The following is a 57,671-nucleotide window of genomic DNA, read 5'->3' as shown; positions in this document are numbered from 1 at the left end:
ATTTAACTGTGCTCCTAACACCATTAAAAAGGAATTTGCAAGAGGCAGTCATCCAAACACCGGAAAATATTCTGCAGCAAGAGCTCAAAGAGATTACAACAGCAAACATGCTAATAGCTGCATGAAGCCCTACAAAGCTCTGCAAGTATCTACGTACCTTCTTTGGGTTACGAACCAATTCAGAAAAGAGAAATGGTCTTTAGATGCCTGTGCAGGCAGAGCCAAAGCACAGGCCCTCTTTAAAAAAAGTGCGATGGTATGCAGTAAGACCCTGTATAACTACGTAGATCTCCAATTACTTCCCAGTATCCGTAACATTGATTTACCTGCTAAACTCCGACGCAGGAGACATAAGGATAATGTCCGTAGGAATCTCAGAATTCTAGGTGAATCCATTGATAGCAGGGATGATAATGTACTGTTACGCAAGGAGTTTGGCCATTGGGAGGTCGATACTGTGATTGGCAGCAAGCTCAAAGGAGATAAGGTGTTACTTACTCTTTGCGAAAGGTTGACTCGTAAGTATATAGCTATACAAATACCTTCTAAGACAGCTGAGGCGGTTATGCACGGAATGGAAATAGTCAGAAAATATTTTGGAAGCCGTTTTTCTCAAGTATTCAAGACCATAACTGCTGATAATGGTAGTGAATTTGCCAGAATAGCAGAGATTGGAAAGAAGTCCGAAACCAAGGTATATTTTGCTCATCCATATTCCTCCTGGGAAAGAGGTAGTAATGAAAGAGCAAATGGCTTATTGCGGCGTTTGATTCCCAAGGGAAAACGTATTGATGGGTATCAAGAAGACGATATCTTCTTTGCAACGGAGTGGGCTAACAACCTACCTAGGAAGTGCTTGGGGTACAAGTCCCCCAATGAGTATTTTGATGAATATCTAGACCGCATATATGCAGCCTAGAGGATTGAAAAAAGTGTGCAACTTGCTATTGCAATTTAGAAACTATATAAAATATTAAACCAGCTGTAGCTTGTGCCGCAGCTGGTTCGTTTTTTAGTGGGAGAGGATGTATCGGGAATATTTGCCGTTATTATCTTTGATGATGGTGCCTTTTGCTAACATTTTACGCAGGATGAGGATGGCAGAGAAACCCAAAAGGCGTTCCTCCCGTTATTGAGAAGAACGCCTTGCGTTTCTATTCGTGTTTATTTAATGTATTGGTCTTCTAATCTGTCTAAAGTGCCGTCCATGTCCTTTTCTTCCATGAAGAAGTTGACATAGTTAAGCCAATCTTGGTCGCCCTTAGCCATCAAAATACCAAACTGGCTCTTGGTGAAGGGATCATCCAAGAGGGGAGCTGCCAAACGGGCATCGTCGCGTACATAGCGGCGTGCTTCCATAGTTTCGGTAATCATAACGTCAGCTTTGCCTTCGGCGATAAGGCTAGGGATTTCTGCGTTTTGCGGATGTACCAGACGGGTGCAGTTGGGCAGATTGTTAATAGCAAATTTTTCGTTGGTGCCACCGGGATTAACCATAACGCGGACATTAGGATTATTCAAATCTGCTTCGGATTTAAATTTTTTCGCATCAGCTTTACGGCAGAGAATGGTCTTACCAAAAAGCAGATAGCCATGAGACATATTCATCTTTTGCTGTCTAGCAAAGGTACGGGTAATGCCACAGATAGCGATATCGAATTTGCCTGCCATAGTATCAGCAGTGAGTGTTTTCCAAGTGGTGGGCACGTACTCTACCTTTACGCCCAAAGATTTTGCCAAAAGCTCTGCAACTTCGCAGTCAAAGCCTTCGTATTTGCCTGTTTCCTTGTTCAGATAGCTCATCGGCTTGTAGTCACCGGTGCTGCCCACAAGGAGGGTGCCGCGTGCTTGCACGTCTTCAATCTTGCCTGCTTCCGCAGTAGGCATCAAACCACCCACGCCTAAAACCGTCGTTGCTAACAACGCGCCTGCAAATAATTTTTTCCAACTTACCATACTACCATTCTTCCTTTCTTCTCCATGCTATACGCTGGATTTGCGTTCATTATATTACATTTTACGTTGTTTTTCTAGTTAATTCTGAAAATTTGTTGCAGAACAAATAACGGCCGCTAAAAATGTAAGCAATATTACATATCTTGCAGCTATAAAGGTCGGGAAAACGGTTTTCCATGACTCTGTGAAAACTTTTATTTTCTTTGTCTGCATCATGCTGTATAATACAGGCATACGGATTTTGAGGAGGCTGTATTATGGCAGAACATGTTTATCATATTTATCCCCGCACCAAAACTAAGGCTTTGACTAACATAGAAGAAAAGATTGCCCTTTTACCGGAAGACCACCAACTGTACACGGAGGAAAATGTAGGTGCTGTGCTGCAGGCTATTTATGAGGCTATGCAGAACTACGACTCCTTCATCGTGCCTGTAACCTTGCCTGCGGAGGCTATGGCTGAACTGGAACAGGAAGGTTATGCTGATGGCGTTGTAGTAACGGATGTCAAGAACTACTATAACGTTAGCTTTAAGGTAGTCCCCACTAAGGATGGCAAGAGCAATTTTGTAGCCTTTACGGATCAGGAACAGCTTGCCAAAGGGGAGCCTGTTTCCACCGTTACTATGAAAATCACATCTTTACTTTATACGGCAATGAACAATAACGATTTCCACGGAATCATGATTAACCCTTGGGGCAAAACCTTCTTCCTAGCTAAGCCGTACATTGAGTATATCTTTGAAAATCTCAACAGTAATAAGTAATAATGCAGCCTCTGCCGTTCTGGCAGGGGCTGGCTTTTACTGTCACAAAGATTTCATTTGCCAAAAGCATTGAAATGGCGTATGCTAATGGTAATAACAGAAGCTTTGCGGGAGGTACGCTTATGGCAGATTATATTCTTGGTATTATCCTGATAGGCTTATTCATTGTTGCTGCCCGCAGTTATTTCGGCACCCGTTTCAAAGGCAGTTGCTGCGACCGTTGTAGTGGTTGCCCCCATGCCCAAGGATGCAAAAGCCTCAAGAAATAAGCTGTTGACAAAATCGTCTGAAAGTTATATCCTAATGGTACAGTTTTTTATCGGCGCAAGCCTCGAACTGTAGTGTGAACTCTGACGCCGCAGCAAGAATGCATTGCCTGCGGCTTATTTTATGATTATTACTAGGGAGGTCTTAATTGTGCATATTCAAAGGGGCGCTTGGGCGGAGATTAATTTGGACGCGGTGGCCCACAACGTACAAACTGCTAAGGCCAACCTTAAACCCACCACTAAGCTTTGCGCTGTAGTCAAAGCTGATGCTTATGGTCATGGTGCTGTGCGCGTGGCACAAGAGGCTGCCCGCAATGGTGCGGACTTTTTCGCTGTAGCCTTGCTGCAGGAAGGTGTTAAGCTGCGTGAGGCAGGTATTGAGCAACCTATTTTGGTGCTTGGCTCCCTGTTGCCGGAGGTAGCGGAAATTTGCGTCCGCTACGATATCAGCCACGCTGTATTTGATGAAGAACGTTTATATGCTTTGAATGAGGCAGCGCTGAAGCTGCACACCAAAGCAAAAATTCATATTAAGGTGGATACGGGTATGCACCGCATTGGTGTCCATGTACGTGATGCAGGCAAGTTTGCCAAGTTGGCAGCTTCTTTGCCGGGCATTTATATTGAGGGTGTTTTCTCCCACTTTGCCACTGCCGATGCTGATGATAAGCAGTATGCTGCCTACCAGTTTGCCCGCTTCCAAGAGGCGCTGGCTTTGATTGAGGCAGAGGGTGTCCACATTCCCATCCGTCATATAGCCAATAGTGCCGCGCTGACGGAACTGGAGGAATATCAATTGGATATGGTGCGCCAAGGCATTACCCTGTATGGCCTGCACCCCGCCCACATGATAGACTGCTACAAGGATTTTGAACCGGTTATGACCGTCAAAACCCAAGTTTCTTTTGTAAAAACACTGCCTGCCGGGGAAACCATCGGCTACGGCAGAACTTATACACTGCAACGCCCCAGCGTTATTGCTACGGTTCCCATTGGTTATGCCGATGGTGTCAGCAGACGCTTGTCCAATAGGGGCTATATGATTGTTAATGGTATGCATGCTCCCATTGTAGGCAAGGTGTGCATGGATCAAGTAATGCTGGATGTGACGGATATTCCTAATGTACATTTAGGGACGGAGGTTATCGTCTTCGGCGGACGGGAGCTGCCCATGGAATTAGTTGCTGAATGGGCGGACACCATCTGTTACGAAATCATCTGCAACGTCAGCCCCCGTGTGCCGCGTGAGTATGTTCGTGGCAACTAACTAAATACGCTTTCCCTTATTTTATGGCTACCTGAGGATTTGTCCAAGGGTGGCCCTTTTTTATGTCCGCATATAGGCGGACATGATGCAGGCTCCCTGTGCTCCCGCAGTCTGCAGTTCTTCCCATTGGTCGTAGTTAAAGCCGATGCCGCCAATGGCGTAGACCGGTACAGTGGCGTGCTGGCAGATACTACTAAGAAAGGCCAGTCCCCGCGGAGGCACTCCTTCCTTGCAGGTAGTGGTATAGATGTGGCCTGCAATCAGGGCAGTGGCGCCTAGAGCCATGGCTTCCTTGGCTTCTTCCGTACTGTGGACGGAGGTGCTGAGGTAGGCAAAGTTTTGCCGTGCTGTTGCAGGCAGGGCGCGCAATTGGGGCAAGGGCAGGTGGAGCGCCGTGCACTCTAATTGCTTCGCAATTTCCACATGGCTATGGAGGATTACTTGGCAGCTACTCCCTGCGCAGATAGCCATGACTTGGGCAGCAAGGGCTGCATACTCCGCTGCCGGGAAAGCTTTCGCACGCAGGATAATAGCGTTGGGGGGCGTAGGACAGGCAAGCAGTCTAGCTATTTGCTCTACCAGCGGGCGGGGGCAGGAAGCTTGGTCCGTAACGGCGATAAGCTTAAACATAAATATAGTCCGCCATGACAGGCTGCAAGCCCAGCTTGGTCAAATCCTCGCAGATTTGGGCAAGACTGCGGCTGTCATCAATCTCAAATTGTTCGTCCCCCAGTTCTTCTTTGTGGCTGTGGCCGCCGATGCCTGTATTGACTCCTGCGGAAATCTTATTGGCGCAAATCAGCATAAGATTATCGCGAACGCGGGCACATTCCCTGCTGGACACGGTAATGGAGGCGAAGGGCAGGAACAGCCTGTAGGCGCACACTACCTGGAGCAGTTGGCGTTCGTGGACATCCATGGGTTTGATTTTCTCGTTATTGATAATAGGGCGTAGGCGGGGACAGGAAAAAGCAATTTCTGCATGGGGGTACTGCTTTTGTGTCAGGTAGGCGTGGAGTCCTGTGGCATAAGCATCCTTGCGGAAGTCATCCAAGCCTAAAAGGGCAGCAAAGCCTACACCGCGCATACCGCCGCGGAGGGCACGTTCCTGAGCGTAGAAACGGTAGGGGAAAACACGCTTATGCCCTGCCAGATGCAGTTGGGCGTACTTGTCACTATTATATGTTTCTTGAAAGACAGTTACGTAGTCTACGCCGCATTGGTGGAGATAAGCATATTCATCGCTGTTGACAGGATAGATTTCCACGCCTACAACTTTGAAATATTCATGTGCCAGCTTGCAAGCCTCACCAATGTAATGGATGTCGGACTTTTTGCGGCTTTCCCCGGTGAGCAGCAGCACTTCCTGCATGCCTGTAGCCGCTATGGCCTGCATTTCTTCGCGAATTTGTTCCGTGCTGAGGCAGGCACGATGGATTTTGTTGTGACTGTTAAAACCGCAGTAAATGCAGTAGTTTTCGCAGTAGTTGGCAATGTAGAGGGGCGTAAAGAATTGTACGTTATTGCCAAAGTAGCGGAGGCGTTCCTCCCTAGCTTTCGCTGCTATTTGCTCCAAGAGGGGAAGCGCTGCGGGAGAAAGCAGGGCGGCAAAGTCTGCGGGAGTACGCTGTTCGTGGCTTAACGCTTGGAGAACATCGCTAGCAGTGTATTTGGTATAATCGTAATTATCCCGTGCCTGGGTTACTTGTTCCAGCATGGTAGAGTCCAATACTTCCATGCCTTCTGCATACGCCATGTGGTCAGTTAGTCCTTGGGCTACAAAGGCTGCTATTTCATCACTATAGATGCTGTCGTTGAAAAATTCGTCTTTCTTGCTCATCATGCCCTCCTAGTCATGCAAAAAGCCTGTTAAGGGAGAGGAAGCGCTGGCAGTGGTGCGTACTCTGCCTAAGCCTGCTAGGTAAGCTTGACGTCCTGCGGTAATAGCGTTTTTAAAAGCTGCAGCCATTAAAGGCAGGTCGCCGGCAGTGGCGATGGCTGTGTTGGCCATAATGGCGGCAGCACCCATCTCCATAGCTTCGCAGGCTTGGGAAGGACGACCGATACCTGCGTCTACAATAACGGGCAAGTCTACTTCGTCGATAATGATTTTGATAAAATCTTTAGTACACAGTCCTTTGTTGCTGCCGATAGGTGCACCTAAGGGCATGATGCAGGCTGCACCTGCGTCCCGGAGATTGCGTGCTGCCTGCAGATCTGGGTACATATATGGCATAACGATAAAACCTTCTTGGGCAAGGATTTCTGTAGCCTTAATAGTTTCGTAATTGTCGGGGAGCAGGTATTTACTATCTTTGATGACCTCGATTTTCACAAAATCGCTGTGGCAGATTTCCCTTGCTAAACGGGCAATACGCACTGCTTCTTCTGCTGTGCGGGCACCGCTGGTGTTGGGGAGCAGGGTGACTCCTTGAGGCACATAGTCTAATATATTTGCCAAACCGCCATTGTTAGCGCGACGTAATGCTAAGGTTAAAATTTGCGCGCCAGCTTGTTCTATAGCTGCTTTGATCAATTCTAAAGAATATTTTCCTGAGCCTAAAATAAAACGGGAACTAAATTCATGTCCTCCCAAAATAAACTTGTCTTCCATTAGTTATTCCTCCATTTGTAAAATTAAACGTGCTAGAGTAAGGGCTTGTTGAGCAGCGCAGATGCCTACCCGCGCACCGCACAAAGGCAGGTCGCGGAAATCGCTTACACCGTCGCCGCATAAGTAAAGGTTGCTGCTAATACGTTTGCTAAGAACTTCGTTGCCACTGCCAAAGCCAGCCATACCGGAGGCTGCTACGACTTTTTTTTCCGACATAGTGCTTAATACAGTGCTGACTAGCATTGCCTTTGCAGCAGGATCATCTAAGGCTTCGCAAATATAGGGAGCTGCCTGTAATAGTTCTTCTACATTGTCTTCCGCCAGCCTAGTAATCTGGGGCTGGTACTTGCCGTAGGGATTTACTTTCTGCAGATGCTTAGTTAGTGCTGTCGCCTTGTATTGACCTACGTCATCTAAAAAGTAGTATTGGCGGTTAAGATTGCTTAACTCAACCTTATCAAAATCAATAAGGGTGAGGGTGCCTACGCCTAAACGTGCTAACCACATGGCAACGTTGCTGCCTAAACCGCCCAAACCGCAGACTGCCACATGGGCGGCGTGGAGCAGTTGGCGCTGCTTGTCCGTCAGTCCCTTCTGGAGTGCGTTCTCCATTTCCGTGGATGGGTACACTTTAACCACCTCCCACGAAGCTGACGATTTCCAATCTATCAGCATCAGTCACTACTGTTTTCTTATAGTCTTTTTGCTTAATGATGTGTCCGTTATGCTCCACTGCTACTAAATCAGTGCGATAACCTAAATCAAGTAAAAGCTGTTGCAATGTAGTTGGCTGCAATAAAGCTTGCTCTTTGCCGTTAATGATCATGTTCTGCTCCTTTCTGCAAACAAAAAAGCCCATGAAGAAACTACACCCGTGGTGGTGTACCCCTTCATGAGCTTTGGCTCACTCTCAAATGTGTATGCTGGTGTCTATAAACATAGTATAGTGGTAAACATTGCTGCTGTCAATACAAAAAGGCTCTTCCACCGAAGTGGAAGAGCCTTCTGCAAGGAGTCTATGCAAAGATCTTTAATGATTATTTGTTGAAGTAACGAGCCAGCAGGCCAGCGAAAGCTTTGCCGTGACGAGCTTCGTCACGTGCCATTTCATGTACGGTGTCATGGATAGCATCCAGGTTCAGAGCTTTAGCGCGTTTTGCCAAGTCGGTTTTGCCTGCGGTTGCGCCGTTTTCAGCTTCTACACGCATTTCCAAATTCTTTTTGGTGGAAGCGGTAACAACTTCGCCCAGCAGTTCTGCGAATTTAGCAGCATGTTCTGCTTCTTCATAAGCAGCTTTTTCCCAGTACAGGCCGATTTCAGGATAGCCTTCACGATGAGCTACGCGAGCCATTGCCAGGTACATACCAACTTCGGTGCATTCGCCGGTGAAGTTAGCACGCAGGTCAGCTTTGATATCTTCAGGAGCATCGGAAGCAACACCGATTACGTGTTCTGCAGCCCAGTCCATTTCGCCTTTCATTTCGGTGAATTTGCTAGCAGGAGCTTTACATTGGGGGCAGAATGCCGGAGCAGCTTCGCCTTCATATACATAACCACATACTTGACATACAAATTTTTTCATGTTGATTCCCTCCAAATTTTAATAAGTTTAATTTTATCAGTGATGAGTGTCTTTAACACTTGGTGTCCTCTTGACACTCATATAATAACACAATTATAATTAGTTGTCAATAATAATTATTTATTACATCACTTTCAAACTTGTCTTTTCTGTGAACTTTTGTGAAAAGTACAATTACAATGAACCCTTCTATAATAATTTTAGCACATTGGTCGAGGAATTCAAGGGAAAGGGATGGCAAAAGTTTGAGATTTCTGTTAAAAAGCTTGTAAAATCTGACGGAAAAGAGGATAATTATAGTGTATTACTATCTTATAAATCCGAGGTTTGTATGAGCGACGATAAGCAAAATTCTAATAGTAAATTTTTGAAAGGAACTATGATTCTGACTATCTCCAGTATTGTGGTCAAGGTCATTGGCTCCTTAAACTGGATTATTCTTTCCCGCGTATTGGGCGGTGAAGGTATCGGCCTGTACCAAATGGGCTTTCCTATTTATCTAATGGCGATTACGGTTTCTTCTGCCGGTGTGCCTGTGGCGATTTCCATTATTACATCCGAAAAATTGGCGAATAAGGATTATCGCGGTGCCAAGCGGGTCTTTAATATCTCCTTACGCCTTTTGCTGTTGACAGGTCTTTTGTTCTCCTCCGCGTTGTTCTTTGGGGCGGATTTTTTAATTAACCAGCATATTATTCGCGATGCCAGAGCCTACTATTCTATTATCGCTTTGGCACCTGCAGTTTTCTTTGTAACTTTCCTCGCCAGCTTCCGTGGCTATCTGCAAGGCTGGCAGATTATGACGCCTACGGCAGTGAGCGAAATCGTAGAGCAGTTGACCCGCGTTATTACCATGCTGGTATTCGCTGACCTGTTCCTGCCCTATGGCTTGGCTTATGCCGCCGGTGGTGCCAGCATGGGTGCCGGCGTGGGCGCCTTCTGCGCACTGTTAGTGCTGATGTGGTTCTACCGTCGTTTTAAAAAACCCCTCCATGCCGAAATTTCGGCACAGGACGACAGTATTCCTGTGGAAAGCGCAGGCCATATTATCAAACGCCTGTTGAAATTGGCACTGCCTGTTTCCTTAACTAGCCTGATGCTGCCTATTGGTGCCAACTTGGACCTGTTAATCGTGCCTCAGCGCTTAGAGGTTGCAGGCTTTAATGTACGCCATGCTACGGAGCTTTTTGGCTACCTAACAGGTATGGCTGTACCGCTAGTTAATCTGGCTACTATTTTTACAGCAGCTATGACCATCAGTCTGGTACCGTCTATTTCCGAATCCAGAGCGTTGAAGAACTTTGAAGCGATCCGCGCGAAAATCCGCATTGCTTTCCGCGTGGCTATGATTATCACCTTCCCCTGCTTTATGGGCTTATTCTTCTTAGCGGAAAAGGTGGCAGCCTTGATTTATAATGCTCCAGGTGCTGCAGGCGCCATTCAGACTATGAGTATCGGCATTTTGTTCCTAGGTATGCACCAAATCAGTACGGGCATCCTGCAAGGTTTGGGTAGGACTGCGGTCCCTGTTATGAATATGATCCTTGCCTGCGTAATCAAAGTCATCCTCAGCTGGGAGTTGACGGCGGTGCCTTATTTAGGCATTAAAGGCGCGTCCTTGGCTACTGTAGCTGATTTCGCGGTAGCAGCAATTATCAATATGCTGTTTATCTATAAATACACGGGCTTTACCCTGTCCTTGAGCAGCATCATCCGTCCTTTAGTGGCTTCCGGTATTATGGGTGCCGCTATTTACGGCGTACTGTTCCTGACGGAAGGCTTGGGCATGTGGTGCGTACTCTTTGCCATGGCTGTTTCCGTACCTGTTTACGCAGCAGCGCTGTTGGCTGTAGGCGGTTTGACCAAGGAGGACTTGGACAATGTGCCGTTTATCGGTCGCAGGATTTTGGCAGTGGGACGTCGTTGTGGTCTTTTCAAAGAAGGTTGAAAATAATGGAAGAAGATATTTGTGAAATACGTCTGCCCAATGGCAAAGTAAAAAAGCTTGCCTATGGCAAGGTGAAATTAGTAGTTGGCGTTGCAGGGTTGCTCTTAGCGGCAGCCCTTGGCAGTGCCGGCTATTTTTATTACCAGCTTGCTGATTATCGTCAGGAAGCAGCGGAGTTTGCAGAGTACAAGGTACATAAGCAAGAACAGCAAAATAAGCTGCAGCAGCTTTTGCAGGATAACGAAAAGATGCTGCGGGATATGGCGGAAATCTCCAATCTGGAGAAAAAACTGCGGCGTGCTATTATCCGTGATGTGGACAGCTCTAAGCTGGGCGTAGCGCCTGCTGCAGAAACTAGCGGCTCAGGCGGTGGCACGTATACAGGCAAAGGCAGCGGTGAGCCTTTGGACAGCAAAACTGCCATGGGCGTATTGGAAGCCCAGAACAGCAATATCCGCCGAATGCTGGAGTCTTCTAAAAAATCCGTCAGTGAATTGTTAGGCGAAATTGAAGGTCGCAGTGGTACCTTGGCGTCCTTCCCCGACCGTTGGCCTACAGTAGGCGGTGTAGTGAGCAGCAACTACGGCGGCAGGACGGGCCCTATTGGTGGTGGCTATGAATGGCACGTAGGCTTGGACATTGCGGCAGATTTTGGTGCTCCTGTCTACGCTACGGCGGCAGGAACGGTGACACAGGCAGGCTGGAACGGTGGCTACGGGCGCTATATAAAGCTTAACCATGGCAATGGCTACGAAACCGCCTACGGCCACATGAGCGGCTTGGCAGTAACTGCAGGGCAGCAGGTGATTAAAGGTGAAATCATCGGCTTTGTAGGCAGCAGCGGTTACAGCACAGGTCCCCATCTTCACTACGAAGTTTTAGCAGATGGACAGAATATAGATCCTTTCTATGTAATGCGTCAATAAAAGTAAAAGAAGAACCCTCTCAAGCAGAAGCGTTTCTAGATGAACGCAACTGTTGAGAGGGTTTATTTTTGTGGCGTGAAAAAATGATTTTTGATATAGGTGCTAGGAATTTTTAGGAAAAGTGCGGGAAAAAATTGTTTTTCCCACCCTTTGCCACCTTTTGGGGTGGGGACAAAGGCTGTTTGTTATGGCAGAATAGATTTAGAAGCTAACAGTAAAGGAGGCTCGTTATGGAAAAATTAGCAATTACCTACTCCTGTATGGAAGAATTTGGTCTGCAGGACTATTTTGACCGCATTGTGCCTTATCTTAAATCAGCTCTGACCATGGATTTGACTGTTGCCGAGGATGAGGATATTCCTATTGGCGTGTCCAAACTGGGCGGTCTGCCTGATCTGCCGGAAAATGTAGATTGGTTCCGCAATCCTGCTACAGGTGAGCCCCTGTCCTTTATCTGCCAAATTAATTTTCAAGAGCTGAAATCCCTAGACGAAGCAAACAAGCTGCCTGCCAAGGGGATGCTGTACCTTTTCTACGATTGCAGTGGGGAGAGTTGGGGCTTTGCGCCCGAGGATGCTGCTGCGCAAAAGGTTTACTATTACAGCGGCAGTAGGAATAATTTGGAGCGTAAGGAGCCTCCTGAGGATTATATGTATAAGGAAGGCTTAGTTTTTGGTGCTGCCGGCGTAGGCTTTATGCCTATTGCCGATCTTCCCTATGCGGAAAGCGAAGCAGTAGAAGTTTTAGAGCTTGGAGAGGAGGAATACGATACCTATTGCGAGATGGTGGAGGAGTTTGCCGACTATATGGGCGACAAGCTTTTGGGCTACCCCAATATTGTGCAAAGCGAGATGGAAGAGCAGTGCGAATATGTTGCCAACGGTATTGACTGCGGCAATTTCGATGGCTATGCGGAGGGCAGAGCCAGAGGCTTGGCTGTTGCTGCCCAGGATTGGCATTTGTTGCTACAGATAAACACCCACGAGGACTTAGGCATGGTATGGGGCGATAGCGGTAGGCTGTTTTTGTGGATTAAGGATAGTGACTTAGCCAGGAAGCGCTTTGACAAGGCGTGGGTAATCCTGCAGAGCTACTGATTAGAGTCTATGGACGATGCTTGTTAACAAAAAACACAAAATAATGACTTTTCCCACACTTTTACCGCTCTGGGGTGGGGACTTTACCGCTAATTTATGTGATAATTTTAACCAAGGAAGGCATTAATAACTATAGAAATCAACGCAAAGGAGCTGTTAACTTATGAAGCTGAAAAAATTATTTGCAGCAATCCTCACAGCTACGTCCCTGCTGGCAGTTGCTGGCACAGCCGATGCGGCAGTTAATCGAGAGGTTTTTAATCAAGAAGAGTATGACAAGGTTTTAAAAGAATTAAAAACGGTCATTGTTACAGGCAAGTATAACGAGTATTTGGAGCGCACCAAGGGTGAATACGATGTTGGTGTACGTTATGCTATGCGTGCCGGTTGTGGCGAGAAATATTTAGACAAGATTGGCTATGTGCAGATGGATATTAATGGTGACGATATTCCAGAACTGATTATAGGTTCCGTGGAGGATCCCAGCAGAGTTTACCAGCTCTTGACCTACTTTGACGGCACGGCTCGACAGATGTTTAAATCCGATTATTCTTGCCAATTTGATTATTTGGGAGGTAACCGTTTTTTGAAATATGGTGAGAATACTTCTTATGGTGCTCGCGCATTTGGCGTTGCCAGATTTACCGGCTATGCTATGGAATGGGATAAGTTCTATTATAATGCTCATGGTGAAATGTATACCAATAGGTCAGGCAGAGTCGTAATTCCAGCCTACGATTATTCTGACCTTGTTCCGGGGATAGATTACGATGATCTTCCTAAAATGTTTGAGAAAGAATATAAGAATGTGAAGCCCCTGCCGTTTACTCCCTTTAGACAGCTATAATCCAGTTTCTTATTTAGCTTTAAGCTTAATTAGTTAATAAAGAGGAGGTATACTTATGAAAAATTTATTGAAAGTATTGGCAATTGGTACCATGTTGGCAGCTGCAACCGTAATGGTTGGCTGTGGCGGCGACAAAAAGGAAGACCCCCCCAAGAAACCGGCAACCACTGCAACTACTCAAGCTAAGACTGAAAATAAGGCTAAGACTCCATTACCGCCTGCAGGGCCTAATTGGAAATATTATTATGCTATTAAGGGCTTAGAAGATACCCACGAGATTACACCTGAGGTGCAAGCAATAGTTGACAAACTTTATCCAAAAATTAAGTTACATCCTGATGCAAAGGGCAAGCTTACAAACAATACTTCCAAACTCTATAAAAAGGGTATGATTGCATACGATTTCAAGGGTAATGATGAAACGTATGATAGTAAAAAGAGGTTTAAGGATGAGAAAGGTCGTACTTTTGGGTGTCTAAATTACTGGGGCATAACTGTTTTCGCTGATCCAGAAACTAAAAAGTTAAAAGAATATGAGTTCTATCACTATATTCAGGATGAGAAAAATCCTCTGGGCAAGAAGATTATTGTTGAAAGTGGTAAATTATAAGGTTGAGCCTCTCATCGCATAGTGCATAAACAAATAAAAGCCTCTCGGATTTCTCCGAGAGGCTGAATTTTTTTTTGGTGATTCACCCGAGACTCGAACTCGGGACACCCTGATTAAAAGTCAGGTGCTCTACCAACTGAGCTAGTGAATCATAGTTGCTAAATCAGCAACGAATAATATTATACTAGCTTGACTGTAAATTGTCAAGCAGTTTTTTGCAAATTACAGCAAATCTTTCAGAACGATGGTTTGCTCGCGGTTAGGACCAACGGAAACAATGCCAAGTTCCACACCTGCAACTTCGCTTAAGCGTGCCAAATACTTCTTAGCATTTTCAGGCAGCTTGTCGTATTCGCGGATGCCGCTGATATCGGTCATCCAGCCATCGAATTCTTCGTAAATAGGCTCAACCTTAGCCAGTACGTTCAGGCTAGCAGGGATTTGCTTTAGTACTTCGTCGCCGATCTTGTAGCCTACGCACATTTTAATCTTGGGCATTTGGTCCAAGATATCCAGACGGGTAATAGCCAAGTAGTCCAAGCTGTTCAGGCGTGCGCTGTATTTCAGCATGAAAGCGTCCAGCCAGCCGCAACGACGAGGACGACCGGTTACAGTGCCGTATTCACGACCGGTTTCACGGATTTGGGTGCCAGGGCCGTCGGTATCCAGCAGTTCGGTAATGAAGGGGCCTTCGCCTACGCGGGTGGTGTAAGCTTTTACTACGCCTACAACATGGTCGATGAAGCGAGGACCAACGCCGCTACCGGTGCAAGCATTGCCTGCAGTGGGGTTGGAGCTGGTTACGTAAGGATAGGTACCATGGTCGATATCCAAGAAGGTTGCTTGCGCGCCTTCAAAGAGTACGCTTTTGCCTGCTGCAAAAACTTCGTCCAAAACTACGCCGGTATCAGCAACGTAGGGACGCAGTTCTTCTGCATAAGCCAAATATTCTTTGAGTACAGTTTCGTAGTCAAAGGGTTCACCGCCATAAATTTTGGTGATGATGGCGTTTTTAGCTTCCATGTTAACTTTCAGCTTTTCAGCGAAAGTATCGGGCTCCATCAAATCGCATACGCGGATGCCTACGCGGGCAACCTTATCCATGTAGCAGGGACCGATACCGCCTTTGGTGGTACCAATCTTGTGGGAGCCCAGTGCTTCTTCTTGCAGTTCGTCCAGGCGTTGATGGTAGGGCAGAACTACATGAGCGCGGTCAGAGATAACCAAGTTTTTGCAGTCGATGCCTTTTTCCTTCATGCCGGCGATTTCTGCCAGCACAACACCGGGATTAATAACAACGCCATTGCCCAATACGTTGATTTTGTCTTGGAACAAAACGCCGGAGGGCAGCAGACGCAGCTTATAATTAACATCGTTTACTACTACGGTGTGGCCTGCGTTGGAGCCGCCGCTGTAACGGACAACAGCATCAGCCTTTTGTGCTAAATAGTCTACGATTTTACCTTTGCCTTCATCGCCCCATTGGGCGCCTAATACGATAACAGATGACATTACCAGTCACTCCTTATATTTGCCTAATTATAAACCGAAACGGGAGAAAATCAAATCAACATTGCGCAGCATGGGTTTAGGATCGAAGCAATGCTCGATTTCTTCGTCGGTCAAGTATTTCTTAATATCCGGGTCAGCTTCAACATTGGTCTTGAAGTCTGCGCCTTCCAGCCAACGAGCCATAGCGTTGCGTTGTACCCATTTGTAAGCGTCCTCGCGGAGCACGCCTTTGGTAACAAGGGCAATCAGCAGGTTTTGGCTGAAGATCAGGCCGCCGGTCTTGTTCAAGTTAGCCATCATAGCGTCAGGATATACCAGCAGTTTGTCGATGATGTTGGTGAACTTGCGCAGCATGTGGTCCAGAGCGATAGTTGCATCCGGCAGGATTACGCGCTCTACGGAAGAATGGGAAATGTCGCGTTCATGCCACAGGGTTACGTCTTCCAAAGCTGCAACAGCGTAGCCGCGCAGCAGACGAGCCATACCGCTAACTTTTTCGCAGGTGATGGGGTTACGTTTATGAGGCATTGCGGAAGAACCTTTTTGACCGGGTGCGAAGTATTCTTCTGCTTCGCGGATGTCGGTACGTTGCAGGTTGCGGATTTCCGTAGCCATTTTTTCCAGGGAAGCGCCGATGATTGCCACAGTGGTCAGGAAATGTGCATGACGGTCGCGTTGGATAACCTGGGTTGCCAAGCGTACAGGAGTCAAATTCAGCTTTTCGCATACATATTGTTCAACAAAGGGATCGATGTTGGAGTAAGTGCCTACAGCACCGGACAGTTTGCCAACAGCCATCATTTCGCGGGCTTGTTTCAGACGAGCCATATCGCGTTCGATTTCTGCAGCCCACAGCAGGAACTTCATACCGAAGGTCATAGGTTCTGCGTGGATGCCGTGGGTACGGCCGATCATAACAGTGTGTTTGAACTCTGCAGCACGACGGAGCAGGATGGTGTGGAAGTTTTCCAGATGACGCATAATAAGATCTGCGGATTGTACAGTCATGTAGCACAGAGCAGTATCTTTAACGTCACTGGAGGTGAGTCCTTTGTGGATATACTTGGATGCGTCGCCTACATATTCAGCAACGTTGGTCAAGAAAGCGATAACGTCATGGTTGGTTACAGCTTCGATTTCTTTGATACGCTCCAAACGGAAATCAGCTTTAGTCTGAATGTCCTTCAAAGCTTCATCAGGCACAATGCCCAGTTTGTTCATAGCCTCGCAAGCCAAGATTTCAACTTTCAGCATGGTGCGGAATTCATTTTCGAGGGTCCAGATGTTACCCATTTCCGGATGCGTATAGCGTTCAATCATTTTTTGTATGCCTCCCGAGCAAATTTAATCATGAAAAAACATCTGAAAGCAACAATTTCCTTTCAGATTCTTCATTACAATGTGATACACACTAATCATAACATTTTCTGTTAGCAAGTGCAAGCTTTCTGAACGTTTTTCCGCAGATTAGTGAAAAATATTCGGAAAATCTTTATAATTTCTTGCTATAGACCCAGGTTTGCTGTGCTCCCAGTTGGGGCAGCACCTCGTTTACAAAGTGCGCGGATTCTTGGTAGCCGCGATGACGGTAGTAGTCATAATTACAAGTAGCATCCGCCCAAAGGTGGACTTGGGGAGCGTGGCTGCTGCGGGCGCGTTCCTCCACTGCCGCCAAAAGCTTAGAGCCACCGCCGTGGACGGTGCTTACGAACAGGCAGAGCAAAGCATCGTTAGGATGAGCCAAAGCCTTAACCTTATGGCCGTTAAAAGCCAAATACTCCAAATAATTTTGCGCTAGCTTTTTACCAGCAGCGTCCACTACTTCTGCTTGAGTTGCAAACCATGGTTCAAGGTGCGCCTGCACTCCTACGGGTGCAGCCAAAAGAAAACCCAGCATATGGTCCTGTTCCTGCAGCTTGAGAGATAAGCCTTCGCCGCGGAAATAGTAACGAACCATGGCTTCGTAGATGAAACTTTCCAGTGCGTTATCGTGCAGCTGCATTTCTCCGCCCCAGGTTTTATATGTCAGGGCGGAGGCAGCGGGAATATCTTTTTCTGTAAAAATTTCTAAATGCATTTGCCTTACTTCTCCATTTAAGCAAAGTTCTTAACCCTGCTGTTTGGTGAAGCCAACAAATTTAGTGAATTGCTTATGGAAGAACAGGTTGACAGTGTCTACAGGACCGTTACGATGTTTAGCGATAATCAGCTCTGTATGCTTGTTTTCTGTTTCCGGATTGTAGTAGTCTTCGCGGTAGAGGAAGGCTACAATATCAGCATCCTGCTCCAAAGAGCCTGATTCACGCAGGTCGCTGAGCATGGGGCGCTTTACTTGACGAGCTTCAACGCCACGACTTAACTGGGACAGTGCCAGCACAGGTACATCCAGCTCACGTGCCAAAGCCTTTAAAGAACGGGAAATTTCAGAAACTTCCTGTTGGCGGTCGCCCATGGTGCTTTTCTTGCCACTGCCCTGCATCAGCTGCAGGTAGTCGATTACGATTAAGTCCAACCCATGCTCTGCTTTAAGGCGGCGGGCACGGCTGCGCATATCCATAACCTTGATACCTGCGGTATCATCAATAAATATTTTCGCTTTGCTCATGGCGTCGCAGGCTTCCCACAGGGAGTCCCAATCCTTGTCACCCATTTCGCCTACGCGGAGACGCTGGCTGTCGATGTTGGCTTCGGCGCAAATCATACGGCTGACCAGTTGCTCCTTGCTCATTTCCAAGCTGAAGAAGGCTACACTGCGGGGTTCGCCGCCTACGCGCTTGTGGGCGCGCAAAGCCACGTTGGTAACAATGTTCAAAGCCAGGGCTGTTTTACCCATGGAAGGACGGGCTGCCAAAATAATAAAGTCGGAAGGATGCAGACCACTGGTCAGCTTGTCCAAATCAACGAAGCCGCTGGGGATGCCGGTAAGGCCGCCTTGATTTTTCAGCAGCTTTTCAATGTTCTGGACACTGTCCATCAGCACGTCGCTGATGGGGGTAAAGTCCGACTTCTTTTTGCGGTTGGCGATTTCCAAAATACGGGTTTCCGCCGTATCCAGCAGTGTGCCTACGTCTTCGTTGGCTTCGTAGCCCATGGCGGCGATTTCCGTAGATACCTGTACCAATTGGCGCAGGACGGATTTTTCCGCCACGATATCCGCATGGAATTTGACATTGGCTGCAGTGAGCACCACATTAGCCAAACTGGTGATATAGGCGATACCGCCAATATCTTCCAACTTGTTGTCACGACGCAGGATGTCTGTAACCGTTACCATGTCCACAGCTTCATTTTTGTTATACAGCTCCACCATGGCGTTGAAGATAACGCGATGGGCTTCGCGGTAAAAGTCTTTGGCAGTAAGGATTTCTGTAGCCTTGGCAATAGCTTCTTTGTCAATGAGCATAGCGCCTAACACTGATTGTTCGGCTTCTATATTCTGGGGTGGAACCCTTTCCTCAATCATGATTATTCAGCTTCTACCATAACCTTGAAGGTTGCGGTTACATCGGTATGCAGTTTGGCAACGGCGGTGTATTCGCCCAAACCTTTAACTGCAGTTTTCAGTTCGATTTTACGGCGGTCGATGTTGAGACCGGTTTGTTTGATCAATGCTTCAGCAACGTCCTTGCTGGTTACGGAGCCGAACATTTTACCATTTTCGCCTACGCGTACTTTCATACGTACAACGACTTTTTCTACTTGGGCACCCAAAACTACAGCTTCGTCCTTAGCTTGGGCAGCACGATGGGCTGCAGTAGCTTTGTCAGCTTTAGCTTGGTTAACATTGGCGGTGGTTGCTTCTTTAGCCAGTTTACGCGCTAACAGGAAGTTGCGGGCATAACCATCAGCAGCTTCAACAACGTCACCTTTTTTGCCTAAATTTTTAACATCTTGCAGCAGAATTACTTTCATTATTATCTCGCTCCTCTAATTGTGTTTTTGCTAATGCAATAATTTGCGGTTCCACATCGCGGGCGCGCTTGTTGGCGATTTGTACGCCTGCCACCGTCTGGTGGCCGCCACCGCCCAGCTCTTCCATAATGATCTGCACGTTAATCGTGCCGTCGCTGCGGGCGCTTACGCCAAGGAAACCATCTTTATATTCAACTATAGCTGCACTGACACTGATACCGTCAATGGTTAGCAGGGTATCAGCAGTTTGGGCAGCAAGTACGGAAGACTTTGTGTCTCTGGTGGCATTACGCAAAACGGTAATTGCCAGCCCGGGCAGGGGCATTCTGGCTTCAGCAATAAGCTTAGCCTTCGCCTGTACTAAATCCATATCATCCTTAAAGAGCAAACGTACCAAATTGGGGTCGGCACCGCTGCGGCGCAGCAATGCGGCAGCCTCGAAGGTACGCTCGCCTGTCTGCACGGCAAAGTTTTTCGTATCTAGGACAATACCTGCATACAGTGCTGTCGCTTCGGACGGGGTAATTTCCAAACGATCGTCGAAGTAGCCAATCAGCTCCGTAACCAGTTCGCTGGTAGAAGAGCTGGAAGGCTCTAAGTATAGCAGAATAGTGTCGCTGATAATATCCTCTGCACGGCGGTGGTGGTCAACTACAATCTTATTGGCAACTGCCTCCAAAAGCTTCTTGCTAGCGGCAAGCACCGGTCGATGGTGGTCCACCAAAATCAGCATACTCTTGGGAGTTACTAATTTCAAAGCATCGTCCTCGGAGAGGACAATATCCAAGTATTTGGCATCCTCGTTGGCAAGGATGATGTTCTTCTTTTCCATAACCTCGGCAATGCGGTTATAGTATTCATTATTTTCACTGGCTACGATAATGGTAGGCTTGCCAATGGACATACCCAGTTTAGCCATGCCGATGGTTGCGCCAATGGCATCGTAGTCCTCGTTATGATGACCCATGACGAAGATACGGTCCGCCTGCAGCATCTGCTCGCGGATGGTTTGCGCCACAATACGGGCGCGGACACGGGTGCTCTTGGCAGCTACGGTGCTGGTGCCGCCGAAGAATTGGGTAGCCTGGTCTTTCAGCACTACTGCTTGGTCACCGCCGCGGCTTAAAGCAACGGATAGGCTCTTATTTGCGTTCTGCATCAGTTCTTCCAAAGTCAGGCCGTCGCAGGAAATACCGATACTTAAAGTGGGGGCAAAATGGTTGCCGCTGCGTACTTCGCGGAAACGGTCCAAAATGGTGAATTTGTCTTCAATCATGTCTAGGACAGCGCTTTGGGTAAAGCCTAAAAGGCACATTTCCTTGTTCATGCGGCAGATAAAACCATGTTGGGAAGCAGCCCATTTGCTGAGCAGTTCGTTGATTTCGCCATTGACGTTGGCAATATTGGTTTCGCTCATGCCGCGCATAACTTCTTCGTAGTTGTCAAAGCGGGCGTAAGCCAAGCACAGTTTGTCATTGCCATATTTTTGGCGCAGAATTTCAAAATCGGTTACATCGGTCAGATAAATCATCAGACCGCTGGAAGTGTTCAAATTATCCTTACGTTCAGCCCGCTCCTGGGTTTGCACGCTGGCGTAGCGCATTTTGTAGTAACGGCCTTCCATTTGGATTAGCTGCTCGCCGTCACGAACGCTGAGCAGTTCAAAGGAGTTGGGAGGCAGGGGCAGAACTTCTTCCGGACGTTTGCCTTCCAAATTCTTTTTGCCTGTCCACATTTGGAACAGCTCGTTTTTCCACTGCAGCTTGCCATCTTTGCTGAACACCGCCATACCGATATCAAGCTTGCGGACAGCGTAATGGTTGGTACGCTCGATGTTGCGGATGATGTTGTCCAAGTAGCTGCTGAAGAATATTTCCTTATTGATTAAATTGCGGCGGGCAAAGTAATAGGTTACTGCCACAATAATCAAAGCAGGAATAATCAGCTTAGGCTGCAGGTAGCACACTACTGCGGACAAAAGCAGGATAATCAGCAGGTAGATGTTGGTATCTGCCTTGGAATTCATATTACGGTTAAATCGGTTGAACATTTAGTTTATCCCTCCTTTGGTCAGACGAACATGGTCTGACAGCTTTCCGCCATAGGAAAGCCGAGCTCTAAGAGATGTTATTTGCAATATTATTTCTTGCGGATTTTACGGAAGTCGAAAATCACGTCAAAAGCACCTACATAAACCATAACTTGAGAGAACAGGGGAACCATAAAAAGGATCGCCAAACTTAAATTAGCCCACCACTTGGGCTTTTTCTTAGTATCTACATACCAATACAGCAAAACGATGCCTTGGAAGACGAAGGCGAAGCTGCAGATAGTCTGCACATTGACGGAAGCAATATACATCCAGCTATTCTGATCGGTTTGGTAGAAGTAAGTAACAGCAAGTAAAGAAGCTGCGTAAGGCCACAGCATCCAACCGGGAACCTGCAGCTGCAGGAAGGGAGGGAAATCTTGGAAGGATTCGCCTAATTTGGTCAAAATCTTTTTAGCGGCTACGTAGTTGATAAACGCCATCAAAGGTGCGCAGACTAAGAAAGCACCGGGCATAATAATTCGCATCATGCGCAGCATTTCTGCATAACCGGCAACGGATTCCTTAATCTGTTCTTCCGTCATACCATGCTCGCGGTAATAAGCAGCCAACTGGGTAAGACCATCGTTAAAGGAATTGAACATCATCTCGATGGGATTAATGCCCAAAACCACAAAGCTCAAAACCACGTTGAGGATGAGGGCGATTACGGCGCCGATGGTACCATAGAGCATCATCTGCATGGGAGGCAGGTGGCGGCGCATACATTCGCCGAGAATCAAACCCAAAAGGCCGAAGATAACGGCTAGGAAGAAGGCGTTGACAGGGCTGATGATCATAGCGGAAACAAGTGCTGCTACCAAAAGCGTCATCAGACTCCATTTGAAACCATGGCGGCAACCGCAGATGACAATGGGCAGAGGCCACAGGAAGTTGATAAAAGCACCCAAGACAGGTACATACATGCTTATTAACGCCATAACGATAGCAATAGCGGCTAAAATACCGGCTTCTACCATGGCGGATGTTTTACGGAACACAGGTTATCCTCCTTTATGGATATAATACTTCAAGATATATTTTACACACAATGACAGGAAAAGTCAAAGGCGGAACGCAGCGGAAAGCCCTTGCTACGTTGCATGGAAAGCGTTTTTATGCTATGCTAAAAGTTACAGCACATAAAGAGGTAATAATAATGAAAGAAGCACTTTTTGCATACGTACAGAAGCACATAGATGAAGATGGAATTTTTACGGAAGAAGATCTGCCTGACTACGAAGAATATCCCTACCACATGCGCGCAGGTCATTCCGATGCTTTTTACTATACCACGGATATGCCGACCTCTCCGGAGGATGCAGAGCGTTTGGTGAAGCTTTTGTTGGACTATATGGCAGAGCCTATCCAGCCCCATCGTCAGGAGCTCTATAACGCCGTCAAGCACATGTCCATGGCGGAATACTGCGATGTGATGATAGATTCTTTAGATAAGGAAGCCATTAACGAATCTGCCTATGATTTGGCGCGTCGCTTTTTCTACAACGCTCGCCATCGTGAGCCTGTAAAATTAGCGCTGTTGCTCTTTGGCATCTATGGCATGCACCGCATCTACGGTGAGGATCAAGAGCTGTGGCGTGACATGGTGACCATGGCTCACTGCGAAGAATTTACTTTTGCTTTCCTTTATAGCTGCAGGATGAGCAACTTTATCAATCAAAAGGCAGTGTGGGAGCTTTTAGGCTGCACCAAGGGCTGGGGCAAAGTGTTCTGCATTATCGACTGCCAATGCAGGAACGATGCAGAGCGTTTGTGGCTGTTGAAAAATGGTCCTGATATTGATGTGGAGTATCCGCCTTTGGCAGTGAAATTGCTGCAGGAAACCCGCTTAGAGGAATATCTGCAGCAACCGTCCATTGGCTTTGAGGAATATAAGAGCGCTTTTGCCATTATAGGCAATTTTTTGATTATGCTGCTCCGCTATGAACCGGAAGCACTGCGGGAAAACTACAATTTAGAAACAATTAACATCTACACATTAGTAGAGCGCTTATTGCACCACGCATCCTATCACGCCGTACTGCCGGAGGATTTGCTGGATGTGGCTAACATCGGCGCTACCTTGCGCAATATGCAGGACGAGGAGCGTTTCTTCGCCCTCTCCCCCAACCAGTTCCAAGAGTTGATCGCTCATTGCGACAAATTGGTGTACAGCCAAGATTGGCGCCAAGAAATAGACGCGCGCTTAATTGAAAATGGGCGGATTAACTACCAACTGGCTGATTTTGCCTACGAATTGGAGATAGACGTATGGCAGCGGCTGTTTGATTTTTGGCAGGAGCATCCTGAAGAAATCAACCTTATGCCCTACTTGTTAGCTTATGAAGGAGGAGAACGTCCGGAGCGTGTCTTGGCTGCAGTCTTGGCAAAACTTCCCCAGCTTGCAGACGAACCCTTAGCGCTAGTTGTACCCTTGCATTATTTGCAGAACCATCCGGGTGAAGGGGAAGCGCTGATTTGCGCAGGATTGAACTCCATCAACGAGATGGTGCGCAGCTGCGCCTGCGACGCTTTGGAAGAATGGGGAGCTGCGTATCTTACGCCCATGCTGCGGAAAGCAGTGATTCAAGCTATCCACGATTCTACGGAAGAACTGCTAAAAGTGCGCTTAGCGGCAGTTTTAGCAGGGCGCAAGCTGGATATGGAAGCCATATTGCGCAAGCTGAAAAAATCACATCCCCCCAAGCAGAAGAAATAAAAATACCCTGTCGGGCGTAGTGCTCGGCAGGGTATTTCTGTTGAAAGGAAAGGAGGGTGTTGCTTTGTCTATTTTGGAAAATGTCTAATAGCTATTTAGCAGGTGCTGCCGGACAATCGGGTGCAGGGCCGCAGCGGAAGTCGTTGTGACCAAATCTTGGTTTATCGCCTTTGTGCATGGGGCCTTTTTTCAGCGGACGGTTAGCACGGATAGCTTCGCGCTGTTCGGGAGTCATGTTTTGCAGCTTTTCTTTGCGTGCTTGGCGTTGGGCAGCATCTTCTTTAATGAAGGCTTCTACTTCTGCCTTTTGCTGGGGCGTCAGCTTCGCCATAGCTTCCTTGGCACGCTTGTCGTGGCGTTCTTGGCGCTCCTTCTGCATTTTTTCACGTGCTTCTTGGCGTTGCTGGGGAGTCATCTTTTTCCATTCCTCATGACGTTTTTTCATTTCTTCACGTTGCTCTGCCGTCATGGGCTTACGTTTCATCTCCTTGCGGAAATGGTCGCGGGGACCTTGATTATCGCAAGGGCGATTGCCGTCCTCACTTAAAATGCAGTTTACACGCTCACGCATGGAAGGCTTCGGTTGTTCGTTAGTGTCTGCTGCAAAAGCAGTTGCGCACAAAGCAGTTAAAACAGTGGCTGCCAGTAAGGATTTTTTCAGGTTCAACATAATTCTTCACTCCTTAAATTTACTTTCTATCTTAATTAGTGGTTATGCTTGGGTGTTCCCTTGAGCTTGTCTACATTGTACAGGAGATTTATGACGGAATTATGTTTTTTCTGAACCTTTTTTAAGAATTTTTCGTCATAATTTAAACACATCTTCTGTAGATGCGTGTGATATAATTAAAACAATATGTGAGGTGAATCATATGAAGAAAATCTTAATTGCTGATGATAATAAACAAATTACGATGATTCTTTCCAGCTACGCTAAAAAGGAAGGCTGGGAGCCTGTCATTGCTTTAGATGGTGCGGAAGCATTAGCCAAATATGAGGAGCTTCGCGACGAAATAGCCATGGTGCTCCTTGATGTAATGATGCCTAAGGTAGATGGCTTCGAGGTGTGCCGCCGTCTGCGGGAAAGCTCCATGGTGCCTGTCATTATGATTACTGCCCGTGGCGAGGATTATGACAGGATCATGGGCTTGGATACCGGTGCGGATGATTATGTGGTAAAGCCTTTTTCCGCTAGCGAAGTTATGGCACGGGTGCGGGCGGTACTGCGTCGTATCGGGCCCCAGGAACCTGCAGCCAAGAACGTTTTTAGCTATGCTAATCTGATGATTAATCTTGATAAATACCAAGTGCAGATTAATGGCGAAGATGTGCCTTTGACTAAAAAAGAAGTGGAACTGCTGTGGACTTTGGCAAAGAACAATACCAAGGTCTTTAGCCGTGATAATCTGTTGGACAGTATTTGGGGTTATGATTATTTTGGCGACAGTCGTACAGTGGACTCCCACATCAAGCGTTTGCGTGCCAAGGTGGATAAATATGACCATCCCCAATGGGAGGTCAAGACAATTTGGGGTGTAGGCTATCGCTTTGAGGGTAAGTAGATGAAGAATAAGATTGCTATTAAGCTGATGCTGTATTTCACAGGGGTGCTAGTAGTTTTTGGTTTGATTATCGGTGGTGTGTTCTACCAATTTTTCAAGGAGCATACTGTGGAAATCAAACGGAACTCTATGGCTGCCCAGGCAAAACGGCTAGCTTATGTAATTAGCGACAATATGGAACGTTTATCTAAAAATTATGGTGATGGTATTGCTAATAGTCGGTTTATTAATTTTTTAGACAACACGGCTAATGAGATTGTTTGGGTAGTGGATAGCGAACGCAATTTGAATGTAAATAAGGAACGAATGCAGCGGATGCAACGGAAGCGTCTGAAAAAGCAGAGTCAGGAAGGAATTTCTGATACTAAGATGCCACCGCCGCCAATACTCCCTAAGGATCCCAAGGATGCGTATGCCAAATTGCCCGAACATATCCGCATGAAGGTGGAGGAAGGCTTCCAGGGGAACCCCTTTGTGGTTGAAGAATATAATGAGTGGTTAGACGGTATTATGCTGACTGTAGGCGAGCCTGTTCGTGACAAGGAAGGCAAGGTGCGGGCAGTGGTGCTGCTCCATTCCCCTGTGCAAGGCTTGCACGATGCAGTGTGGGCAGGGCTGCGGATTCTGCTATGGAGCTTGGTGGCTGCACTTGTTTTAGGGTTGCTGCTCAGCGTGGTACTTAGCTGGCGCTTTACAAAGCCTTTGCAGATTATGCGTAATAATGCGGAACGCTTGGCGGAACGTGATTACCAAGCACGGAATAATTTAGTGCAGGCGGACGAAGTAGGCGAGCTGGCACGGACTTTAGACGAGCTGGCAGGCCGTTTGCAGTTGGCGGATGAAGAAAGCCAAAAACTGGAAAAACTGCGCCGTGATTTTATCGCCAACATTTCCCACGAGCTGCGGACACCGGTGACGGTTATCCGCGGAAGCTTGGAAGCATTGCGGGATGGTGTGGTAACGGAGCCGGCGGAGGTAAAGGAGTTCCACGAGCAGATGTATAAGGAAAGCTTGTTCCTCCAGCGCTTGATTAATGATTTGCTGGATCTTTCCCGTTTGCAGAATACGGATTTCCCAATTGAGAAAAGCACTCTGAACTTGTGCGAAGTGGTGCAGGATGCAGTGCGTGGATCCCGGCGCCTAGGCATGGAGAAGGATGTGCAGGTGGTTGCTCATCTGGATACGGATGTGTATACGCTAGATGGTGACTATGGTCGTCTGCGCCAGATGCTGATGATCTTCCTCCACAACAGCATTAAGTTTTCTGCTGCAGGGAGCCAAGTAGAGGTTAATTTGCGTGGTAAAGAACTACAGGTTGTTGACCATGGTTGCGGAATGCGGGCGGAGGATGTGCCCCATGCTTTTGACCGCTTCTATAAGGCGCACAATGAGCAGAATAAGACAGGCAGCGGTTTAGGGTTGGCGATTGCCAAGCAGATTGCTCTGCGCCATGGGATGACCTTGGAACTTGCCAGCGAAGAAGGGAAGGGTACCGTAGTGACGGTGAAACTTTCTTGAGGTTAATGAGGTGTTCGTTTATGAATTTACATTATGGTTGTGATGGTTTAGTTGCTGTAATCAGCGGCGGGACTAGCGGTATTGGTTTGGCAGTGGCAGAAAAGCTGCTTAATGATGGTGCGCGGGTGTACCTTTTAGGGCGGAGCGCGGAGCGCGGAGCAGGGGCGGTACAATCTTTAAAGGAGCGCACTGGTAAGTGCGCTGTATATGTTCCCTGCGACGTACGTAAGCAGGAGGACTGCCGTCAGGCGATTTTGGCAGTGGGCAAGCATGAAGGTACGCCCGCCTTTACGGTGGACATTTTAGTCAATAGCGCAGGTGTCTACACGGAACAGCGTTTGGAAAACGTGACGGAAGCAGATTATGCTGCCATTATGGACGTTAATGTAAAAGGTACCATGTTCTTGACCCAGGCTGCTTTACCACGTATGTATGGCGGGGGCTCCATTGTCAATGTAGCCTCCGATGCAGGGATTAGCGGCAACTACGGCTGCCCTGTCTACTGCGCATCCAAGGGCGCTATTGTAGCGCTTACACGTGCCTTGGCTCTTGATTTGGCGTCTGCCATTAGGGTGAACTGCGTGTGTCCTGCTGACGTGGATACGCCCCTTTTGACAAAACAACTGGTGGATGCAGGGGAAGGCTATGGCTTGGAGGATATGGAAGCATCCTATCCTTTGGGGCGCATTGGCCGCCCTGCGGAAATCGCCCATGTAATCTGCAGCATGGTTTCCCCGGCCAACAGCTTTATGACAGGGGCTGTGGTGGCTGCTGACGGCGGTCTTACTGCAGGCTGAGGCAGGATTTTTACCTGCTAGCGGGAATATTACAGTAAACTATAAATTTTCTTGAGGTGATAATGATGAAAATTATTTGTATGGAACCCTTGGGCGTAAGCAGTGAAAAGATTGCTGCCTTGGCTGCACCTTTGCAGGCTGCAGGCCACGAATTTATTTATTATACAACTAAAGAAACGGAGCAGGATAAACTGCTAGAGCGTATTCGTGAGGCAGAAATCCTGATGTTGGCTAATCAGCCTTTATCCGCAGATTTGATTAATAAATGTCCTAATTTAAAAATGTTGGATATTGCCTTTACCGGTGTGGACCATGTAGGTTTGGATGCGGCACGCGCTCGTGGCATTGTAGCTTGCAATGCGGCAGGCTATTCTACCAACGCTGTGGCAGAACTGACCTTTGGCTTAGCAATCAGCGCCATCCGTAATATTGTGCCCTGTGATGCTCGTTGCCGTGCAGGCAGTACCAAGGACGGTTTAGTTGGTTTTGAATTGTTTGGCAAAACTTTCGGCGTTGTGGGTACCGGTGCCATCGGCTGCAGAGTGGCAAAAATTGCCCAAGCTTTTGGTTGCAAAGTTCTCGCCTACAGCCGCACGGAAAAAGCGGAACTGACGGTAGCAGGCGTGCAGTACGTTACTTTGGACGAGCTTTTGGCGCAGTCCGATTTCGTATCCCTCCATGTGCCCATGACCGCTGCTACTGCGAAACTGATTAATGCAGCTGCCATTGCCAAGATGAAGGATGGTGCAGTGCTGATTAACACTGCCCGCGGCGGCGTAGTGGATAGCGCTGCTTTGGCAGAGGGGCTGAACAGTGGCAAGCTGGCTGCAGCTGCCATCGACGTCTTCGAAAACGAACCGCCTTTAGCTACGGACCATCCGCTGTTGCAGGCGAAAAACTGCACTGTTACTCCTCACGTGGCTTTTGCCAGCAAAGAAGCTTTGGAAGCCCGTGCGGACATTGTTTTTGCCAATATTGATGCATTCTTGGCAGGCGCACCTCAAAACGTAGTGAAATAGTATTCTATAGCGTACACTATAGGCGCTGTAAAGTACATTGTAAAAATATTCACAAAGCTGTAAAATGATAGGTAGAAGTATAAATAACGGAACAAAATCCGCAGGAGTGGAGAGATTTTTATGGCTTTGACAAAATTACGTAAGGAAATTGATGCAGCCGTACAGCTGCCTGTCTTTGATTTGTCCCGAGAAGAATTGGTAGAAGAAGCATTAGCCAATGGCGAAGGTGTTTTGGCTGCCAATGGGGCGTTGCGCGTGGTTACGGGCAAGCGTACCGGTCGTTCCCCTAAAGACAAGTTTTTTGTGGACGATGCAGTTACCCATGATGAGCTGTGCTGGGAAAACAATCTGCCGTGCTCTAAAGCAACCTTTGACCGTCTTTATGCCAAAATGCTGGCTTATGCAGCGGACCATAAAATGTATGTGACCGATGTGTATGCTGGCGCTGATCCGCGCTATCGTCTGCCTGTCCACTTCGTTAACGAATTGGCGTGGCAGCAGCTTTTCATCCGCAATTTATTCATCAGTAATGAAGAAGTGCCTGCTGATGCAGAGGGCTTTACTGTTCTGTGTATGCCCAACGTGTACGCCGATCCGGAAGCGGACGGTGTTCATTCGGAAATGTTCGTTATTATCAATCTAACGGAAAAGGTAGTCCTGATTGGCGGCGGCCGCTATGCCGGCGAAATGAAGAAGGGTATCTTTACCGTTATGAACTATCTATTGCCCAAGCATGGTGTTTTTTCCATGCATTGTTCCGCTAACGTAGGACCTAAGGGCGATACTGCTTTGTTCTTCGGCTTGAGCGGTACGGGCAAGACTACTTTGTCCGCTGATGGCACTCGCGCCTTAGTGGGCGACGATGAGCATGGCTGGAGCAAGGATGGCATCTTCAACATTGAGGGCGGTTGCTACGCTAAGTGCGTCCATTTGAGCGAATATACGGAGCCGCAGATTTTCCGCGCCATCCGCAAGAATACGGTGCTGGAAAACGTTATTTTAGATGAGAACGGCGACCCTGATTATGATGATATTGCTTTAACGGAAAATACCCGTGCAGCATATCCCTTGACTTATATTGATAATGCACTGCTGCCCAGTGTGGCAGGTCATCCCAAGAATATCATCTTCCTTACTGCCGATGCTTTTGGCGTACTGCCTCCTGTGGCTAAACTGTCCAAGGAGCAGGCTATGTACCATTATCTTTCCGGCTATACCAGTAAGGTAGCAGGTACGGAAGATGGCATTGTAGAGCCTCAGGCAACTTTCTCCATTGGTTTTGGCGAACCCTTCCTGCCTTTGCCTCCTTTGACCTATGCCAAAATGCTGGGGCAGAGAATAGAGGAATACGGCACCAACGTTTATTTGATTAACACCGGTTGGAGCGCAGGCCCTTATGGTAAAGGCCACCGCATCCGTCTGCAATACACCCGCCGTCTGGTCAACGCTGTGCTGGATGGGGAATTGGATAATGCGGAATGGGTAGAGTTCCCCGTTTTTGGCTTTAAAATTCCTGCAGCTTGTCCTGATGTACCTAGTGAAATCCTTAACCCACGCAATACGTGGGAGGATAAAGCTGCCTATGATGAGCAGCTCCATAAACTGGCAATGTTGTTTGGCAAGAACGTGACCAAGTTCCATGGTTTGATTACGGAAGAAATTCTTTCTGCCGGTCCTAAGGCGTAAACGCGGTTGCTAGCTGCCCCTGCTGTTTTTCCGCGGCAGGGGCATTTTTACTGCTTGTGTAAAAGGGGGAGCAGGGCTTATAATTAGTGATGGAAAGACGTTTGTGCAACGTGCAGGTGAAGGGAAGGAGCGACATTAATGGAGCTGAAGTTTTTAAATAAAAAATTGCAGATTTCTCTTTTCAGCGTGGTTATTTTTGCCTTTTTCCTTTTGGTCTCTATAGTTAGTTTGAGCATGGTGCGTCAAAAGATTTTGGAGAACTCCCATATCATGGGTGAAGAAATAGCCGCTCGTTTTGCTACCAAGGAAACTGCACGGATTAAATCTCAGGAGATGCTGTTGCGCAGTGTGGCGCAGAGCATGGGTTCCATGCTGGATATGGACAGTGATTTGCAGGATGAAAAGTTGGAGCAGACTCTGCAGCGTTTTACCGAGTATATGGAAAACAATACGGAGATAGGGCGTTTTGATATGTGTGCTGTTATTAACGGCCGCTTAATTGGCAAATCTTGGGAAAAAGATGTTCCCATAGAATCACTGAAATGGTATCGTAGCGCGTTAAATCAAAAGGGCCAGGTTACCTATTCCAATCTGTATCGCAAAGGCAATAATAAGGAGTATTCTCTGACTATGGCAGTGAGCATGGGGCAGGGGGATAATGTGCTTGCCATTAACCTGTACCCCCAGAAGCTGAACTCTTTGTTGGCAGATAACCGTCTGCCTGCGCAAAGCTATTACTATTTGTGCGACCCCAATGGCAATATTATGTATGCCATTAATGACCGCAATATGACTATTGATGACCAACAGCCCTATGTTGACCAAATCTTTAGCGAAATTCGTAGTGGTGCCAATGGGTATATCATTGACTTGGAGGGCAACAAGCGTGGTGTTTACTACGCTGTGTCTGATAAGGGGTGGATTTCTATTGTAACCATTCCCTATGATTTTCTTTTGGGGGATTACCGCAGTCTGTTGAAGTGGTTCATCTTGACTTTGGCTATCTTCTGCGCTTTGACCGTGGCGCTGACCATGCGTGAGCATATTTTGAATAAGCAGGTGCAGGTATTTGAAGAAGTAACTCAAGTTATGAGCAAATCCTACTTGGCTGCGTTTCGAGTAAATCTTGCTACCGGTGAATACGTTACCTTGAAGTGCGAGAATCTTGAGTTTGAGGCTCCTGCTAAAGGCGATTATACGGAGCTTTTAAGCCGTATGGTGGAATGCGTGGAAACAGAGGCTGCCACAGAGTTTGCAGAAACTTTTTCCCTAGCTAATATGCAGAAACTGGTTTGGCAGCAGCAAATCCATGAATTCGGCGGCGAATTTCGTCAGCGCTTTGGTAAAGAATATAAATGGGTCAATGTACGTATGGTGCAGGACGAGCTTTTGGGCAAGGATGACGCTATTTTCTTCCTGCGCGATGTGGAAGCAGAAAAGCTGCGTGAGCTGGACCGTATGCGGGTAACGGAACGTGCCTTAAAGGTGGCACGGGAAAATACTAAGTCCCGCAATATGTTCTTTTCCGCCATGTCCCACGATATGCGTGCACCCTTAAACGGTATTATCGGTATGGCGGAGCTGGCAGAAATGCATCAAGGAGACCATGCGTTAGTTGCGGACTATATTCAAAAGATTAAATCTTCCGGTAAGCAGCTTTTGACCTTGATTAACGATATTTTGGAAATGGCACGCCTTGATAATGGCAAGGTAGAGCATTTGCAGGAAACCTTCTCCATGACGGAGATTTCAAAAGAGATTGGCGGTATTTATGCAGCTCAGGCAGAGTTGGAAAATAAATATTTCCAATTAGAGGTTTTGCCGGATCAGAAATATGTGAATGGCGATTTACAGGGCTTGCGCCAAATCTTGAATAATGTACTGAGCAATGCGGTGAAGTACACTCCTTCCGGTGGGAAGATTACCTTTACCGTGCGCCGTGAAAGTGCAGGCAAGGGCAAACGTCCTGTATATGCCTTTATTGTGCAGGATACGGGCTGCGGTATGTCCGAAAAGTTTTTGGAAAAAATCTATACTCCTTTTGAACGCGACAGTCGTTTCGGCGTTCCTCATGTAGTAGGCACTGGTTTAGGCATGACCATAGTGAAGAGCCTTGTAGAGCGTATGGAAGGTACGATTCATATTAGCAGTAAGGTAGATGAGGGTACCTGCGTACTGATTTCTTTGCCTTTCCAAGAGGTAGAGAAGGTGCCGGCACCGCGCCCTGCTGCGAAGCTTAGTGATTTTGCCGACTGCACAGTGTTGGTGGCTGATGATAACGATATCAGCATGGAGATTATTACGGAGCTCCTAACCATGAACAAGCTGAAGGTTATTACGGCAGCTAATGGACAGGAGGCAGTGGAGCGATTCGCTGCTTCTGCCGAGGGCAGCGTGGACATGGTGCTTATGGATATGCAGATGCCTGTGCTGGATGGTTGCGGTGCCTCTAAAGCTATTCGTGCCTTAGAGCGCAAGGATGCAGCCAGCGTGCCCATTGTGGCGCTGACAGGCAACTCCGCTTCCAGTGATGTGGAGGCCGCTATGCAGGCAGGTATGAACAACTATATGGTGAAGCCTGTACAGATGAAATTGCTGGCGAAAATGCTGGAGGAGTATATTCGCAGATAAGTTAAGAAAGAGGTTTTAGGTGATACGTATGCATTTACGCGATTTATCCCAATACATAGAGATTCAAATCGATGAGTCCTTAGAAGAACGCTTTATGGACAGTGAAGAGCTGTACGTGCGCTTTTTGAAGAAGTTGGCAGCGGCGGATGACTTTGCAGCAGTGCAAACATTGGCGGCCGCAGGCGATTGGCAGGAAACACTACGCCGAGCGCATAACCTCAAGGGTGTGTGCGGAAGTTTAGGCTTGACCAAACTGCAAAGCCAACTGGCGGAGCTGGTGCGTATCCTGCGGTCGCAGGACTTTACTGCTGATGCGGTAGTAGCACAGCTGCAGGTGATTGCCCCTGAATGGCAGAAAACTTTAGAACTAATAAACTCCCTTGCTTAAGGGAGTTTATTTTTTACAAATAACCTTGTATATCTATGCAATTTTTATTGCGAAAACGTGGGTGGAAGTGGTATAATTTTCAAGTATTGCTATTTTGTCTTGTTATTATCATTAGGAGGTTTATATATGCCTAAGTTAAGTCACAGAGTTTCTACTTTTACTGATTCCGTAATTCGTCGCATGACTCGCATCAGCGATGAATATGGTGCTATTAATTTGTCCCAAGGTTTTCCTGATTTTGATCCGCCCCGTCCTTTACTGGATGCGTTGGCAAAGGTTGCCTATGAAGGCCCTCACCAATATTCCGTAACCTATGGCGCAGATAACCTGCGTGAAGCTATTGCTAGAAAGCAAGGCAAGGCCTTCAACCGCGAAATCGATCCGGAAACCGAAATCTGCATTACCTGCGGTGGCACAGAAGCCATGATGAGCGTGGTTATGTCCATCTGCAACCCCGGGGATAAGATTATGGTTTTCTCCCCCTTCTATGAAAACTATAGTGCAGATACCATTCTGTCCGGTGCGGAACCAATCTTTATTCCTTTGGTTCCTCCCGAGTACAATTTTGATATTAACCTGATTGAAGACGGTTTTAAACAAGGTGCTAAAGCCATCATCATCTGCAATCCTTCCAACCCTTGCGGCAAAGTATTCACCGAAGAAGAGCTACTGGCCATTGGCAGGCTGGCTTTGCAATATGATGCCTTTGTTGTAACCGACGAAGTTTATGAACACATGGTATATGCGCCTAATCACCACACCTGCATGGCTTCTCTCCCCGGCATGTACAACAACACTATTACTTGTAACTCCTTGTCCAAAACCTATTCCATTACCGGTTGGCGTTTGGGCTATGTGGTTGGTCCCGAAGAAGTTATCGAAGCCTGCAAAAAGGTTCACGACTTCCTGACCGTTGGTGCAGCATCTCCCCTGCAGGAAGCAGCTGTAACCGGTCTTAACTTCCCTGATCAATATTATGAAGATTTGCTGGCCTTGTATACGGAAAAACGCAAATATTTCTTGGATGGTCTGGACAGCATCGGTATTAAGCACAATGTACCCCAAGGTACTTATTTTGTTATGATAGATATTCAAGAATTTTTGGATATGCCTAAATTCAAGGGCTATACGGATTTGGAATTCTGCGAATGGATGATTAAGAATATCGGTTTGGCAGCAGTGCCCGGTTCCAGCTTCTTCCGTGAGCCTGTTAACAATCTGATCCGTCTGCATTTTGCTCGTGAAAAGAGCACCATTGATGAAGCAATTCGTCGTCTGAGCAAATTGAGAGAGCTGGCGCAAGCATGATGACCGACCGCATTTATTATTGTGATTATACTATTGGTGCTGATGCCTATAGCAAGGTAGCTACAGAGTGCAGTCTCTTTGGCAATAAGGCACTGCTCATTGGCGGGCCTAAGGCTTTGGCTGCCGGGCAGAAGCGTTTGCAGGAAGCCTTGGTAGGTTCCGATTTGGAAATCGTAGCAGTTGAAACCTTCAGCGGCGAATGTACCTATGCAGGCATTGCTCAATTTGCTGCTTTAGCTAAAGAATTAGGTGCCAATATGATTTTTGGCATGGGCGGTGGCAAGGCTCTTGATACTGCCAAAGGCGTAGGCAAGGATGCAGGGCTGCCTGTCTTTACCTTTCCTACAATTGCTGCCACCTGCGCAGGCACTACGGCTTTGTCCGTAGTCTATCATGAAGATGGCAGTTTCGACAGCTTCTATTATTACGACCGTCCTCCTCGTCATTGCTTTATGGATTTAACCATTATTGCCAATGCTCCTGCTATTTATCTGCAGGCAGGCATGGGTGATACTATGGGCAAGTATTTTGAATGTCATTTTGCTGCTCGTGGGGACAAGCTGGCTCATAGCTCTGCTTTGGGCAGGGAAATCAGCAATATGTGCTATTTCCCCTTACTGGAGCATGGTGTACAGGCCTTGGCTGATTGTCGTGCCCATGTGCCCAGTGATGATTTGAAGGAAGCAGTGCTGGCCAATATTGTTAGCACCGGTTTGGTATCCCTGATGGTTCTGGATTGCTATAACTGTGCCATTGCTCATTCTGTATACTATGCTTTGGTGCTGCTGCCAGGCTTTGAAGAAGAAAATCTTCACGGTAATGTAGTGGCCTACGGCGTATTGGTACAGTTGGCAGTGGATGGCAAGCTGGAGGAAGCAAGGGAGCTGAAAAAGTTCCTGCAGGCTTTGGAGATTCGCACTACTTTGAAGGAGATGGGCGCTCCTATAGAGCGTGAAGCTTTGACTGCAGTGCTCAAGGAAGCCGTAAGCGGTCCGGATATGGAGCACATTCCCTATCCTGTAAGCGAGGATATGCTATACGATGCTTTCGTCGCAGTGGAAAACTTATGATGAATTAGATGAGGAATAATAATGGAAAAGAAATATACTAATACAGCAAATCTGCTGACCTTTATTTTAGGTTCCGCTTTTGGTATCCTGATGTTTTTGGTGCCTATTCCCCATGGTGCAACTTTTACCACCCTGTTGGACTTTTGCTGCACCTTTTTGAAAAAGGGCTTTGGCGCCAGCCTGCCGTACATTGTTACTGCATGTGTAACCTTTGCCGGTGCAATTAGCCTGTATGATTATTTTTGCAAGCCTGCTTGGATTCGTGAGCACGATGTATTCAGCAAGGTATTCAGCAGTTCTCCCTTATATTTGTGTTCCAAGGTTATGGGTGCAATTTTTGCCATCATGTGCCTCTTCAAGGTTGGTCCGGAATATATCATTTCCGTAGATACCGGTGCTACCATGTTGGGTTTGTGCAACACCCTGTTCTGCATCGTATTGTCCTTTAGCTTTATTATGCCCTTCTTGACGGACTGTGGCATTATGGAGTTCTTAGGCGTAATTATGCGCCCGGTAGTACATCCCTTGTTCCGCGTGCCCGGTCGTGCTTCCGTTGACTTGATGGCATCTTGGTTTGGTGCTTCCAATGCAGCGGTAATCCTGACTCGTGAGCAATACAACAGAGGCTTTTATACTAAACGTGAAGCTGGTTATATTATGACTAACTTCTCCTTGGTTTCCATTCCCTTTTGCCTGATTATTGCTACCACTATTGGCATTGAACAATATTTTCCTGCCTTTTACCTGTGCATCTGCCTTGTAGGTATTATTTTGGCAGCAATTATTGCTCGCATTCCGCCTATCAGCACTGTTCCTAACACCTATCGCGAAAGCGTAGGTAAGAATCTTGATGAGCATGTGCCCGAGGATGTGGAGCTTCTGCCTTACGCAGTGGAAATGGCCTGCCGTCGTGCTAATTCCTTTGGTATTAAGGGTATTATCAGCGGTGGTATGGAAGTAACCTTGGGTATGCTGTTCGACTTGATCCCCATTGTATTAAGCTGGGGTATTTTGGCGTTGATGGTTGCAACATATACTCCGATTTTCCAATGGTTGTCCTATCCCATGGGTATGTATCTGAACGTGTTGGGCGTTGCAGATGCCTTTAAGGTTGCTCCTGCTACCTTGGTTGGCTTTGCGGATATGTTTATTCCTGCGCTGCTCATTACCGGTATCGAATCTGTGGAAACCAAATTCATCATCGGTGTATTAAGCTTGGTGCAAATCATCTACATGACCGAAGTTGGTGCCATTATCATTAAGAGCGAAGTTCCTCTGAACTTTGGCAAGTTGGTAATCATCTTCTTAGAGCGTACCATTATTGCTATTCCTTTGATTGTAGCCTTCGCAAGATTGGTGTTCTAAAAGTAAAATAGGTAAAAATAAAAGCTTACGTAGATTTTTACGTCTACGTAAGCTTTTTTACATACGATTAAGGATGTTGTACAACCATGAAAATTGTACCAACGATTCCCAATAAAAAAACTCCGAGATAGAATATGGCGACTATCAAAAATAAGATTTTGACTATTTTCCAAAGTTTGTTGATTAAAGAATCCATGGTCGGAGCCTCCTTTGGTTTGCGTATTATGTAATTCTATTTATATAGTCTCGGGAACACACTCGCCATGGAGGAAACGGTCCACAATGATAAGGGATATTTCCTTGGCGTTGAATTTTTCAATCAAGTTTTGCGTAGGATTAAAGATACTCATGGCAACGCCGAAGAACAGATACTTGCTTGTCGCCTCTGCATCGTTGGGGGCTTTTAAAATACCTGCGTTGATTCCGTCCAGAAGAATTTTTTCTAAAATCACATATTCTGCATCTAAAATGCTGTAGTAGCGCAGAATCTGTTCCTTCGCCTCTGCTTTGATTTCCAATTGGCTATAACGGGGGAGAACTTGGTAGTCTCCGTCTACCTTTTGAATACGGCAGGCGTTGCTGCCTCCCAACATTTCAAAGCAGATAATCTGCCACAAAGAGTTGTTCTCGTAGTAGAAGGAGATGAATTCTTCGAAATAGGCACACAGCTTATCCTTAAGCCCTTCCTGTGCATCTACAGCTTGGCGCAGGCGTTTGACAAAGGCTTCGTTCCTACCTACTACCAAATGGTAGAAAAGCTGCTCCTTATTGCCAAAATATTTATAGATGGTTCCCTTGCCCACGTCAGCTAACTTGATAATTGCATCCAGCGTTGCTTTCTCGTAGCCGTACATGGAGAAAATTTTTTCCGCTGCTGCCAAAATCCGTTGATCCTTGGGCGCTGCTCCGCTAACCTTCACTGCTTTCCCTCCGTCCTTTTTTCCGTATCATTTAATTGCTAATTTAATATATATTATAGCTTGTTTAGTATATAAATTCTAGTCTGCAGGGGAGTTTTTTACAATAGTTTATAAGCACGAAGAAAAACACAAAAAAACATACTCACTTCCTAGTTTTTTTGATATAATAAAGATACGAGCTGTTCGAAGCCGGTTTTATTATGACTATCGTAAGGAGGTCACCATATGAGCTTAAAGATTATCACTAAGCGTTGCAAGGGCTGCGGCATCTGCGAGGCATTCTGCCCCAAAAAAGTCCTGGCAGTCAGCGAAGTAGGCAAGGTCGAAGCCGTTGCTGAGGAGAATTGCATCAAATGCGGTCAATGCGAAATGCGTTGCCCGGACTACGCTATTTTTGTAGATAAATAAAAAGGAGTGAATTACCCATGTCAAGAATCCTGCTGTTACAAGGTAACCAAGCAGTTGTTGAGGGTGCGATTGCTGCCGGTGTAAAATTTTACGGCGGTTATCCTATCACCCCTTCCACCGAAATTGCTGAACAATTAGCTCTGCGTCTGCCCCAAGTTGGTGGCAAGTTCATGCAGACTGAAGACGAAATTGCCGGTCTGGGTACCGTTATCGGCGCATCCATGGCAGGCAAAAAAGCTATGACCGCAACCAGCGGCCCCGGTTTCTCCCTGAAACAAGAAATGCTGGGTTTGGCGTGCATCGCTGAAATCCCCTGCGTAATCGTTAACGTACAACGTGTGGGCCCGGCAACCGGTCAACCTACCAGCCCTGCGCAAGGCGAAGTTATGCAAACCCGTTGGGGCACCCACGGCGATCACTGGCTGATCACCATTTCTCCCTCCAGCGTTCCTGAATGCTTTGATCTGACTCTGCGTGCAGTTGCACTGGCAGAAAAATATCGTTGCCCCGTAATCCTGTTGATGGACGAAGTAGTTGGCCACATGCGCGAAAAAATCGAGCTGCCTGACAACTATGACGAAATTCCTCAAGCAGAACGCAAACAACCTACCTGTGCTCCTGAAGACTACTTGGCTTATGGTTGCGAAGAAGGCTCCAAGGTTCCGGCTATGGCTCCCTTCGGCAGCGGCTATCGTTGGCATGTAACCGGTCTGGTACATGACGAAACCGGTTTCCCCAAAGGCACCGGCGCTGCAACCAAAGAATCCCAAGACCGTCTGCGTACCAAATTGGAAGACAACCTGGACGACATTATCCAAGTTGAAAACTACAAGATGGAAGATGCTGAATTTGCAGTAGTTGCTTTCGGCGGCGCTGCCCGTACCGCTTATGAAGCAATCGACATGGCACGTGCAGAAGGCTTGAAGGTTGGCTTTGTACGCCCCATCACCATTTGGCCTTTCGCAGAAAAGCAAATCAAAGAAGTTGCTGCCAAAGTTAAAGGCATCCTGGTTCACGAGCTCAACGCAGGCCAATACGTTTTGGAAGTTGAACGTGCTGTAGCAGGCAAAGTTCCTGTAACTCTGTACGGCAAATATGATAACGAATCTGCTACTCCGGCCGAGCTTTTAGCTGAAATCAAAAAGGCTATGGCCTAATCGGATGAGAGGAGAATAATACAATGAGTGTAATGGAAGATTTAATTGCTAAATATTTCCGTCCCGGCCGTCTGCCTCACATCTGGTGCCCCGGCTGCGGTAACGGTATTATTACCGGTGCTATCGTTAAGGCTATTGATAAACAAGGTCTGGCTAAAGACGATGTTGCTGTGATCAGCGGTATCGGCTGCTCCAGCCGTTCCTCCGGCTATTTGGATTTCAACACCGCTAACACCCTGCATGGTCGCGCACTGCCCATTGCTACCGGTGTTAAAATGGGTAATCCCAAACTGAACGTAATCGTTTGCAGCGGCGACGGTGACTGCACCGCTATCGGTGGCAACCACCTGATTCATGCTGCCCGTCGTAATATCGATTTGACTTTGGTTGTATATAACAACAGCATCTATGGTATGACCGGTGGTCAATATTCCCCTATGACCCCGATTCATTCCAAAGCTACCACTGCTCCTTATACCACCATCGAACCTAGCTTCAACCTGTTGGAGCTGGCTAAAGCTGCAGGCGCAACCTTTGTAGCTCGTGGCACTACCTTCCACGTTCCCCAACTGGTTGACACCATTGCTAAAGGCATTGAGCACAAAGGCTTCTCCATTATCGAAGTTGTTAGTGCCTGCCCCATTTCCTTTGGTCGTCAAAACAAAATGGGTGGCCCTGCTCAAATGATGGCATGGCAACGTGACCATGGCGTACTGAAAGCTGTTTGGGACCGCATGGACGAAGAAAAGAAGGCAGAAGCAATTGCTGCCGGCAAATTCCCCATCGGCGTATTGTATGAAAACAACGATGTACAGGAATACACCGCTGCCTATGATGAACTGATTAAACGTGCACAGGAGGGTAAATAATCATGAGACAAAGCTTTCGTTTTTCCGGCACCGGTGGCCAAGGCTTGATCACTGCCGGTATCATTTTAGCCGAAGCTGCCCTCTTAGATGACAAGCTGGCTGTTCAATCCCAATCCTATGGCCCTGAAGCCCGTGGCGGTTCCTCCAAGGCCGAAGCTATCATTAGCGATGAACCTATCTATTTCAGCCGTGTAATCTGCCCCAACACCCTGCTGGTTATGAGCCAGGAGGCTGCTAACAAATATACTGCTGACTGCGATGCTTCCACCACCGTTATTACCGATACTCTCTTTGTAAACGAGGTTCCTGGTACCTACGGCAAACGCGTTGACCTGCCTATCACCCATACAGCTAACACTGTTTGCGGCAAGAGCTTGTTTGCTAACATTGTTGCTTTGGGCGTTGTTGTTGGCCTGACCAAATGCGTTTCCAAGGAAGCTATCACCAAGGCTGTGCTGAACCGTGTTCCTAAAGGAACCGAAGAAGCCAACACCAAGGCTTTGGAAGCAGGCATGGCATTGGTAGAGAAGCTGTAATGAAAATCTCCACCAAGGGGCGTTATGCCCTGCGTATGCTGTTGGATTTGGCTATGCACCAACAGGAAGGCTTTATCGCTTTAAAGGATATTGCAGCACGGCAGCATATTTCCAAAAAATATTTGGAGCAGATAGTGCCTATTTTGAATAGAGCAAGTATCCTGCAAGCCAACAGGGGATTTCAAGGAGGCTATCGTTTGGTAAATCCTCCCGATGCCTATACTGTAGGCGATATTCTGCGTTTGACGGAAGGGAGCCTGACTCCCATCGCTTGTTTGGATTTGCAGCCCGAAGGCTGTGAACGCAGGAACGAGTGCATTACTCTGCCTATGTGGCAAGGATTGAGCAAGGTTATTGCCGACTACTTGGACAATATTACCCTGCAGGATATTATTGACGACTACACCGCTCGTGGCGTAGGCAACTATTCAATCTAAAATAACAAAATTAGCATCCATCATTGCGCTTATAATGCGGGGTGGATGCTTTTTTGTGTTCTGCAACAATTTTTATCTCTTTATTTGCGGGGAAGGATATGATAAGATATATGGCGTGCATATTATAAATTTAAATAGAAGGGGATAATGTTATGGCTAAGAAACCGGCAGCTAATGCAGCTGCACTTTTACCAATCCTTGTTTTTCTGGTAATCTACCTAGGCTTGGGCTTTATGTTTGAATATGTGATGAAGGTTCCCATGGGTTTTTATAATGTACCCATCATCGTGGCTATTATGATGGCGATTTTCGTTGCCTGCGTGCAGAATAAGCACCTTTCCTTCAATAAAAAGATGGAAATTATGGGCAAGGGGCTTGCGGATAAGAACCTTATTACTATGCTGCTTATCTTTATGGCGGCAGGCATCTTTGTTGGTGTCGTAGGTCGCTCCAGTGCTTCCAGTGTTGCCTATTTTATGCTCAGCATTATTCCGCCGGAATATTCTGTAGCAGTTATTTTCGTGGTGGCTGCCTTTGTATCTGTGTCCATGGGTACCAGCGTGGGCACTATCACTCTGCTTACGCCCATTGCTGTGGCAGTGAGTCAAGCCAGCGGCTTCGGCCTGCCTATCTGCGTGGCGTCCGTAGTGGGCGGTGCTATGTTTGGCGATAATCTGAGCTTTATTTCTGATACTACCATTGCTGCCTGCAACGGCCAAGGCTGTGCCATGCAGGATAAGTTCAAAGAAAACTTTAGAATTGCTCTGCCCGCGGCAATCCTTTCCGTAGTTCTTATTCTTGTCCTCAGCTTGAATACGGAGCTGAAAGGGCAAGTTGTGAAGGAGTACCAAATGCTCCATATTCTGCCGTACCTTTTGGTGCTGACAGGTGGTGTAATGGGTATTAATGTTTTTGTAGTCCTGATTGGCGGTATTATTTTAGGTGCAGGCCTTTTATTGGGCACTGGGCAAACTACTTTCTTAAAGCTGTGTGCCAGCATGGGCGCAGGCTGTGCAGGAATGTTTGAAACCAGCATGGTAGCTATTTTTGTTAGCGCTATGGCAGCCATTATTCGCTACGGCGGTGGCTTTGAAGCCTTGCTGGCATGGATTCGCAGTGTGTTCAAGGGCAAGATTGGTGGCCAATTGGGCATGGGCGTTTTGGTAGGCGCTATGGATATTGCTACTGCTAACAATACGGTAGCAATTGTAATGGCTAACCCCATTGCTAAGGAAATGGCGGAAGATTACCAGATCAGTCCGCGTAAGGCTGCTAGTATCCTCGATACCTTTTCCTGCGTATTCCAAGGGGTAATTCCCTATGGTGCGCAGATGTTGGTTGCCTGCAGTATTGTTGCTGCTACCGGCCTTAGCATCAGCGCCTTCGATATTATGTCCTATCTTTTCTATCCTGCGCTGCTGTTAGTAAGTTCCGTCTTCTTTATCTGCTTTGAAAAGTAAGCTGTCAGTAAAATTTTAAACACAAAAAATAAGCACCTCTCACTGTACTGATAACCAGTGCAGTAGAGGTGCTTTCTGTTTCTAATCTTATTTATACATGTTTCCCTTAAAAACAGTACGATTTTAAGGGAAACTACTAGAGAGTAAGGGAAAAGAAAAAGGACTGCCGCTAGTGCGACAGCCCCTAATTGAAATTATTTATTCCGCCGGAACGATAGTTCCTTTGTATTTTTCCGCGATAAATTGTTTTACACCATCGGAGTGGAAGATATCGGCAACCTTCTTGTAGGTGGGATTATCCTTGTTCTTGCCATCTACAGCCAGAATCATTACAGCTAACGGTTCATCCTTAGGTTCTAAGAAGATACCCTGCTTTTTAACGTCCAAGCCTGCGCTCATAACGTAGTTCATAGTAATCACTGCAGCATCTACGTCCGTCAAACTGCGAGGCAATTGCGCTGCCTCCAATTCTTTGAACTGCAAATGCTTAGGATTATCAACAACATCCGCCGGTGTAGCCTTAAAGCCAACGCCGTCTTTCAGTTTAATAACGCCGGCACGTTGCAACAGTGCCAAACCACGACCGCCATTAGTGGGATCATTAGGAATTGCTACAATACCGCCTTCAGGCAAATCTTTAATATCCTTAATCTTATCGCTATAGATACCCATACGCATAAGGATGGTGTTGCCGATAGCTACAAGATTGGTCTTGTTCTGTTTATTAAAGTTTTCCATGAAAGGTTTATGTTGATAGCTTACCAAATCAATATCGCCGGATGCCAAAGCTTTATCGGGAGTAATGTAATCGGAAAACTCCACAACCTTGATATTCAGATTTTGTTTCTTCGCTTCTTTGGCAACTGCTTCTACAACTTCAGCGTGAGGACCTGCTGTAGCACCAATCTTGATTTCTTTAGCTTGGATGGAACCGCTGCCACCGTCACAACCGGCGAGGGCAAAGGAGAAGGCAGCAAGTAAAGCTACCGGTAATAAAAATTTCTTAAAATTCATCTTCATTCACCTGTCTTCCTTTATTCAGCAAACATCGGGGTGGACAGATAGCGTTCACCGGTGTCAGGAAGCAATGCTACAATAAGCTTACCTTTGTTTTCAGGGCGTTTTGCTAATACGGTTGCCGCATGGAGTGCTGCACCGGAGGAAATGCCTACTAGTACGCCTTCATGATGCGCCATGAATCTGCCTGCAGCAAAAGCATCTTCTGCTTCTACAGTAATTATTTCGTCATAAATTTTAGTATCCAAGGTTTCCGGAACAAAGTTGGCACCAATGCCTTGAATTTTATGGGGACCGGCTACGCCTTTGCTAAGCAGGGGAGAGGTTGCTGGTTCTACAGCTACAATCTTAACATTGGGGTTTTTAGACTTCAGATATTCGCCTACACCGCTCAAGGTACCGCCAGTGCCTACGCCGGCAACAAAGATATCAACTTTGCCTTCAGTGTCTTCCCAGATTTCCGGACCGGTGGTTGCTCTATGAATAGCAGGATTAGCAGGATTTACAAATTGACCGGGGATAAAGCTGCCTTCGATTTCCTTGGCCAACTCTGCTGCCTTATCAACAGCACCCTGCATGCCCTTGGAGCCTTCGGTAAGCACCAGTTGGGCACCGTATGCTTTCAACAGGTTGCGGCGTTCAACGCTCATGGTTTCGGGCATGGTCAACAGCACCTTGTAGCCACGGGAAGCAGCAACAGAAGCCAAACCGATACCGGTATTGCCGCTGGTCGGTTCGATGATGGTAGCACCGGGTTTCAAGACGCCTTTAGCTTCTGCATCAGTAATCATAGCCAGAGCAATTCTATCTTTGGCACTGCCTGCAGGATTGAAATATTCCAGCTTAGCAACAATTTTTGCTTCCAGTTTATTTTCCTTTTCATAATTGCTCAATTCCAAGAGGGGGGTTTTGCCAATCAATTCAGTTACGCTTTTATAAATTGCCATTTTAGTTCGCTCCTTTTAATAAATTCTTTAATATAGTTTGGCTTAATGTGCGACGCTGTTAGCGTATACATCGTGTGCCTATTTTTCTATTCATATTCATCACTCATTTCACACTAAACATAGTTGCTTCGTAGGTTTATTATACTGCAGATTTTCTATCTGTCAACAAATTTCGTGAAGTTTTTTATTTGCTTGACAAGTTAGGTAAACTACTGTAATATATGAAACATATTAAAGAAGTAGGAATTGGAGGTGAGGCTATGCTTCAAGGGCTTATCGCTAAATTAGCAGTGCAGCATGATTTAAATGATGCGGAGATGCTGCAACTGCTTACGAGCACAGATTCGGAAACTAATAAACTGTTGGCGGCTGCTGCCGATAAACAACGGCGGGCAGTATATGGTGATGCGGTTTATATTCGCGGGTTGATAGAATTTACAAATTACTGTAAGAACAATTGCTACTACTGCGGCATTAGAGCAGGGAACTGCCATGTGGAGCGTTATCGCTTGACTAAGGAAGAAATCTTGGCGTGCTGTGCTGAAGGCTATGCCTTGGACTTCCGCACCTTCGTCCTGCAGGGCGGGGAGGATCCGTATTTTACGGATGAGCGCATGTGCGATATTATCCGCAGTATGCGTGCCCAACATCCCGATTGCGCCATTACTCTGTCCATTGGTGAGAAGGAGCGTGCTAGCTACCAAGCCTACTTTGATGCAGGCGCCAACCGTTATTTACTGCGCCACGAAACAGCGTTAGACGAGCATTATGGTATGCTTCATCCTGCTTCCATGAGTTTGGCTAACCGCAAGCGCTGCCTTTTCGACTTGAAGGAGATTGGTTATCAAGTTGGCAGTGGTTTTATGGTGGGGAGTCCATGGCAACGCCCGGAAAATATTTTGGCAGATATCCGCTTTTTACAGGAACTGCAACCTGATATGATTGGTATTGGTCCCTATATAACCCATGCGCAAACGCCTTTTGCTGATAAACCCAGCGGTACGGCGGAACAAACTCTGCGGGTATTGTCCATGCTGCGCTTGCTTTTCCCCTACGCTCTTTTGCCTTCTACTACAGCTTTGGGCACCATTGCCCCCAATGGCAGGGAGCTGGGGCTGCAGGCAGGCGGCAACGTAGTTATGCCAAATTTGTCACCTGTAAGCGTGCGCAAGAAGTACGAATTGTACGCTAACAAGATATGCACAGGCGAGGAAGCAGCCCAATGCATAGTCTGCCTCAAGGCAAGAGTGGAGGCTGCAGGCTACAGAGTGGTAGTTGACAGGGGCGATGTTAAGCGTTAACATAAAAGTGTGTATTTGCCCGTGCTTTTTAAATATAAGGAGATAGATGCTAATGAAGAAATCTGCATTAATTGCTATGAGTGGCGGCGTTGATTCCAGCGTTGCTGCTTTAAGGATGCTGGAGCAAGGTTACGCCTGCACCGGTGTTACTATGAAGCTTTTTAATAACGAAGATATTGGTCTGCCCGTTATGGACAGCAAATGCTGCAGCATTGACGATATTAAGGATGCTTGTCAGGTTTGCTCCCGTATTGGCATTGAACATTTGACTTTTAACTACGGCGACCGCTTCCGCACGGAGGTAATTGACCGTTTTATCAATGCCTATGTCAATGGTATGACTCCCAATCCCTGTATCGACTGTAACCGCTATCTGAAATTTGGCGAGTTGTTTAACAAGGCTAAGGAGCTGGGCTGCGATTACGTGGTCACCGGTCATTATGCTAAGACTAGATACGATGAGGCAACAGGCCGTTATTTGCTTTTGAAGGCAGAAGACCCTGCTAAGGATCAAAGCTACGTACTCTATAGCCTGACTCAGGAACAATTAGCCCATGTGCAGTTTCCCTTAGGCGAGCTTACCAAACCGCAAGTACGCGCCATTGCCGAGGAGCATGGCTTTGTAACTGCCCATAAATCCGATAGTCAGGACATCTGCTTTATTAAGGACGGCATGACCTATGCTGACTTTATCGAAATGCGTACCGGTCGCAAATTCAAGCCCGGTAATTTTGTGGACACCACCGGTAAGGTACTGGGGCGTCACAAAGGCATTATCCACTACACCGTAGGCCAGCGCAAAGGTCTTGGCTTGGCACTGCCCGAGCCCATGTATGTAAAAGAAATTGATGTGGCTCATAATCAGGTTATCCTCTCCACTAATGCACAGCTTTTTAGTAAAAGCGTAACGGCAACGGATATTAATCTGATTGACTGCGAGCGGATTACGGAACCCCGCAGAGTAAAGGCCCGCATCCGCTACCACCATATTGAGCAATGGGCAACTGTTACCCAGCCCGATGACAACACCCTGCAGTTGGAGTTCGACGAACCCCAGCGCGCCATTACCAAAGGTCAGGCTTTGGTGCTCTACGACGGCGATGTAGTCGTAGGTGGCGGTAGAATTATATAAGCAAAATAAAACAAGCACTACTTGGCTTTAAGTCAGGTAGTGCTTATTTGTTATGGGTAAATATAAGGCTTTGCTAGATTAGCAGTATCTATCCCGATGGGATTTGATTTGCCCTGCTAAAGGCACAATGGAGTGATAGTCCGCCTGATGCTTTGCAATACAAGCTTTGGCAGCCTCTATCTCCGCAGGCTCGATTAACAAGCTCATGCCGCAGGACAGCTCCCCTTGGATGGAGCGCGGCGTAGGCGCAATGCGATTCTTAATTTCCTCCGCTAAGAGCAGGTCCCGCAGTGCCAGCCCCTGCTCATAATTAGCAAAAAGAATGTAATAACGCAGTTTTTCCTCAGGCATCCAACAGCTCCAGGAATGCACCAATACGGGTACGCAGTTGTTCTGCATCAGTATCAGCATAGTCGGTTTCCAGGCTCAATACAGGAATGCCTGCTTCCTTCAGGGCACGGGATACGCTGTATTTTTCAGTGTCATACAGGCAGCAGAACTTCAAGCTGCAGTCGATAACGCCATCAACCTTGTATTCCTTAGCCAGACGCAGAATGTCATCAATACGACCGGTGTTAGGAGTGAAGCATGCGCAGTTGGTCTTCATATAGCGTTCGGACAGAGCCATAAATTGTTCGTCCAAAGTGGTCTTGGTTTCGTCCACCAGATTTTCAAAATAACGGGTACCGGTGCACATTTCTTCGCAAACAACAGCACCACCGCTGGTTTCGATAATGTTGTGCAGCTTCCAGTTAGGAATAGCCATAGGAGTACCGGTAACCAGAATACGTTTAGTGCCTGCAGGAACTACGCTAACGCCGTCTTTAATACGTTGTTCCAGCTCGTCAGCCAATTTGTTGCACATTTGCGCGCAACGAACGGGATCGTCAAAGAAGGAGATTTGGGTCATCAGCAGAGCATCACGACCGGAGATGGGCAGGCATTCGCTCTTACGGCAGTTGTATACGCGCGCCATAGCTTTACGGCGTTCGTTGATTACGTGGATAGCTTCGTTTAATTTTTCCGGTGTAATCTTGTTGCCGGTGAATTCTTCCACAGTCTTAGCAAATTCAGCGATTTCTTCCTTCCATTTCAGGATATCCTTTTCGCGTTTCATTTGGGGAACATCCATTACATACATAGGCACGTCTTCGCCCAAGATTTCGTAAGCTTTTTTCTTGCCATCGCAGGTGGTTTCGCCTACGTACATATCAGCGATGCGGAAGAAGGGGCAGGTTTTGCCCAGACGAGCGCCTACGGAAGCTTTGATCAGAGGGCAGGTGCTCTTAGGCAGCACTGCTTCTCCATCGGGAACCCAAAATTGGGAACCGCCGCACAGACCGGTAACGATACCATTGGCTGCTAAAATTACTTCATCGGGAACGTATACGCAGAAGGTACCGAAAACTTTACGACCTTCCTTTTGCGCTTCAATCAGCTCTGCAGAACGAATGCCGTGAACCTCGGAAAGCACTAAATCCCAGAAATCCATGCCTTTAGGACGGTTTTCTTGGGACAGGAAAACATCGCCAACGGCAGTAGGCAGTACCTGACACAGCAGGTCATGGTTTTCCAGGTCCATACCCAGATCTTTCCACATTTGAACATAATTTGCCATAAATAAATCCTCCTTATATTACACCTTGGGGTGTTTTTTACTTATTCTTCTGCAGCAATTTCCGCGATGGCGGTAATGGCTGCGTCCACTTCTGCTTCCGTAGTATACCAGGAAAAACTAAAGCGCACTGCTCCTTGTTCGGAAGTGCCTAAAGCGCGGTGCATCCGTGGTGCGCAATGAGCGCCGGCCCGGACGGCGATATCATAGCTTTCGCTTAGTTCGTCAGCCACTTCGCCGGAATCGTAGTCCCTAATATTCAGCGCCACCACTGCTGTACGTGGGTGGTCGGGATTAAAATTACCATAAGTAACTACGCCGGGAATATTAGCCACGCCTTGGTAAAAACGTTGCATGAGCATGCGCTCTCTCGCTTCAATATTTTCCAAGCCTGTTTCTTCAATAAAATCCAGGGCTGCAGATAGACCCATAATGCCATGACTATTCAAGGTTCCTGCTTCTAAACGAGTTGGGTATTCTTTGGGCTGTTCCTTCAAGTAGGATTGCACCCCGGAACCACCAACTTTGAAGGGACGGATTTCAATGCCCTGTCTAATACAGAGACCGCCTGTGCCTTGGGGACCCATAAGTCCTTTATGCCCAGTAAAGCACAGGATATCAATGCCCATAGTTTCCATATCAATGGGCACGCAGCCTGCGGTTTGGGATGCGTCGACAATGAAGAGCAGTCCGTGCTTTTTCGCTAAGGCTCCCACGCGGGCGATATCGATAATCTCACCGGTTAAATTAGAGGCGTGGGTGCACACTATGGCTTTAGTTTCCGGGCGGATTAAAGCTTCAAAAGCGTCCATGTCCGGCAAGCCATTCTTATCCGTTGTGACAAAATCTAAAGCAACGTTGCGTCCTGCTTCCATACGGTACAGAGGGCGCAGAACGGAGTTGTGCTCCATATCTGTAGTGATAACATGGTCTCCTTGGTTAAGGGTGCCGCAGATAGCGATGTTCAGTGCTTCCGTAGAATTGCAGGTGAAGACCACGTGGTCCGCACGCTTACAACCAAAGAGCGTTGCTAACTTACGGCGTGTTTCGTAAATGGCGCGGCTGGCCTCTAAAGCGCTGCCGTGAATGCCGCGGGAAGCATTGCCCATGGTGGTCATCGCTTTAACAACAGCGTCAATAACTGCAGGCGGTTTATGTAAGGTAGTTGCTGCGTTATCTAAATAAATCATGCTTGCGCTCCCTTCTTAGCAGATAGCTTGGTTGCCAACAGGGCGGCACCGATGGCGCCTGCATAGCGGGCGTCAGGATGGGTTTGTACTTGGACACTTAAGCTGTGGGATAAACGCTGGCGTAAATATTCGAAATCGCACAGTCCCCCAGTCAGGCAGACTGTAGCGCCCATAGCCATACGGCCTGCTTGGGAAACAACTTTCTTGGCGATGGAGTCTACTACGCCGAAAGCAATATTTTCCTTGCTTTCACCTCTGCCAATCAAACTAATAACTTCTGATTCCGCAAAAACAGTACACATGGAGCTAATGGAAACATTACTGCCTTGGGCTGCCAGTTGGCACAGTTCTCCCGGAGTTACGGCTAAAGTATTAGCCATTACTTCTAAAAAGCGTCCTGTGCCTGCGGAGCATTTGTCGTTCATGATAAATTCCCGCACTTGGCCGTCAGCTACGCAGATAATCTTGGTATCCTGCCCGCCAATGTCGATAACCGTGAGCTTCTGCGTGTCGAAGACGTAGCAGGCGCCGCGACCGTGACAGGTGATCTCGGTTACGCATTTATCAGCGTAGGGCACGGAGATTCTGCCGTAGCCTGTGGCGATTACGCCGCATTCCGCCACATCAAAACCCAGTTCTGCCAAATTGGTTTTGATAGATTGGGCTGTGTCCACGCTGCTCCAACCTGTAGGCTGCAGGATACGGTGCAGGATGCGTCCTTGGGCGTCCATGACGATGGTTTTGGCGCAGGTGGAGCCTATGTCAATGCCAATGTATGCTTTCATTCCTTCACCTCTTGTTTTATCTATAATAATACGAAGTATTTTCCTTACTGTGTTGCATTGCAACCGTTACTCTCATATAAGAGTAACATAATCAGCAGAATTTTTCAATGCAAATAAAAAAACCTGCTTTGCAGCAGGTGTTTTTATTCTCGCGTGCCAGTTTGTCCGGCCCCCCAGCCGGTCGTGCTTTTTTTACTTTCAGCATCCCAAAAGTCCCCTCAATTGGCCGCTTCCACGAACCGCCTTGTTTTTATTTTTATATATGGCGGTATAATCGTCACGCGATAAGCACTATTTTCTTTGGATAAAAAAATGAACAACAAAGGAATAAAGCTTGCGCTTACAACTCCATTGTTGTTCATGGTGAAATTATACAACTTGCATACACAGTTGTAAATACTTTTGTGTAATTTTTTGTAAAAAACTTATATTTATACTATTTTTGTATTGAATTTTACACTTTTGGGAAAATTAGAAGTCGAATTTGGAACCGGTCAGCAGTTCGTAAGCTTCGATGTACTTGCCGATGGTCTTATCGATAACATCTTGGGGCAGTTCATAACCGGAATCAGGGTTAGCGCTGAGCCAGTTACGTACGAATTGCTTGTCATAGGAAGGTTGGTCATGGCCAACTTCATAGCCTTCCAAAGGCCAGAAACGAGAGCAGTCAGGAGTAATCATTTCATCGCCCAGTACAACTTCGCCGTTTTCATCCAAGCCGAATTCAAATTTGGTATCAGCAATGATGATGCCGCGGGACAGAGCATAGTCTGCGCATTTTTTGTAGATAGCGATGGTGTAGTCACGGAGTTTCAAAGCATATTCTTTGCCACGGCCGGGATACAGCTTCTCCAAAATTTCAATGCTTTGTTCTACGCTGATGTTTTCATCATGATCACCGATTTCAGCTTTGGTGCTGGGGGTGAAGAGAGGTTCAGGCAGCTTTTGGCATTCCTGCAGACCTTCGGGCAGTTTAATACCGCAGATTTCGCCATCTTTTTGATAGCTCTTCCAACCGCTACCGGTGATGTAGCCGCGAACGATGCATTCTACAGGCAGCATTTCTAGCTTTTTGCATTTCATGCTGTTGCCGGTGAATTCGTCTTTGTGGAAGAATTCAGGCATATCTTTAACATCTACGGACAGCATATGGTTAGGTACGATGTCTTTGGTGAAGTCGAACCAGAATTTAGAAATCTGGGTCAGGACAGTACCTTTTTTCTCAATCTTATTTTTGAGGATAACGTCGAACGCAGAGATACGGTCGGTGGCAACCATAACGATGCTATCGCCAATATCATACATTTCACGAACCTTACCGGATTTAAACGGCTTATACTCTTGCATTGTTAGACCTCCTAAATTACGCACAGTGTTAATTTTGAAATATTTTACTGTAATATCATACCATAAGCGCGGGAAAAAGTCGAACGTTTCTGGAAAAAATTCCAAAAATTTTCGGATTTTCTATTTCATGGTAATCAGTTCATACTCACGGGTACCCAGACCAATCTTCTCCGCATGGGCCAAGCAAGCTTTCCATTCGGATTCCGGGCTGGTGTTATGGAAGTGGTCGTGACCGCTGCAGGCAGCAGGGTCTGCTGCCAAATGCTCGCCTAAAACGGAGTTGGCAACTACGGGGGCAGCGTTGACCAGATCAGCACAGGCTTGGTCCAGCGCTACAGGGTCGAAGGATGCCAGCATACCGATATTGGGCACGATGGGAGCATCGTTTTCAGCATGGCAGTCGCAGTAGGGAGAAACGTCTACAATCAAGCTTACATGGAAATGAGGACGATCTTGGCAGATTGCTTGGGCGTATTCTGCCATTTTTTTGTTCAGGTTTTCCATGCTGGCGTCGTTGATGGCGTGGATGGCATCCATGGGGCAGTTGCCCAAGCAGCGGCCGCAGCCAACGCATTTATTAACGTCGATAGTTGCTTTGCCGTCAGTAATAGTGGGAGCGCCATGAGCGCAGATTTTAACGCAGCGACCGCAGCCAACGCATTTTTTTGCGCTTACTTTGGGCTTGCCATCGTTGTGCATTTCCATTTTGCCGGCGCGGGAACCACCGCCCATACCGATGTTTTTAATGGCGCCGCCAAAGCCTGCCATTTCGTGACCTTTAAAGTGGGTCAAAGAAATGATGATGTCTGCATCCATCAAAGCTTTGCCGATTTTAGCTTCTTTAACAAGTTCGCCATTTTTTACAGGAACGTAAGCTTCGTCCGTGCCTTTGAGACCGTCGGCGATGATTACGTGGCAACCGGTGGAGAAGGGGCTGAAGCCGTTTTCATAAGCGGAGTCGATATGCTCCAGCGCATCTTTACGTCTGCCTACGTACAGGGTGTTGCAGTCCGTCAGGAAGGGCTTGCCGCCTAATTCTTTAACGACGTCAGCAACTGCTTTAGCGTAGTTGGGACGCAGATAGGACACGTTGCCCGGTTCGCCGAAGTGGATTTTAATAGCAACGAATTGTTTTTCAAAGTTAATGTTGGCAATGCCTGCTTTTTTCATCAGCTTTTGCAGTTTTTGAGGCAGGCTGCTGCCACCATAAGGGGTGCGGAAATCAGTAAAATATACTTTGGATTTTTCCATTGGTATTTTCCTCCTTAAAGAATTCCTATATTGATGGTATTTTTAATTGTTTCATGCTCGCTACATCAAGCAAATACCTATTCCTTAAAATCAAGCTTTATTTGTGTCGGCTTAGGGATTACCTCTAGCACTTGGTCAATAGTTCTTTCAACAGTAAGGTTTCCGGAAGCATTTAACTTTTGTTCAGCAGTATATACTACCTTTAGTTGATCTCCCTTCGCAAAGGCCAACTCTCTATTTTCTACGCGCTGCCAAAATACTTCATCATTAATTTTAGCCCAAAAAGTAGTATCTCCATCAGTGAAACGCCACTTTTGGTTTTCATCAAACACAATGCCTACAATTTTTAAAATTACAGTCAATGTATTTTTTGTATGTTGCTCCTCCACATCTCCAATATCAGGGGTTTTAAAGTAAGATGTTTCTTCTTTAATAATTTTTACACACGGATTTTTATCACTCATATCATCAGGGTTGCGCAGTTCAAAGCTATTAATCCCTGCATTATTTAACGGTTCAATAATCTTTTCTATCTGTTGCCTTGCCTCATAATCTTTAAATACATTATATAGATTTTCTGTTATGGTTATGGTAATACTACCTTCTACTGTAAGCTCTATATTGTTCTCCGAAACCTTCTTGGCGTTGGTAACCTTACGTCCTTTGAGGTATTTTATTAACCAAAACACACCTTTACCGGTTGCAGCACCATAACCTATTATTTGTAATAATGCAACCAATCCTGTATCTTCCATCCCACTAATAAACAGCTTTGCCTGTTCCAACATGTCGCTTACAAGTTGCAAACTAATGTCGAAGGATCCTTTTCTAATATCATCTGCTTTAAGCATCACCTTAACAGGACGGTCATTTCCGATTACGTAATTTGCTCGCTGTATAAATTTTCCAAAAGCAATCAGTGCAGGAGCTAATTCGCTTATCTCCATTGCACCATTTTGTAAAGCATCGCCATCATATGCAATTCTCACAGTCTTTTCTGCCATTTTTACCCCTCCTCGAGCAAAACCAAGCAAAATTATTTAAGCCTTTAAAATAATTATATCACAAAGAATTTTACTACAAAAGTGTCTCCACAACAACATTTTCTGCGCATAAAAGTGTCATAAGCTTACACTTTGGTGCCATTTCGTAAGACAAGCATTAATATAAGCTCCATACTTTGCCCTATAGTAAAAAACAACTCTGCACCCACGTTTATGGCATGGAATGCAGAGTTGTTTTCTTTATGGAGTTTTATTGGGAAGAGAAGCCTTTATTTAGAAACCTTTAGAAGCTGTAGCGGAAACCTACGTTGAATTGGACGTTGGATTCCAAGTCGCCGTAGAGTTTTTCTGCTTCAGCGTAGAGGGTGGAAGCTTTGCTGAGCTGTGTAGTACCGCCTAGGACGATGCTTGCCCAGTTACGCGGATTGTCGCGTTCGTAGGAGACGATGTCGTCGCCGGTTACGCTCAAACCGCCTGCGAAGTCATGGTAATAGCTGGCTTTAGCAAAAACGCTGCCTTTGTCTTCAAATTCCTTGCCAACTGCTACGCCCAAACGGGTAATGGCAGCCTTTTGGCTATCTGCTTTAACTTTAACGCCGAGGCTGTTGGTATAGGTGTCGCTGCCAATGTGACCCAAGAGCAGTTCAGCCTGAGGCTCAATGTAGAAGCCGTCTGCCAAGTTTTGGCGATAGCCATATTCACCGCTAATGGAGTATGCCCAAACGTCGGAATCGCCTTTAACATGTTTGTCGCTCTTGTCGACTAAGCTATATTCGTTGCTGTAACGGCCTGCTTTGGCAATAACGTCATAATAATGACCTTTGTTACCCTTCCAGCTTTGGTAGAGGCTGAGGGTAGTTTCGTCAGCTTCACCGCTGCCACGTTCGAAGGAAGTGTCACCGTCGGCATGGGAAACTGCTACACCGCGATAGACAACGCCATTTGCTTGTTCAAAGGCTTTGTCGTAACCGATTTGGAACAGGTTATATTCGGTCTCCGCTTTACGACCGTCGCCAGCTTTTAATTCACCGGTGTTGTAACGTGCCCACAGACTGTCTTCTTTGCTTACGCTGCCACTGCGCAGCTCGCCCAAGCGTTTATCCATGCTGTTGCTTTCTGCAAGGAACAGGGAACGCAGAGCATAGGCTGCATCGCCTGCAGTTTTAACGGATTCGGAAGGCTTGAAGACAATAGAGCCGCCGCCTTCACCGGAGCCGCCGCCTTCACCGGAGCCACCGCCTTCACCAGAACCACCAGAGCCTGTACCAGCGGAAGTAAAGCCTTTCAAGAGCCATTGGTTGCCTTCTTGTTTAATTTCGGGAGTAATTTCAATGGCGTTATAGTCAGATTTCAAGGCAGTGATAGCGACATCTTTAGCGTTATCAACTACAACAATTTTGTCCGTAGCCTTTATAATTTCTCCGTATTTTTTTGCATCATCGGTATCAAACCAAGGATCGTAATTAATTTTCAAGTTGGCATCGAAATCTTGATTGTTTGCATCAATAACATCGCTCTTATTATTTTGGATATCGGTATTGATGTACAGATTACCTTGACCAGTAATAGTGCCATTTAATTTTAAAGAGCGACCAACCTTTTTCAATTTACCATTGTCGGTCAAATCAATAATACCACCATCAATGGTCAATTTAGTAAATGTTTCCTCAGCGTTATCAGTAGTGTCGAAAACAGGATACCAAGTACCACCGTTAGCGATTTCTAGTTTAATTTCACCACCACGACTGTCAATTTCTGTGTTGCCCTTCAAAAACGAGTCCGCATTTTTAAAGTACAGTTTTAAATCAGAGTCGCTATTTACATAGACATCACCGGTAATCTTATTGATTTTTTCTGGTTTGAATTCAATTTTTGCTTTGTATGGGAGGTAGATAGCTTTAGGTCTTTCTGTACCAGTCGTTACTTCCGCTGTTATAGTCGCATCACCTTCGAATTTGATATTAGGATTATCATAACCTGAATAAATACCATAGGCCGAGTCGCCTTTCGCCGTCAAAGTCGCAGATTTATCGAAAGTAACGATAGTCCCTTCACCTTTTACCTCTAAAGCATAAGCTGTACTATCTGTTGATTCCGCAGTAATTGTTGTTTCACCGGCAAATGTAGCTGTTGTATCATCTCCGCCAATATATACACCTTCGGTATAATCCTTGCCTTTTGCATATATATCGGCACTTCCATTTAACGTTATTTTATTATCTGTAGACATTCTTATAGCATAAGAGCTATCGTCATTAGAAATAGTGTTGATAACAGTATTGTGATTAATAGTAAGTTCCGCCGGGTCATATATGCCCTTGACATTACCCGTAGCTACAACATTAATTTTAAATGGTTCTCCAGATGTTTTATTTATTGTCAAACTGCCATTGGGGTAATTATAGTAGATACCATTACTTCCATCTGTATTAGAAGAATTAATATAAATATCAGCATTGCCACTAGTATTTTCAGTAAAAGTTATAGAATGTTCTTTACCATCATTTATTTCAATACCATTGACATGGTCAGTTCCTATATATTTAATGAAATCATACCTTGCTCCGTCAGATGGGTTTACAACTGGAGCCGTTTCAGCGTACCCTACCGAGCCTGTACCCCCCCCCAGATAAGATTGCCGCTGTAACCGCCAACGCCAAAAGCTTAGTCCTCTTAGTCATAATACATACCTCCTTGAGGTGGTCCCCTAAAGTTGGACACGTCAAGAACGCAAAAAATTATTTTTGGTTTTCTTGAAAATCGTGTTATTATTATTTTAGGAGGCTCACAATATGGCTAGAGGAATTTTAACAGAAGAAGAAATTAAGATCCTTT

The 57,671-nt window shown here is 46.6% G+C and carries 54 protein-coding genes and 1 tRNA gene (1 of these 55 running past the window's edge); 28 read left to right on the top strand and 27 right to left on the bottom strand.

The window, feature by feature from the left end:
* Positions 1-919: the 3' portion of an IS30 family transposase gene (locus ACJMM4_RS02485; RefSeq protein WP_405382923.1), read on the top strand. It extends 137 nt beyond the left edge of the window; the window shows 919 of its 1,056 coding nt (coding positions 138-1,056); the start codon falls outside the window, past its left edge; its stop codon occupies positions 917-919.
* A gap of 245 nt (positions 920-1,164) precedes the next feature.
* Here ACJMM4_RS02485 and ACJMM4_RS02480 read toward each other — a convergent pair whose 3' ends face one another.
* Positions 1,165-1,956, bottom strand: a complete 792-nt coding sequence (locus ACJMM4_RS02480; RefSeq protein ID WP_405381480.1) for a transporter substrate-binding domain-containing protein — start codon at positions 1,954-1,956, stop codon at positions 1,165-1,167.
* A 257-nt stretch (positions 1,957-2,213) separates the two neighbouring features.
* On the opposite strand from ACJMM4_RS02480, the gene ACJMM4_RS02475 reads away from it, so the two are divergent.
* The 3 genes from ACJMM4_RS02475 (at position 2,214) to alr (ending at position 4,259) form a co-directional block, all read left to right on the top strand.
* Positions 2,214-2,723, top strand: coding sequence for an SseB family protein (locus ACJMM4_RS02475; protein ID WP_405381482.1), 510 nt, complete (start codon positions 2,214-2,216; stop codon positions 2,721-2,723).
* Between the two features lie 122 nt (positions 2,724-2,845).
* On the top strand, positions 2,846-2,992 hold the full coding sequence (locus ACJMM4_RS02470; protein WP_405381484.1) for a FeoB-associated Cys-rich membrane protein: 147 nt from the start codon (positions 2,846-2,848) through the stop codon (positions 2,990-2,992).
* Positions 2,993-3,140: 148 nt separating this feature from the next.
* A complete protein-coding gene (gene alr, locus ACJMM4_RS02465) occupies positions 3,141-4,259 on the top strand; it encodes an alanine racemase (protein WP_405381486.1) in 1,119 nt (372 codons plus the stop codon).
* 60 nt (positions 4,260-4,319) lie between these two features.
* Here alr and ACJMM4_RS02460 read toward each other — a convergent pair whose 3' ends face one another.
* The 6 genes from ACJMM4_RS02460 to ACJMM4_RS02435 all read right to left on the bottom strand — a co-directional run bounded on the left by ACJMM4_RS02460 (position 4,320) and on the right by ACJMM4_RS02435 (position 8,456).
* Positions 4,320-4,889, bottom strand: a complete 570-nt coding sequence (locus tag ACJMM4_RS02460; RefSeq protein WP_405381488.1) for a thiamine phosphate synthase — start codon at positions 4,887-4,889, stop codon at positions 4,320-4,322.
* Positions 4,882-6,099, bottom strand: a complete 1,218-nt coding sequence (gene thiH, locus ACJMM4_RS02455) for a 2-iminoacetate synthase ThiH (protein WP_405381490.1) — start codon at positions 6,097-6,099, stop codon at positions 4,882-4,884. Before thiH ends, ACJMM4_RS02460 begins: the two co-directional genes overlap by 8 nt.
* A gap of 9 nt (positions 6,100-6,108) precedes the next feature.
* Positions 6,109-6,873 (bottom strand): thiazole synthase, encoded by a 765-nt coding sequence (locus tag ACJMM4_RS02450; RefSeq protein WP_405381492.1) that lies wholly within the window; start codon positions 6,871-6,873, stop codon positions 6,109-6,111.
* A gap of 3 nt (positions 6,874-6,876) precedes the next feature.
* Positions 6,877-7,503, bottom strand: a complete 627-nt coding sequence (gene thiF / locus ACJMM4_RS02445) for a sulfur carrier protein ThiS adenylyltransferase ThiF (RefSeq protein ID WP_405381494.1) — start codon at positions 7,501-7,503, stop codon at positions 6,877-6,879.
* 1 nt (position 7,504) lies between these two features.
* Positions 7,505-7,732, bottom strand: a complete 228-nt coding sequence (gene thiS / locus ACJMM4_RS02440) for a sulfur carrier protein ThiS (RefSeq protein WP_405381496.1) — start codon at positions 7,730-7,732, stop codon at positions 7,505-7,507.
* Between the two features lie 178 nt (positions 7,733-7,910).
* Entirely contained in the window at positions 7,911-8,456 is a 546-nt protein-coding gene (locus ACJMM4_RS02435; protein WP_405381498.1) for an NADH peroxidase, read from the bottom strand.
* A 331-nt stretch (positions 8,457-8,787) separates the two neighbouring features.
* Here ACJMM4_RS02435 and ACJMM4_RS02430 point away from each other — a divergent pair, with 331 nt between their 5' ends.
* From ACJMM4_RS02430 to ACJMM4_RS02410, 5 genes are all read left to right on the top strand, one after another.
* A complete protein-coding gene (locus tag ACJMM4_RS02430; protein ID WP_405382921.1) occupies positions 8,788-10,404 on the top strand; it encodes an oligosaccharide flippase family protein in 1,617 nt (538 codons plus the stop codon).
* A gap of 5 nt (positions 10,405-10,409) precedes the next feature.
* Complete coding sequence (locus tag ACJMM4_RS02425) at positions 10,410-11,330, top strand: M23 family metallopeptidase (RefSeq protein WP_405382919.1); 921 nt, start codon at positions 10,410-10,412, stop codon at positions 11,328-11,330.
* A gap of 230 nt (positions 11,331-11,560) precedes the next feature.
* Positions 11,561-12,427: a YwqG family protein gene (locus ACJMM4_RS02420; RefSeq protein WP_405381504.1), complete on the top strand. Its 867-nt coding sequence runs from the start codon at positions 11,561-11,563 to the stop codon at positions 12,425-12,427.
* A 163-nt stretch (positions 12,428-12,590) separates the two neighbouring features.
* Complete coding sequence (locus ACJMM4_RS02415; protein ID WP_405381506.1) at positions 12,591-13,274, top strand: hypothetical protein; 684 nt, start codon at positions 12,591-12,593, stop codon at positions 13,272-13,274.
* Positions 13,275-13,329: 55 nt separating this feature from the next.
* Entirely contained in the window at positions 13,330-13,884 is a 555-nt protein-coding gene (locus ACJMM4_RS02410; protein WP_405381508.1) for a hypothetical protein, read from the top strand.
* A gap of 75 nt (positions 13,885-13,959) precedes the next feature.
* On the opposite strand, the gene ACJMM4_RS02405 is transcribed toward ACJMM4_RS02410, so the two are convergent.
* The 8 genes from ACJMM4_RS02405 to ACJMM4_RS02370 all read right to left on the bottom strand — a co-directional run bounded on the left by ACJMM4_RS02405 (position 13,960) and on the right by ACJMM4_RS02370 (position 22,398).
* Positions 13,960-14,035 (bottom strand) — tRNA-Lys (locus tag ACJMM4_RS02405).
* Between the two features lie 71 nt (positions 14,036-14,106).
* Entirely contained in the window at positions 14,107-15,396 is a 1,290-nt protein-coding gene (locus tag ACJMM4_RS02400) for an adenylosuccinate synthase (protein WP_405381510.1), read from the bottom strand.
* A gap of 27 nt (positions 15,397-15,423) precedes the next feature.
* Positions 15,424-16,716: an adenylosuccinate lyase gene (gene purB / locus ACJMM4_RS02395; RefSeq protein WP_405381512.1), complete on the bottom strand. Its 1,293-nt coding sequence runs from the start codon at positions 16,714-16,716 to the stop codon at positions 15,424-15,426.
* Between the two features lie 172 nt (positions 16,717-16,888).
* Complete coding sequence (locus ACJMM4_RS02390; protein ID WP_405382917.1) at positions 16,889-17,473, bottom strand: hypothetical protein; 585 nt, start codon at positions 17,471-17,473, stop codon at positions 16,889-16,891.
* A gap of 30 nt (positions 17,474-17,503) precedes the next feature.
* The gene (dnaB, locus tag ACJMM4_RS02385) at positions 17,504-18,856 is read right to left on the bottom strand and encodes a replicative DNA helicase (RefSeq protein WP_405381530.1); all 1,353 of its coding nucleotides are present in this window, start codon (positions 18,854-18,856) and stop codon (positions 17,504-17,506) included.
* A 5-nt stretch (positions 18,857-18,861) separates the two neighbouring features.
* Positions 18,862-19,308 carry a 50S ribosomal protein L9 gene (gene rplI, locus ACJMM4_RS02380; protein ID WP_405382915.1) on the bottom strand — a complete coding sequence of 149 codons (447 nt, stop codon included), beginning with the start codon at positions 19,306-19,308 and terminating at the stop codon, positions 18,862-18,864.
* On the bottom strand, positions 19,280-21,358 hold the full coding sequence (locus ACJMM4_RS02375; RefSeq protein WP_405382913.1) for a DHH family phosphoesterase: 2,079 nt from the start codon (positions 21,356-21,358) through the stop codon (positions 19,280-19,282). Before ACJMM4_RS02375 ends, rplI begins: the two co-directional genes overlap by 29 nt.
* 89 nt (positions 21,359-21,447) lie before the next feature.
* Positions 21,448-22,398, bottom strand: coding sequence for a YybS family protein (locus tag ACJMM4_RS02370; protein ID WP_405381520.1), 951 nt, complete (start codon positions 22,396-22,398; stop codon positions 21,448-21,450).
* Positions 22,399-22,556: 158 nt separating this feature from the next.
* Here ACJMM4_RS02370 and ACJMM4_RS02365 point away from each other — a divergent pair, with 158 nt between their 5' ends.
* Entirely contained in the window at positions 22,557-24,116 is a 1,560-nt protein-coding gene (locus tag ACJMM4_RS02365) for a hypothetical protein (RefSeq protein WP_405381522.1), read from the top strand.
* Positions 24,117-24,207: 91 nt separating this feature from the next.
* Here ACJMM4_RS02365 and ACJMM4_RS02360 read toward each other — a convergent pair whose 3' ends face one another.
* Entirely contained in the window at positions 24,208-24,786 is a 579-nt protein-coding gene (locus tag ACJMM4_RS02360) for a DUF3106 domain-containing protein (protein ID WP_405381524.1), read from the bottom strand.
* A gap of 202 nt (positions 24,787-24,988) precedes the next feature.
* Here ACJMM4_RS02360 and ACJMM4_RS02355 point away from each other — a divergent pair, with 202 nt between their 5' ends.
* The 10 genes from ACJMM4_RS02355 to ACJMM4_RS02310 all read left to right on the top strand — a co-directional run bounded on the left by ACJMM4_RS02355 (position 24,989) and on the right by ACJMM4_RS02310 (position 37,460).
* Positions 24,989-25,678, top strand: coding sequence for a response regulator transcription factor (locus tag ACJMM4_RS02355; protein WP_405381526.1), 690 nt, complete (start codon positions 24,989-24,991; stop codon positions 25,676-25,678).
* Positions 25,679-27,196: a sensor histidine kinase gene (locus tag ACJMM4_RS02350; RefSeq protein WP_405381528.1), complete on the top strand. Its 1,518-nt coding sequence runs from the start codon at positions 25,679-25,681 to the stop codon at positions 27,194-27,196.
* A 20-nt stretch (positions 27,197-27,216) separates the two neighbouring features.
* Positions 27,217-27,993, top strand: coding sequence for an SDR family NAD(P)-dependent oxidoreductase (locus ACJMM4_RS02345; RefSeq protein ID WP_405382911.1), 777 nt, complete (start codon positions 27,217-27,219; stop codon positions 27,991-27,993).
* A 65-nt stretch (positions 27,994-28,058) separates the two neighbouring features.
* Entirely contained in the window at positions 28,059-29,012 is a 954-nt protein-coding gene (locus ACJMM4_RS02340; protein WP_405380188.1) for a 2-hydroxyacid dehydrogenase, read from the top strand.
* Positions 29,013-29,132: 120 nt separating this feature from the next.
* Positions 29,133-30,698, top strand: coding sequence for a phosphoenolpyruvate carboxykinase (ATP) (pckA, locus tag ACJMM4_RS02335; protein WP_405380142.1), 1,566 nt, complete (start codon positions 29,133-29,135; stop codon positions 30,696-30,698).
* 138 nt (positions 30,699-30,836) lie between these two features.
* Positions 30,837-33,329: an ATP-binding protein gene (locus tag ACJMM4_RS02330; protein ID WP_405380144.1), complete on the top strand. Its 2,493-nt coding sequence runs from the start codon at positions 30,837-30,839 to the stop codon at positions 33,327-33,329.
* A 28-nt stretch (positions 33,330-33,357) separates the two neighbouring features.
* A complete protein-coding gene (locus tag ACJMM4_RS02325) occupies positions 33,358-33,717 on the top strand; it encodes an Hpt domain-containing protein (protein WP_405380146.1) in 360 nt (119 codons plus the stop codon).
* A 126-nt stretch (positions 33,718-33,843) separates the two neighbouring features.
* Entirely contained in the window at positions 33,844-35,025 is a 1,182-nt protein-coding gene (locus tag ACJMM4_RS02320) for a pyridoxal phosphate-dependent aminotransferase (protein ID WP_405382908.1), read from the top strand.
* On the top strand, positions 35,022-36,095 hold the full coding sequence (locus tag ACJMM4_RS02315; RefSeq protein WP_405382906.1) for an iron-containing alcohol dehydrogenase family protein: 1,074 nt from the start codon (positions 35,022-35,024) through the stop codon (positions 36,093-36,095). The genes ACJMM4_RS02320 and ACJMM4_RS02315 overlap by 4 nt, the downstream gene beginning before the upstream one ends.
* 21 nt (positions 36,096-36,116) lie before the next feature.
* Entirely contained in the window at positions 36,117-37,460 is a 1,344-nt protein-coding gene (locus ACJMM4_RS02310) for a YjiH family protein (RefSeq protein WP_405382904.1), read from the top strand.
* 236 nt (positions 37,461-37,696) lie between these two features.
* Here the strand turns inward: ACJMM4_RS02310 and ACJMM4_RS02305 are convergent, their stop codons facing one another.
* On the bottom strand, positions 37,697-38,380 hold the full coding sequence (locus ACJMM4_RS02305; RefSeq protein ID WP_405380154.1) for a TetR/AcrR family transcriptional regulator: 684 nt from the start codon (positions 38,378-38,380) through the stop codon (positions 37,697-37,699).
* A 225-nt stretch (positions 38,381-38,605) separates the two neighbouring features.
* Between ACJMM4_RS02305 and ACJMM4_RS02300 the strand changes: the two genes are divergently transcribed.
* The 6 genes from ACJMM4_RS02300 to ACJMM4_RS02275 all read left to right on the top strand — a co-directional run bounded on the left by ACJMM4_RS02300 (position 38,606) and on the right by ACJMM4_RS02275 (position 43,247).
* A complete protein-coding gene (locus tag ACJMM4_RS02300; protein WP_405382902.1) occupies positions 38,606-38,788 on the top strand; it encodes a ferredoxin family protein in 183 nt (60 codons plus the stop codon).
* A 17-nt stretch (positions 38,789-38,805) separates the two neighbouring features.
* The gene (locus tag ACJMM4_RS02295; protein WP_405380158.1) at positions 38,806-39,945 is read left to right on the top strand and encodes a 2-oxoacid:acceptor oxidoreductase subunit alpha; all 1,140 of its coding nucleotides are present in this window, start codon (positions 38,806-38,808) and stop codon (positions 39,943-39,945) included.
* A gap of 32 nt (positions 39,946-39,977) precedes the next feature.
* Positions 39,978-40,814 carry a 2-oxoacid:ferredoxin oxidoreductase subunit beta gene (locus ACJMM4_RS02290; RefSeq protein WP_405380190.1) on the top strand — a complete coding sequence of 279 codons (837 nt, stop codon included), beginning with the start codon at positions 39,978-39,980 and terminating at the stop codon, positions 40,812-40,814.
* A gap of 2 nt (positions 40,815-40,816) precedes the next feature.
* Positions 40,817-41,350 (top strand): 2-oxoacid:acceptor oxidoreductase family protein, encoded by a 534-nt coding sequence (locus tag ACJMM4_RS02285; protein WP_405380160.1) that lies wholly within the window; start codon positions 40,817-40,819, stop codon positions 41,348-41,350.
* Positions 41,350-41,787 (top strand): RrF2 family transcriptional regulator, encoded by a 438-nt coding sequence (locus ACJMM4_RS02280; protein ID WP_405380162.1) that lies wholly within the window; start codon positions 41,350-41,352, stop codon positions 41,785-41,787. The genes ACJMM4_RS02285 and ACJMM4_RS02280 overlap by 1 nt, the downstream gene beginning before the upstream one ends.
* A gap of 152 nt (positions 41,788-41,939) precedes the next feature.
* Positions 41,940-43,247, top strand: a complete 1,308-nt coding sequence (locus ACJMM4_RS02275) for a Na+/H+ antiporter NhaC family protein (RefSeq protein WP_405382900.1) — start codon at positions 41,940-41,942, stop codon at positions 43,245-43,247.
* A gap of 198 nt (positions 43,248-43,445) precedes the next feature.
* Here the strand turns inward: ACJMM4_RS02275 and ACJMM4_RS02270 are convergent, their stop codons facing one another.
* On the bottom strand, positions 43,446-44,261 hold the full coding sequence (locus ACJMM4_RS02270; protein WP_405382937.1) for a MetQ/NlpA family ABC transporter substrate-binding protein: 816 nt from the start codon (positions 44,259-44,261) through the stop codon (positions 43,446-43,448).
* A 20-nt stretch (positions 44,262-44,281) separates the two neighbouring features.
* Entirely contained in the window at positions 44,282-45,211 is a 930-nt protein-coding gene (gene cysK, locus ACJMM4_RS02265; protein ID WP_405380166.1) for a cysteine synthase A, read from the bottom strand.
* A 260-nt stretch (positions 45,212-45,471) separates the two neighbouring features.
* Between cysK and hydE the strand changes: the two genes are divergently transcribed.
* A complete protein-coding gene (gene hydE, locus ACJMM4_RS02260) occupies positions 45,472-46,512 on the top strand; it encodes a [FeFe] hydrogenase H-cluster radical SAM maturase HydE (protein ID WP_405380168.1) in 1,041 nt (346 codons plus the stop codon).
* Positions 46,513-46,564: 52 nt separating this feature from the next.
* Entirely contained in the window at positions 46,565-47,644 is a 1,080-nt protein-coding gene (gene mnmA, locus ACJMM4_RS02255) for a tRNA 2-thiouridine(34) synthase MnmA (protein ID WP_405380170.1), read from the top strand.
* Positions 47,645-47,722: 78 nt separating this feature from the next.
* On the opposite strand, the gene ACJMM4_RS02250 is transcribed toward mnmA, so the two are convergent.
* The 8 genes from ACJMM4_RS02250 to ACJMM4_RS02215 form a co-directional block, all read right to left on the bottom strand.
* Positions 47,723-47,995, bottom strand: a complete 273-nt coding sequence (locus ACJMM4_RS02250) for a DUF3343 domain-containing protein (protein ID WP_405380172.1) — start codon at positions 47,993-47,995, stop codon at positions 47,723-47,725.
* Complete coding sequence (locus tag ACJMM4_RS02245) at positions 47,988-49,262, bottom strand: double-cubane-cluster-containing anaerobic reductase (RefSeq protein ID WP_405382898.1); 1,275 nt, start codon at positions 49,260-49,262, stop codon at positions 47,988-47,990. The genes ACJMM4_RS02250 and ACJMM4_RS02245 overlap by 8 nt, the downstream gene beginning before the upstream one ends.
* Positions 49,263-49,303: 41 nt before the next feature.
* Positions 49,304-50,449 (bottom strand): aminotransferase class V-fold PLP-dependent enzyme, encoded by a 1,146-nt coding sequence (locus tag ACJMM4_RS02240; protein ID WP_405382896.1) that lies wholly within the window; start codon positions 50,447-50,449, stop codon positions 49,304-49,306.
* A complete protein-coding gene (locus tag ACJMM4_RS02235) occupies positions 50,446-51,234 on the bottom strand; it encodes an acyl-CoA dehydratase activase (RefSeq protein ID WP_405380178.1) in 789 nt (262 codons plus the stop codon). Before ACJMM4_RS02235 ends, ACJMM4_RS02240 begins: the two co-directional genes overlap by 4 nt.
* A gap of 471 nt (positions 51,235-51,705) precedes the next feature.
* Entirely contained in the window at positions 51,706-52,581 is an 876-nt protein-coding gene (locus tag ACJMM4_RS02230) for a phosphoribosylaminoimidazolesuccinocarboxamide synthase (protein ID WP_405380180.1), read from the bottom strand.
* Positions 52,582-52,701: 120 nt separating this feature from the next.
* Entirely contained in the window at positions 52,702-53,832 is a 1,131-nt protein-coding gene (locus ACJMM4_RS02225; protein WP_405382895.1) for a DUF362 domain-containing protein, read from the bottom strand.
* A gap of 77 nt (positions 53,833-53,909) precedes the next feature.
* Positions 53,910-54,836, bottom strand: coding sequence for a hypothetical protein (locus ACJMM4_RS02220; protein WP_405380184.1), 927 nt, complete (start codon positions 54,834-54,836; stop codon positions 53,910-53,912).
* Between the two features lie 283 nt (positions 54,837-55,119).
* Positions 55,120-57,219: an autotransporter outer membrane beta-barrel domain-containing protein gene (locus tag ACJMM4_RS02215; RefSeq protein ID WP_405382893.1), complete on the bottom strand. Its 2,100-nt coding sequence runs from the start codon at positions 57,217-57,219 to the stop codon at positions 55,120-55,122.
* Between the last annotated feature and the right edge of the window lie 452 nt (positions 57,220-57,671).

The sequence above is a fragment of the Phascolarctobacterium sp. genome (assembly GCF_045124115.1).
Lineage (GTDB): Bacteria > Bacillota > Negativicutes > Acidaminococcales > Acidaminococcaceae > Phascolarctobacterium_A.
The sequence above is the reverse complement of the archived record's forward strand: the minus strand, read 5'-3'. Positions and strand labels throughout refer to the sequence as shown.

Bases quoted from the DNA above. Each gene is read 5' to 3' on its own strand.
- ACJMM4_RS02480 (WP_405381480.1), bottom strand. From the start codon at position 1,956: ATGGTAAGTTGGAAAAAATTATTTGCAGGCGCGTTGTTAGCAACGACG.
- ACJMM4_RS02475 (WP_405381482.1), top strand. From the start codon at position 2,214: ATGGCAGAACATGTTTATCATATTTATCCCCGCACCAAAACTAAGGCT.
- ACJMM4_RS02470 (WP_405381484.1), top strand. From the start codon at position 2,846: ATGGCAGATTATATTCTTGGTATTATCCTGATAGGCTTATTCATTGTT.
- ACJMM4_RS02460 (WP_405381488.1), bottom strand. From the start codon at position 4,889: ATGTTTAAGCTTATCGCCGTTACGGACCAAGCTTCCTGCCCCCGCCCG.
- thiH (WP_405381490.1), bottom strand. From the start codon at position 6,099: ATGAGCAAGAAAGACGAATTTTTCAACGACAGCATCTATAGTGATGAA.
- ACJMM4_RS02450 (WP_405381492.1), bottom strand. From the start codon at position 6,873: ATGGAAGACAAGTTTATTTTGGGAGGACATGAATTTAGTTCCCGTTTT.
- thiS (WP_405381496.1), bottom strand. From the start codon at position 7,732: ATGGGCTTTTTTGTTTGCAGAAAGGAGCAGAACATGATCATTAACGGC.
- ACJMM4_RS02435 (WP_405381498.1), bottom strand. From the start codon at position 8,456: ATGAAAAAATTTGTATGTCAAGTATGTGGTTATGTATATGAAGGCGAA.
- ACJMM4_RS02430 (WP_405382921.1), top strand. From the start codon at position 8,788: ATGAGCGACGATAAGCAAAATTCTAATAGTAAATTTTTGAAAGGAACT.
- ACJMM4_RS02425 (WP_405382919.1), top strand. From the start codon at position 10,410: ATGGAAGAAGATATTTGTGAAATACGTCTGCCCAATGGCAAAGTAAAA.
- ACJMM4_RS02420 (WP_405381504.1), top strand. From the start codon at position 11,561: ATGGAAAAATTAGCAATTACCTACTCCTGTATGGAAGAATTTGGTCTG.
- ACJMM4_RS02415 (WP_405381506.1), top strand. From the start codon at position 12,591: ATGAAGCTGAAAAAATTATTTGCAGCAATCCTCACAGCTACGTCCCTG.
- ACJMM4_RS02410 (WP_405381508.1), top strand. From the start codon at position 13,330: ATGAAAAATTTATTGAAAGTATTGGCAATTGGTACCATGTTGGCAGCT.
- ACJMM4_RS02400 (WP_405381510.1), bottom strand. From the start codon at position 15,396: ATGTCATCTGTTATCGTATTAGGCGCCCAATGGGGCGATGAAGGCAAA.
- purB (WP_405381512.1), bottom strand. From the start codon at position 16,716: ATGATTGAACGCTATACGCATCCGGAAATGGGTAACATCTGGACCCTC.
- ACJMM4_RS02390 (WP_405382917.1), bottom strand. From the start codon at position 17,473: ATGCATTTAGAAATTTTTACAGAAAAAGATATTCCCGCTGCCTCCGCC.
- rplI (WP_405382915.1), bottom strand. From the start codon at position 19,308: ATGAAAGTAATTCTGCTGCAAGATGTTAAAAATTTAGGCAAAAAAGGT.
- ACJMM4_RS02375 (WP_405382913.1), bottom strand. From the start codon at position 21,358: ATGTTCAACCGATTTAACCGTAATATGAATTCCAAGGCAGATACCAAC.
- ACJMM4_RS02365 (WP_405381522.1), top strand. From the start codon at position 22,557: ATGAAAGAAGCACTTTTTGCATACGTACAGAAGCACATAGATGAAGAT.
- ACJMM4_RS02360 (WP_405381524.1), bottom strand. From the start codon at position 24,786: ATGTTGAACCTGAAAAAATCCTTACTGGCAGCCACTGTTTTAACTGCT.
- ACJMM4_RS02355 (WP_405381526.1), top strand. From the start codon at position 24,989: ATGAAGAAAATCTTAATTGCTGATGATAATAAACAAATTACGATGATT.
- ACJMM4_RS02350 (WP_405381528.1), top strand. From the start codon at position 25,679: ATGAAGAATAAGATTGCTATTAAGCTGATGCTGTATTTCACAGGGGTG.
- ACJMM4_RS02345 (WP_405382911.1), top strand. From the start codon at position 27,217: ATGAATTTACATTATGGTTGTGATGGTTTAGTTGCTGTAATCAGCGGC.
- ACJMM4_RS02340 (WP_405380188.1), top strand. From the start codon at position 28,059: ATGAAAATTATTTGTATGGAACCCTTGGGCGTAAGCAGTGAAAAGATT.
- pckA (WP_405380142.1), top strand. From the start codon at position 29,133: ATGGCTTTGACAAAATTACGTAAGGAAATTGATGCAGCCGTACAGCTG.
- ACJMM4_RS02330 (WP_405380144.1), top strand. From the start codon at position 30,837: ATGGAGCTGAAGTTTTTAAATAAAAAATTGCAGATTTCTCTTTTCAGC.
- ACJMM4_RS02325 (WP_405380146.1), top strand. From the start codon at position 33,358: ATGCATTTACGCGATTTATCCCAATACATAGAGATTCAAATCGATGAG.
- ACJMM4_RS02320 (WP_405382908.1), top strand. From the start codon at position 33,844: ATGCCTAAGTTAAGTCACAGAGTTTCTACTTTTACTGATTCCGTAATT.
- ACJMM4_RS02315 (WP_405382906.1), top strand. From the start codon at position 35,022: ATGATGACCGACCGCATTTATTATTGTGATTATACTATTGGTGCTGAT.
- ACJMM4_RS02310 (WP_405382904.1), top strand. From the start codon at position 36,117: ATGGAAAAGAAATATACTAATACAGCAAATCTGCTGACCTTTATTTTA.
- ACJMM4_RS02300 (WP_405382902.1), top strand. From the start codon at position 38,606: ATGAGCTTAAAGATTATCACTAAGCGTTGCAAGGGCTGCGGCATCTGC.
- ACJMM4_RS02295 (WP_405380158.1), top strand. From the start codon at position 38,806: ATGTCAAGAATCCTGCTGTTACAAGGTAACCAAGCAGTTGTTGAGGGT.
- ACJMM4_RS02290 (WP_405380190.1), top strand. From the start codon at position 39,978: ATGGAAGATTTAATTGCTAAATATTTCCGTCCCGGCCGTCTGCCTCAC.
- ACJMM4_RS02285 (WP_405380160.1), top strand. From the start codon at position 40,817: ATGAGACAAAGCTTTCGTTTTTCCGGCACCGGTGGCCAAGGCTTGATC.
- ACJMM4_RS02280 (WP_405380162.1), top strand. From the start codon at position 41,350: ATGAAAATCTCCACCAAGGGGCGTTATGCCCTGCGTATGCTGTTGGAT.
- ACJMM4_RS02275 (WP_405382900.1), top strand. From the start codon at position 41,940: ATGGCTAAGAAACCGGCAGCTAATGCAGCTGCACTTTTACCAATCCTT.
- ACJMM4_RS02270 (WP_405382937.1), bottom strand. From the start codon at position 44,261: ATGAATTTTAAGAAATTTTTATTACCGGTAGCTTTACTTGCTGCCTTC.
- cysK (WP_405380166.1), bottom strand. From the start codon at position 45,211: ATGGCAATTTATAAAAGCGTAACTGAATTGATTGGCAAAACCCCCCTC.
- hydE (WP_405380168.1), top strand. From the start codon at position 45,472: ATGCTTCAAGGGCTTATCGCTAAATTAGCAGTGCAGCATGATTTAAAT.
- mnmA (WP_405380170.1), top strand. From the start codon at position 46,565: ATGAAGAAATCTGCATTAATTGCTATGAGTGGCGGCGTTGATTCCAGC.
- ACJMM4_RS02250 (WP_405380172.1), bottom strand. From the start codon at position 47,995: ATGCCTGAGGAAAAACTGCGTTATTACATTCTTTTTGCTAATTATGAG.
- ACJMM4_RS02245 (WP_405382898.1), bottom strand. From the start codon at position 49,262: ATGGCAAATTATGTTCAAATGTGGAAAGATCTGGGTATGGACCTGGAA.
- ACJMM4_RS02240 (WP_405382896.1), bottom strand. From the start codon at position 50,449: ATGATTTATTTAGATAACGCAGCAACTACCTTACATAAACCGCCTGCA.
- ACJMM4_RS02235 (WP_405380178.1), bottom strand. From the start codon at position 51,234: ATGAAAGCATACATTGGCATTGACATAGGCTCCACCTGCGCCAAAACC.
- ACJMM4_RS02230 (WP_405380180.1), bottom strand. From the start codon at position 52,581: ATGCAAGAGTATAAGCCGTTTAAATCCGGTAAGGTTCGTGAAATGTAT.
- ACJMM4_RS02225 (WP_405382895.1), bottom strand. From the start codon at position 53,832: ATGGAAAAATCCAAAGTATATTTTACTGATTTCCGCACCCCTTATGGT.
- ACJMM4_RS02220 (WP_405380184.1), bottom strand. From the start codon at position 54,836: ATGGCAGAAAAGACTGTGAGAATTGCATATGATGGCGATGCTTTACAA.